The sequence below is a fragment of the Cohnella sp. GCM10020058 genome, assembly GCF_042683485.1.
Classification (GTDB): domain Bacteria; phylum Bacillota; class Bacilli; order Paenibacillales; family Paenibacillaceae; genus Cohnella.
In genome coordinates, this window is sequence record NZ_JBHUJV010000025.1 from 330,027 (window position 1) to 387,697 (window position 57,671).

The following is a 57,671-nucleotide window of genomic DNA, read 5'->3' on the forward strand; positions in this document are numbered from 1 at the left end:
ATGCGTTCATCATTCCGGACGATACGAAGGTGACGGGCAAAGCGGCCGCGATCGGGGTTTTCAACGCGTCCGACAGCGGCAAGTCTGTGGCCGTACCGGTCGCGAAGGCTTCTCTGAGGGATTATCCGGCGTACCTGGTGGGAGAGCTGACTTACATAGACGCCAATCCCTATACAAGCGCGTGGCCGGCGATCAGCTGGAAGGATCCGGCGGACGGCTCGAACTACGACGGCTACCAGATTCAGTATCCGGGCGGCGTAAAAAAAGTGGCGAAGTCGTCAACCGGACGCTATAAGCTGCCGCTGCCGAATCTGAACATTCTCGGCGAAGTACAGGTTGTGCCTTACCGAAACGGGGACGTTTTTGAATACAGCGCCAGCGCGACCGTGCAGTCCTACGACGATATCCGGAACGAAGCGGCGAGTTGGATCAATCCGGGCGATGTAAATTCTGCCATTTCGCCTGTGTCTGATATTCACTTCAAGCCGGTCCTCTCCGGCGGCAAGACGCGCGTATCCGGCGAGCTCAGCTGGTACGACGCGGACAGCGCGAATGCGGTGAACTACGTCGTGTACAGCGCGGACGCGAACGGCGTGCCGTTGCAGCCGCTCGTCGACGTGACCAACGACTATCCTTTCGACGGCAAGGCGTACCGCGTGACGCTGCCCGAGTTTCCGCTGAAGGACGTGAGCAGCATCGCAATCTATGCGGTTCGCGACGGCGGCAAGTCGGCGGCGGCTTGGGTGCCGGTCGGCGGCGACCCGGATCCGCTGTTCGTGGATACGGACGCGGAGGCAGGCAAGATCGGCGGCACGGTGCTCGTGAAGCCGCGGTTCCCGGACTACGGCGCAGCGCTCTTCTTCGTGGACGAATGGCGGCAGCCGATGGGCTCGGCAATCGACGTGGTCGAGGGAGAGAGCCGGTACTTCGAGATTCCGGCGGGCACGGTTGTGCCGGAAGGCGCCTGGAAGCTGGGGATTTACGACAACGGCGGGCTCGAGGGAAGCGAGTTCGAGAAGCTGCCGCAGTATATCGGGTTTGAGGATAAGGGAGGGGAATGAACGAATCTTCCCGTAAATGATCATTTATTGCTGAAATCCTTCGTTCCCTTCGTGGAAGTCCAAGTGTCTGCTTGCTTGTCCAACCAATATTCCAGTCTTATCTTTACCTCGTCGTGCGTTAAGAGGCTTCCTTCATCGATATCTTTCTGGCCTTCTTCTATCCTTGAGCGGACGAATTGCGTGTACGCAATAGCATTAATCATGCTGGTATCACCTCCGATTCATTTTATCACACAATGTTTTGGCTTTGTCTGTTGAACCGTTCTTCTGCCCAAGCCAGCTCGAACAGTCCCTCCGTTGACACCGCCTATCGGGTTGGATAGCATGGAAGGAACAGCGTCGAGAGCGGGAGGCACGGAACGGATGCAGGATCAGGTGGGTAACGGTATGCAGGATCGGGCAAGCGGCGTGGAAGAGCAGTCGGCGAACAGGATGCAGGATCGGGCAAGCGGCGTGGAAGAGCAGTCGGCGAACAGGATGCAGGATCGGATTATCGGAAAAGGAAGAGCGCCGTCGGAGGCGGGAAACAGAGCGGACAGCGAGGCGAGCGCGGAGATTCGGGCAGGTGTGCTGGTCATCAGCCACGGCTCGCGCGAGCCGGGTTGGGTGGCGCAGGTGGAAGAAGCCGTCGCCGAGGCGAGGTCTATGCTGCCCGCGGACCTGCCGGTCGCGGCTTCGTACCTGGAGCTAGTCGAAGGCCGGCTGATCCAAGACGGCGTGCGGGCGCTTGAGGCGCAGGGCGTGAACGACATCTACGCGCTGCCGCTGTTTGTCTCGTCGGGCAGCACGCATGTCGACGAGATCGGCTGGGCGCTCGGCGCTTATGCGGAGCCGCGGTGCGAAACGGATCTGGAGCCGGTCGAGGTGACGGCCCGGCTCACCTACGGCCAGCCAATCGGCAGCGATCCGGAGATCGCCCGCGTGCTGGCGGACAAGCTCGGCGCGCGGTCGCGCGAGCCCGCGGCGGAGTGCGTGCTGCTCATCGGGCACGGCAGCGACGAGCCTTGGTTTTACGAGGCTTGGCGCCGGGAGCTGGAGGGGCTGGCGGCAGAGCTCGCGCGCATCGGCGGCTTCGCAGGCGCGGACGCGGCGCTGCTGCGGCCGGACGAGACGGCGGCGCGGATCGCGGGGTTGCGGGAGCGGCATCCGGAGGCGCGGATGCTGGCGGTGCCCGTTTTCCTGAGCGAAGGGTACTTCACCTCTTCGGCTGTGCCTAACCGACTCGCGGGGCAGGACATCGACTATGCCGAGAGCGCCCTGCTGCCCCATCCGCAGATCAGCGAATGGATCGTACACCGGGCGCGTGCCTGGCTCGAAACGCGTGAAGCTGTCTCCCCTTTTTAAACATATATGAAAGTATAATTTGACGGCGAGTGATGGGCAGCTAAGCGCACTTGGAATGCCGGAGCTTCTCGGCGGCTTGCAGGCCCCAAAACCTGCAATTATACATGTATTTTCTGCCAACCGACGGTGCCGAATGAAATACCTGCAAATGTGCAGGTAAATGCAAAGCACGAGCCGGAAATTCGGATGATAGGGCAAAATAACTGCGTTTTTGCATCTATCCGGTTTAAAAGGGCCGACATCGGCTGAAAAAGATGTATATTTGCAGGTATTGCGGCAATAGAACAACACGGGAGACGGTCGGCTGCCCATTTGAAACGGCTGGCAGATGAGTCATGGACAAGGACTCCGCGCGACTCCAGTTTCGGATATCCGCCAAACTTAAAAAAACCGCCAGGGCGATCAGCGATCTTTCCGGAAGGTTTTTCTTACCGTCGGCAATTGTAAATAAATGTTATGCCGCTTGTGACGCAAGCGGCGTTTTTTTGCGGGATTATGTCAGGAACGTGTCAGATGCTGAAGCAGCTGCCGGAAGCCGCGGGGCCGCGTTGACATTGGCTTGACGATTCGCTAGCATGAATAGGTAATAGTGGGAATTGGAACGGATGCACGCGCTTATCCTATAGAGTGATAGAAGAGGGGATTCAAGTTGGATATTGTGAGAGCGCGGTTGATCTATAACCCGACTTCGGGACGCGAGGAGATGCGCAGGAGATTGCCGCAGATCCTGCAGCGGCTCGAGCGGGGCGGGATCGAGACGTCCTGCCATGCGACCGAGGCGGAGGGCGATGCGGTCAAGGCTGCGTCCGAGGCGGTGGAACGGGGCTTCGACATCGTCATCGCGGCTGGCGGCGACGGCACGCTGAACGAGGTCATCAGCGGCATCGCCCCTCACGATCGGCGTCCCGTCATCGGCATTCTGCCGGTGGGGACGACCAACGATTTTGCCAGAGCGCACGGCATCCCGAAGAAGTGGGACGAGGCGTGCGACCTGATCGTCAAGCGCTACGCGAAGCCGGTGGACATCGGTCAGGCCGACGGCAAATACTTCATTAATATCGCGGGCGGCGGCTCGCTGACCGAGCTCTCCTACGAAGTGCCAAGCAAGCTCAAGACGATGATCGGGAATCTGGCCTATTACATACGGGGATTCGAGAAGATCGCGCGGCTGCGTTCCTTTCATATGAAGATCTCGATGGACGGCGTCGGCGAGTTCGAGGACGAGTACATGCTCATGCTGATCGCCAACAGCAACTCCGTCGGCGGCTTCGAGAAGCTAGCGCCAAGCGCCTCGGCGAGCGACGGGATGTTCGACGTGCTGCTCATGCGCAAGTGCAACCTCGGCGAATTCATCCGGATCGCGACGCTGGCCATGCGGGGCGAGCATCTGCAGGATTCGCACATCACGATGTTTCAGACGAACCGGGTGACGGTCGAGTCGGACGCGGACCTGGACATGAACCTCGACGGCGAATACGGCGGGCAGATGGCCCGGACGTTCACGATGCTGCCGGGGCATGTGCGGATCATTATGGACGAGCTTGGGGAGACCAAGTATCACTGACGGTCAGGCGGGACGGAGCGTCTCTGAAGGGCCAAGGAAGATGAAGCATCACTGAAGGGACATTATCTTTATATAGAAGCGGAACCTATGAACGGGGCTGGACAGCATGAGTGACAAGGACAAGCGCGGCGGCTCGCGGGGCAGCGCGGCGAATCGGAGCGGCAGGCACGGGGGCGGCGTCGGACGAGACGTGGGGCAAGAGCCCGCCCGAGCGGCGGACCAAGGCGGCAGGTCTGTAGGCGGCGTCGGGAAAGAAGGGCGGCAGGCGCCTGTTGGTGCGGGCGATCGCGGTCGGGCGAGCGGCGGGCAGCAGGAGCGGGGGCAGTCGAGCGGGGCGACGGTGCGCGCGGAATCGCGCGGACGCGGCGCCGATGGCGGCCGCGGAGCTTCGGTTGCTGATGGAGGCGGTGCGCGGTCGCGGGATCGCCGACAGGGCGAGCGCGCAAGTGGCGTGCGGTCGCAAGTCCAGCCGCAGCATGCGCGTAGTGCCGGCGCGCGGGAGCGCCGCCAGGGCGAGGCGCCGCGCCAGATCGCGGGCGTGCCGGTCGCGGTCGGCGATTCCGTCGTCATCGACATCGTCGGGATGACGCATGAGGGACAGGGTGTGGGCCGGGTGGAGGGCTACACCCTGTTTGTGTCGGGCGCGGTGCCGGGCGACCGGGTGCAGGCCGAGGTGCAGAGCATCGGCAAGTCGTTTGGCCGCGCGCGCATGGCGGCGCTTGTGGCGGCGAGCCCGGACCGCATCGCGGCGCCGTGCGAGATCTATGAGGCCTGCGGTGGCTGCCAGCTGCAGCATTGGGGCTACGCGGCGCAGCTCCGCTGGAAGCGGGAGCACGTCGCGGGCGTGTTGGCGCGCATCGGCAAGCTGCCGGTGGCGCCGCTGGAGGAGGCCGCCGGTGAAGCGGGCGGCCCAGATATCGCGCCCGATGCGGGGCGCGCGCCGGTCGTCGTCCATCCCGTCATCGGGATGGACGAGCCTTGGCGCTACCGCAACAAGGCGCAGGTTCCCGTGGCCGCCGGCATCGGCGGCCATGGACTCATCGGCGGCTTCTTCGAGCAAGGCAGCCACCAGGTTGTGGACATGGAGGCCTGCCTCATTCAGCAGGAGCAAAACGAAGAGACCGTGCGCGCCGTCAAGCGCATCGCCCGGTCTCTCGGTTACTCCGCCTACGACCGCGCCACCGGGCGCGGTCTGCTTCGGCATGTCGTCGTCCGCCATGCCGAAGCGACCGGCCAGCGCATGGTCGTCCTCATCACCAACGGCCGCGACCTGCCGCACGCCGACGAGCTCTGCGGACTCATCCGCGAAGACATCCCCGGCGTCGCGAGCATCTGCCAAAACATCAACACCAGCTCGACCTCCCAGGTGTTCGGCGAAGAGACCCGCGTTCTTTGGGGCGAAGACGTCATCTACGACGAGATCGGCGGCATCACCTTCGCCATCTCCGCGCGCTCCTTCTTCCAGGTCAACCCAATCCAGACCGAACGCCTCTACCGGACCGCCGTCGACTACGCCGGCCTCACCGGCGAAGAAACCGTGATCGACGCCTACTGTGGCATTGGCACGATTACTCTCTTCCTTGCCCGCCACGCCCACCGCGTCTACGGCGTCGAGATCATCCCCGAAGCCATCGAGGACGCCCGCCGCAACGCGCTGCTCAACCACATCAACAACGCCGAATTTGCCGTCGGTCCGGCCGAAGTCATCATGCCGCAGTGGCAATCCGAAGGCGTCGCCCCCGACGTGATCGTCGTCGACCCGCCGCGCAAGGGATGCGATCCGGCGCTGCTGGCTACGATGCTCGAGCTTCGCCCGGCGCGCATCGTTTATGTCTCCTGCGACCCGGCTACGCTTGCGCGGGATCTTCGCGTGCTGGAGGACGGTGGCTATAGGACGGTGGAGGTGCAGCCGGTGGATATGTTCCCGCATACCACCCATGTAGAGTGCGTGTCGCGGTTAGTCAGAACAAGGTAATATGATGACTCCATAAGTTACTCATCAAACAAGAAGACCTTTTTACTAAATTAAAGTTTTAGCTGTGCTATAATCAGACTCAAATGAGACTGATGTAACGGGATGGTGAGTTACATGAATCAAATAAAAGAGCTGCAAAAACTAATTAGACTTACGGGCGATCGGGCAAAATTAGATGCCAAAGCCAACCGGACATATATTGTATATAAGGCAAAAGATGGTCAAATCGTAAAAGAATACTACAACGGAGATGTTGTTCCCGTTTCCGAAGAGGATGTCCCTCATGCATGAGTTGGCACCGATCATGTATGTGTTTGCAGGAAATAACGGAAGTGGAAAAAGCACGATTAGAACTTGATCGTAGATCGGCTTGGAATCAGCATTAACATAGATCCCGATGCTCTTGCACGGGGAATTGATCCTGTTCACCCTGAAAGCCGAAAAGTATCTGCAGGGAAAGACGCCATTAAACTGGCCAGAGATTGTATTCATAACAAACGTGATTTTCAGTCGAAACAACACTCGCTGGAAAAAATGCCATCCGCCTTATGCTCGATGCAAAGGCAAACGAATTTGAGGTTACAATGTTTTATGTCGGTCTGGGCGATTATCATTTGAATATCAAGAGGGTAGCCATTCGAGTGGAAAATGGCGGACATCACATTCCCTCTGAAGATATCATCAGACGGCATCAAACATCTCTTCAAAATCTACTGTCTCACATTCATTTGATCAACCATTTGATCGTTATCGATAATAGTCATACAGAAGGTGAAATTATTCTGAGTGCAACTAACGGTTTAATAACCTCGCAATCGGAATCCCTCCCTCCATGGACTGAAAGCATTATGGAAAAGATAATAAATTCGTAAAAGCAGCCAAGTAGTTTGGCTGTTTTTTGCTTCTGAGATCCTTCAGACTTTGGAACGATAATCACAGTGGGGGAGGGTGAGTTATACCAGAGTTACTAGTTCCTGTTGGAAAATGGATTGTTTTTTTATCTTTTTCTCTTTCTCCTTTTCTGGTTCTACTTGAACTTCCACGACGTCTTGGATTATTGAAACCTCATAGCCATGCTCGATACAAATATCTATAAATTGCTGCATTTTATCTTTTTCTTTCAGGTTGAAGTAGAACTGAGGATCATCGACATCTCCAGAGTGTAAACAATCTTCACAGTATAAATCCGAGTACCGGTGTCCATTCGAAATCCTCCTAATATTTAGTGGTTTTAGCATATCACATGACCGAGGTGAAAAGCTTGCGATTACTTTCAGAGGACTTTTAGATAATTTCGCGGGAGGGGGAGGCGCATCAAACTGATTGGATGGGAATCCTATCGATACGTTCTGGGATGTAAGCGTTCGGAGCTAAACTATCGAAAGGCCCTTTTTGCGCCTAATGATATTTACTTCATCAACCTTTCGAAAAATACGATATTTCATTTTATGATAGTAGGTTTGTGTAGGGCGCGGTGCCGGGCGACCGGGTGCAGGCCGAGGTGCAAAGCATCAACAAGTCGTTTGGCCGCGCGCGCATGGCGGCGCTTGTGGCGGCGAGCCCGGACCGCATCGCGGCGCCGTGTGAGATCTATGAGGCTTACGGCGGCTGCTAGTTGCAGCATTGGGGCTACGCGGCGCAGCTCCGCTGGAAGTGGGAGCACGTCGCGGGCGTGCTGGCGCGCATCGGCAAGCTGCCGGTGGCGCCACTGGAGGAGGCCGCCGGCGAAGGCCGCCGGCGAAGCGGGCGGCCGCGAGATCGCGCCCGATGCGCTACCGCAACAAGGCGCAGGTTCCTATGGCGGCCGGCATCGGCGGCCATGGACTTATCGGCGGCTTCTTCGAGCAAGGCAGCCACGAGGTCGTAGACATGGAGGCCTGCCTCATTCAGCAGGAGCAAAACGAAGAGACCGTGCGTGCCGCCAAGCGCATCGCCCGGTCTCTCGGCTACGCCGCCTACGACCGCGCCACCGGCCGCGGTCTGCTTCGCCATGTCGTCGACCGCCACGCCGAAGCGACCGGCCAGCGCATGGTCGTCCTCATCACCAACGGCCGCGACCTTCCGCACGCCGACGAGCTTTGCGGACTCATCCGCGAAGATATCCCCGGCGTAGCGAGCATTTGCCAGAACATCAACACCAGCGCGACCTCCCAGGTGTTCGGCGAAGAAACATGCGTCCTCTGGGGCAACGATTTCATCTATATCGAGATCGGCGGCATCACCTTCGCCATCTCCGCGCGGTCCTTTTTCCAGGTCAACCCGACCCAGACCGAGCGTCTCTACCGGACCGCCGTCGACTACGCCGGCCTCACCGGCGAAGAGACCGTCATCGACGCCTACTTCGGCATCGGCACGATCACCCTTTTCTTCGCCCGCCACGCCCGCAACGTCTACGGCGTCGAGATCATCCCCGAAGCCATCGAAGACGCCCGCCGCAACGCGCTGCTCAACCACATCAACAACGACGAATTCGCCGTCTGTCCGGCCGAAGTCGTCATGCCGAAGTGGCAAGCCGAAGGCATCGCCCCCGACGTCATCGTCGTCGATCCGCCGCGCAAGGGATGCGATCCGGCGCTACTCGCTACGATGCTGGAGCTTCGCCCGGCACGCATCGTCTATGTCTCCTGCGACCCGGCTACGGTCGCGCGCGATCTTCGCGTGCTGGAGGATGGCGGCTATCGGACTGTGGAGGTTCAACCGGTGGATATGTTACCTCATACCGTTCATGTGGAGTGTATATTGTCATTTATTTTGGAAAAGTAAGGGGTTATGGGTATGCAGATCAGCACGAGAGTGCTGGTCTTTTTCTATGGGAGGATTCGACGAGAAAGGCAAAAAATCTCCAAAATGTGGTACTATTGTGGTGGAGAATTTGATAAGGTCTCGGGCTCGTGAATTCACAGAACGGTAAGTGATCTCCATATAAAAACTCAAACCTGAAAGGATACTCATTCCTATAGAAGCTCAAACTCAATTGTGCTTTTGGGGGTACTTCGTTATTAGTCTTCAAAATGATTTGAAATTGTTTTAGTTTATTTCAATTAAACAAACTCATACTTTGGAGCGAATGCCTGAAAGAGCCTTTGCAGATGTTGAATTAGTATTTTAGGTATTACTTCAATAGGGATTGAAAGCAAATGCCTCGTGCATCTTAGAAAGGAGGTTGCAGAATGAGTTTTCTATTAAATACAGTAAGAGAGGCGTCATATCTTTCTGCTCCTAATAAAGCAGACCGATACCGTCCCATCTGCTATGTTTTCTATCAGAAATACCGTCAGGAATACAGCTCTTATATGTTTCTGGATGATGTGTATCGAGAATTAGTAACGTCAGAACAGTTTGGCCATCATTTTAAGGATTATTCTGAAAAAGAATTGGAAGAAGACCTCAAGGCGCTCGTCAGATGGAATAACCTGATCGTCCATCAAGACGAATCCCACGCGCAGCGAATCGAGGATTTTTACAAACGTAAGAATTATTATGAGGTCACACAATATACGATTTCGCTCGAGCGTACGCTGGAGGAGATGCAGCATAACCTGCAGGCGATTCGTGGTGGATCGTTCGAGCGTGTACTGGCGGACCATATTTTAGAGGACCTGACCAAGCTTCGCAAATGGAGGCCTTCGATTAACGGGACGATGGGTGATATCCGCAATATTTGGCGCGACCTCATGTCCCGGTTTGAAGCACTTCGCAATGGTACTGCAGACTTTTTGTCCCACGTAAACAGTGAACCATATGAACGTCTTATGCGTACAGAGTCTTTTTTGCCGTACAAAGAAAAATTTGTACGTCTATTAAGTGATTTTGTTGTTGGTATTATGGAGAAGAAAGATTTGATCGAGGAGCGCCTCGGATTCATCGACGAGAGTGAAATTGAGCAAATTATCTCCGTGATTGTCTCTTATGAAGCAGAGCAACAATTGGAGGATACATTTGAGGCTGAGCTTGCATCCAAGCGAAGAAGGGCAGAATGGCTTGGTTTTAAAGGGTGGTTCGTGAAGATCAACGGTCGCAAAGCTAGTTCCCGCTTTCTTATCGAACAAACTCGTGGCACTATCCAAAAAATTGTGCGAATTGCTGACCAGATCAGCGATAAATTCAATTACTTTAAAAGCCGAAAGAATGACTATTTGGAACTTGCCCGTATTTTTGCGAACACTTCGGATTTGCGGGACTGCCATATAATTGCTGGCGCAATGTTTGGCGCTTCCACCACAAAACATTTTTTAGTTCCTCGTAAATCTGAGGATGATATTACAAAGCATGTGTGGGAATACGACCCTTTTGAATTGCCGCTTAATAAAAAGACACCTGGAAATCGTAACGGACGCACTAAACTGCCTGTATATGAAGATCCCTTAGCGCAAATGTCTCTGATTCAGGAGCATCTGGAGAAAACACGCTTGGTGCAGGAGCAGTTCAATAGCTTAATTACGGACGGCAAAATTAAATTGGATGAGATCGGTGTTGTGTATCCGGAAGTGCGGGATCTGCTGCTCGAGTTGTTGGGACAAGCCATGACTACAAAAGGCTTAAAAGGCCAAACGGAAGAAGGACTCCAATTTTATTTGAGGCTCCGCTCCAACAACCGCATACGTTTGCGTTCCACTGATGGTACGCTAACGATGGATGACTACGAGTTCGTATTTACGGAGGAATAGCATGGATAAAGATCGGTTAGTGCTGCAAGAGTGTATTGAAGCCTTATTTCATTACCACTGGATTCATCGGGACACGCAGTCGGACCTATACTTTCAGATTCTCGCCCGAAAAGCAGATATTGCCGACATCGTTCGAGAATACTTTGGCTATCGTTTACTTTTACGTAATGAGTTTGTAAAACTAGAGAAAATTCCTGTCTCACCAAAGACGTTTATGGGCATTGTTGACTTCACATCGTCGCTCCACTATATATTTTTCTGCTGTTTTCTTGCTTATTTAGAAGACCGTGGAGAAGATAAGCAGTTTACACTGCATAACGCTTGTGATGCCATCCGAATGTATTATCCTGAAGAAGCGGCCCCTTTCGCTTGGGAGGAGCGGTCGCACCGTAAGGCCTTTATAGAAGTTCTACGGCATTGCGTGAAATTGAGGCTCGTCTATGTCGTGGATCGTAACATTGACGAGTTTCGAGACGATGAGAGGCATGATGTCTTGTTTCAAACCACACCTTATTTTCGTCACTTCACACCGCTTTACTTCTTTGATCTCAGCAAAATCCAAAATCGTAGTCAATTAGAAGAGCACATTGAGAAAGAGATTGTCCATGGCACAACCCCCAGACAACGGCTCTTACGCAGATTCTTTTTAGAATCAGCCGTAGACGATGATGAATTATCACCAGAAGAGGTCAAGTTTTTGGTAGAAGAACTAGAGAGAATGAACGATATGATTTCAGGATCATTTGAATATTGGCACCTCGAGCGGTACCATCGAACGACGATGCTCACCCATGCAGAAAACCGCTACGGAGACTATTATCCAAAAGATGAGCAGATTTCAAATGCAGCTGTGCAATATGCAACCCTCATTTGGGATAAGGTGAACAGCCAAGAAATAACACTCGATTATAACGGCCGTGTTCTGTGCCTGCAATTTGAGGCAATTAATTGGTTTCAAGAAATCAAGAATCTGCACAGCCATGGATGGACCAAATCGTTTACAGAACGGCCCCTTACTGTCATATGGAGAGAGGTTATGGAGTATATGTCTGATTTTCATATGGCAGATGCGTATTCGGACGGACAGGTAGTATTTTATTCCGCCACAGGCCGTGTTACAGGGGATTACGTATCTTAAATTTTATATGCGGAGGTGATAGGCGATGAGCAAGTTTCATTTGAATCGCTTTGGTCTAGTAAATTTTTGGTATCACGGTGACACGATTTTTGAGTTTAGCAACGGACGCCTTTTTGTCCGCGGTGCTAACGGTTCTGGGAAATCAGTATCCACTACCATGGCAGTGCCGTTTTTGCTCGATGGCGATAAGCGCCCCTCGCGTCTTGACCCATTCGGGTCGCAGGATCGGCGGATGATTGATCTTTTGCTCGGCAATAAGCATGTTTCCAAGCGAGAGGAAGGCACGGGATATTTATACATGGAGTATCGTAAAGGCAATACGTTTATTACCGTTGGCATTGGCCTGAATGGGAAACGGCGGGAGAGCGATAACACCATGCGAACTTGGTATTTCATTCTCCGTAACAAGCGCATTGGGCGCGGCATTCAGTTATATGACGAAAAAATTGTAAGCGGGGAGCCCAAAAAATTTCCTCTTACCAGGGGGGACTTAGCAGACCGCATTGGAAGTGATGGAGAAGTCACTGACAGCCAACAGCGTTATGTAGAACTCGTAAATCAAGAACTCTATCGGTTTAAAACCACGCAGGAGTTTAAAGAGCTGATTGGTGTGTTGCTTCAGCTTCGTAGTCCCAAGCTCTCTAATGCTGTGAAAGCGAGCGAAGTGTCCAACGTTCTCTCCGATGCTCTTCCAGAATTGTCGCAATATGAATTGGCACCGCTTTCTTCGTCGCTGCAGAGCATGGATAACCTGCAAGAAAAGAAGGCCCGTCTTGGCAAGGAGCTTGGCTTCCTTACGATTTTGGTGGAAGCGTACGACGCATACAACCAACTCTCTCTATATGAGAAGGCGAAACATCTTGTATCCAGTGAGAAACGATTTTATGAATCTATGAAGCGTATTAAGGATTATGAAGCCGCTGAAGCCATAGCGTCCGCAGCCAAAACAGAACTGGAGCGGCAACAGGCGGAACAAATCAATATAAAAGAAACCATGCAAAAAAAGATTGCTTCCCGACAAGGCCATCCTATTTTTACACTCGAGCAAGAACTAAGCCAGGTAAGAAACTCCCTACGGGATTCAGAGGAGAAGCGGCAAGGGAAGGTCGAAGTTATTGAGAAGAATGAAAAACAGCAACGACAAGTGGAGGAACGTATCAAGCAGAGTGAGGAAAAGGGATATAAAGCAATTCAAAGCCGGGAGGATGCGCTTTCGGAGTTGGATTCGCTGGCAGACGAGACTTATTTCTCGGCCCATGGCGTCTTGCGTAAGCACTTTGAAACCTGCCTAGACAGTTTTTCGGACGCAGGATTTAAAAACTGGCAAGAAACCCTCTATGAGTACCACGGCAAGGTACAGAGGATCGCTGATCAACTCAGTTCGTTGCAATCTCGCATCGAACATGAGGATCGAATGCAGCGAAGTGTGTCAGCTGAAGAAGATCTCGTAAACCAGATAGAAGTTAAGCTTCGCAATTTAGAGAAAGTGATTTCCATCTGCTCAGCATCTGTTGAGCAGGCCATTGTTGAATGGGCGGAAAGTGCTCAACAATTTCAAATTCACCCTACAGAGCTTCTCGAAGCGAGGGAAATCTTGCAAGGAATCGGTGACCTTCTAGATGATGTATCCCCAGCTGCGGTTACGGACTGGCTGAGTTTTTTGTACGAAAATCGCTCTCATGCACTTCAAAAGCAGCATGCAGATCTTGCGGCTTCGATTCGTCTTCTCGAAAAGCAAATAGAGGAGTCCGAAAGAAAGGCCGAGGCTTTATCTGGGCAAACGGAAATAGAGCCAGCTCTTACCGCTTCGGAAGCAGCAGAAATGGAGCGTTTGCGTTCACATAACGTACGTGTTGCTTATTTTTATGAAACGGTTGAATTTTTGGAACACATAGAGCCGACGGTGAAAGAAGCGATCGAGGGAGCGATTACCCGCGCGGGACTTCTGACGGCACTTGTGGTACATGAGAATGATCGTTCCATGGTTGCCGCCTCGATGACCGTTGTGCAGAAAGGGTCGTACAAAGGAGAGAACTTACTGACTTATGTGCGTCCGACGCCAACGAACGGTCTCACTGTGGAGGATATTAACGCTTTACTTCAAACCATATCCATTGTTCCCCATGAGCAAGGGTACGTGTTGGAAACAGGGGAATTCTGCAGCGGCATGGTGGGGGGGCGGGCACCTCGATATGAAGATGCATACATAGGCAAATCGACGCGGGAAGAACTCCGTGCGCGTAAGCTGAAAGAGCTGCAAAGACTGCATGACGAACTTACGAACGAGAAAGATAATCTGGAATCCGAACAGTCTATCGTAGAAAAACAGCAGCGGCACCTTGTCATGGAACGGGAAGTATTCCCGTCCCTTGAAGAACTTAAGGAGTCTCTTGAACGCTATGAAACCAAGAAGCGGGAACGCGTCACGCAGATCTCTTTAGTAGAGCGGCTCCAAACTGATTTACGTGCCTACCGCAATGACACACAAATTGAGCGCAATGCTCTCCATTATGCTGCACAGCAGATGGAATTGCCGCTTACGCACGCCAGCTACCAACAGGCACTCAGCGACCTTACATTCTACAAAGATACACTCAATGAGCTTCGTGTGGTGCACAGCGCATGGCTTGATGCGAATCAATCGCTGTCAAACCTTGCGTCCGAGAAAGAGCGTTTGGTAGACGGTTATGAATACCTTACAGATGAGAAAACGGATTTGGAGAGGAATATTGCGAAGAACAAGTCTTATGAAGCAATGTATGTTAAGAGTATTCAGAATCTCGGCGATACTGACGTAAAACAGGAGATCGAGACAGCGAGAAATGCGATGCAGGCGGCAGAGAAGCTGTCAGACTCTTATCGTAAACAAATAAGCGAAGTCGAGATTAATATTCGTGAACTCGTACAAAATCAAGAGAAAGAGCAACCGCTAATGGAAGAACGTCTACGATTGCTCAATGCGTGGACGAAATTGTACCAAGAAGAGTTGTCTCTCGGTTTTGTGTGTGCTCCACAGAGCGCTGCTCAGGTCGTAAAGGTGCTGGAGGAATCATGCAGGCAACTTTCATCTGATGTAGTGTTTTCTGCTTTAAAAGATGCAGAAGGCCACGCGCAGCGAGAGCTTGTGGATTACAGTCTTAAGCAGTCGCGGCGCACAATAGCGTTTGAAATTGAGGCTAAAGACAAGGAGGATCCGTCCTGGCAGCTCCTTGCACAGCACTGCTCCCGGCAATTCCTAGTCTTTTTACAACAGCATGTGGAGAACACACCGCATGAAGTACGTTGCGATGTAGATGATCAACTAAAGCTTATTTCGCGGCATATTCAGGAAGAGGAGCAGAAGTTGTTTGAAAAGGTGCTCATTGACGTCGTCGGTACAGCGATTCATGAGAAAGTGCGGGCTGCGAAGCGTTGGGAACAAGATGCGAACGAGATGCTGCGGCGTGTAACGGGCACCATACAGATGCGACTCGAATGGATCCCTTTCACGAGCAGAGTGGAAGACCAAATTTCGACGACTGAGCTGTTATCGTACCTGTCCAAGGAATCCATATTTTTGACGCCATCTCAAAAGGAAAAAGTGCGTCTTCACTTTATGTCCAAAATCAATGAAGCCCGCAAAAAGTGCAAGGACGATGCGAGTTTCTCCATGTTCGAAGAAATGAAATCAGCGCTGGATTACCGCAAATGGTTTCGCTTCGATATGTTCATAACGCGAAGGGGCATTCCAGAAGAGCGCTTCACGAACAAGGTGTTCGGGGAGCTCAGCGGCGGGGAAAAGGCGATGAGTATCTATTCGCCGCTGTTTGCGGCGATAGCAGCCAAATATTCGTACGCCGCACCTGATGCGCCGCGTATCATTTCATTAGATGAGGCGTTTGCGGGTATTGACAGCGAAAACATTGCGCAGATGTTCCAGCTCGTGCATGACTTTGAGTTCGATTATATTATGAACTCTCAAGTGCTGTGGGGCTGTTATGGAACGGTAGATGAACTTTCCATTGCTCAAATTCTTCGCCCTGTAGACTCCCCTGTGCTCGCTGTTGCTCGTTACTATTGGGACGGTAAAGAAAAACATCTTTTATCACTAGAGCAAAGTATCGAGGAGCGTTCAGGCAATGCAGGATAATAGGCAACTTGTGAAGATTTTTCAGGGCAGCGGCGGCTTCGGCCGCCTTTTCGACTTATATCGTAAAAAGTTTGAAAGCTATGGTGCGTTCGGTAATGTTCAAATGAGGCCCACGCCAGAAGAGGAAAAAGCATTGCGCGGTTTTCTGGGAGTTCGCTATAAGGAATCTCGTTTCCCATCTGCCGATTTTGAAAAAGCGGTCATAGAAGCAGGATACTCGGCTACACTGCTTGAACTATTGGAGTTATATTATGCCTGTCAGCTCTCTACCAAACGCGAACAAAAAGAGTTTAGACTATCGGCTTGGGCGAATCTTTTTGTTCGAGTGGAACGAGATTTTATTACCCGATTCAATATAGCCGATACGGATCTTGAAAATTTTATTCAAAAGACATTTAACTGGTTGCAAAGATTGAAGGAAGGAGAAGCTAAAGGTTATAGAATTTTTAGAACGATTTTTGATAAAGACAAAAATGCCTATTCAGAATTGATAACCTGTCTGAGTGCTTTATGGTATTTACTTATGAGAAAAGACGAGATGTTTAAAGCGCGTGCAATTTCTACTGGAAAAATTAGATTGCCTATGTTTGCTGCTTATGTTACTGAGGATCCACATGCCTTTGATAAAACAAATGCATTAGGAAGATTATTATGGAGTGCCCTTAATGATATTAATAGCCAAAGTTCAAAACTAAACGAAAACGATAATAACGAGACGACAAACATGCCAGAGTATTTGTTTGAACGTCAAATTTACAGGAATTTCGATGTTCTGGACGATGATCTTAGCTCGATTTCACATATTTTTGTACCTCATTTAGTTAAGGGCACATCTCCTCGTACATTAAATTTGCGGGAAATTGAAGAGATGAAGCAGGTCCCAAAGTACTCGTCATTATATATTATCGAAAATCCATCTGTCATTTCTTATTTAGTTGATGAAACCGTTCATTTTCTTAATCTAAATAAGTTTTCATTAGAGCAGCTTCCATCAGATTTTCCAGTTTTACTTTGCACAATTGGACAGGCAAGAACTGCTTCTAAAGTATTCATAGAAAAATGTCTTGAAGCAAACCCAAGCTGCGTTATTTACTACTCTGGGGATATTGATGTTCCAGGTGTTCAAATGTTAAACAATATGAAAGAGCAGTTCTCAGCAGAGTTTTACGCTTGGCGTATGGAGACTTCTATTTATCGTAATTATGTTGCGCCCAAAAGTAAGCCTTTATCAGATACAGACTTAATAACCCTTCAAGGGTTAGAAGGTGGCTTAGTAAAAAAAATGATACAGATTAAAGCAAAAGTTTATCAGGAATCATTTGGAAAAGAATTGAGGAGTGATTGGATTAAAGAAGTATCTTCTGTGATTCCTAAAAATTAAGTTGATAAAGCATTAATTTAGATTAAAGGGATGGTACCAGATGTAAGCGTTCGGAGCTAAACTATCGAAAGGTCCTTTTTGCGCCTAATGATATTTACTTCATCAACCTTTCGAAAAATACGATATTTCATTTTTACGATAGTAGAGGACTTGACGTGGCAGCCAGCTCCAAGGAAGCGCTAAGAGACCTTTATCTAAAACGAAATGATTGGATATTGAAATACGATTGTAAGAGAATCGAATCTACTTTCATGGAAAATTAATTCAGTCTTGTCTGTACGATGAGGACGAAATGGGGGATATGATGGAAAGAAGACACTGCAAAGCCATTATTGAATGGGACAAGGATAAAGACACAAGCAAATTTCCATTAAACGAATGGCTTCGCGATATCGTCGTCATATTCGGGGAAGTCGTCGGCAAGGTCATTCATGGCGATGTGTGGACGGTCTTGGTTCGCGTTACAGAAGTGGTAGATGATTCGCATACCTATGCAGATGTGGCTTTTATCGTAGACGGGGCCCCGTGGCACTTGCTTGAACCAGGATTCAGCTTTAAATTATGGGCTGGGAGGGAGATTGCTGCCGTCACCATTTTATGATGCGATCTTGATCTGTTTTCCAATTCAACGGTCCCTTCGAAAAAGCCAATTAAATAACGCTATCAATCGTTCGGCCCTTCACGCTGTATCCCTCATAAGAACTTCCTAGGAACCATACGGCACAAACGGAAACCATTTGTTGACCGTTAATACCCCCGAAACGAATAGTTTCGGGGGTGAAGCCAATTATGGCTTCGTCTTTCGTAGGTTTGCATACCTTTTTAATCCTAGATAAGGTCCTTTTTACAGATGAACTATTGCACCGAAAATACAGTCTCCAGCTCAGGGATATATTCCTTGACCCTATTGTTGTCTTCCCACCGTCCTGTAACCCCAGCTGGGGCTTGACCTTCGGATACGACTAAGTACGGTTTGATGGTTACGGTACTCGGTACAGTCTTGAAGGGTTCAAAGCGAATATTATAAGATTTGCTAATGGGGTGAGCACCGATGGGCTTTAGTGGAACGCCATGTTCATCCACAATATCATACTGAAGAGCGATGATGCCCCCGTTAGCGCCCTTGTATTTCGAAGGGATAGAAGCTAGCATTTCTTCTATGCTCTGGCCTGGTTTGGTTTTGTACTCAATGGATACCTGCGTTGTGATTGGGGTAATTTCCAGCTTGCTGATCTGCAAGTTAATGTTATCGTGATGCTTGGTCTCCTCTGAAGTTAGAACGGTAGCAGGCGTTGATTTTGTAATAGGCAGAACGAATTGGAAAGGGGCATCGTAACCCTTTAACGTTACATTTACAGTCAAGTCAAACTGATCAGGGAACTGGACAGTCTGGTTCACACTAGTAGTGTTGGTAACCTGAACGATTAGGCTGGAAGCAGTCTCATCGTCCATGAATTCGGAATCCCAGCTCAGAGGTTGGCCTTTATAGAGGATCTCTAACGTATCCACCGCCCCTTTATTGGCATGGGAAAGCATCGAATTGGGCTCCGAAGCCAGACGATTTCCAGGAGTGGTTACGTTCATGAGAATTCGGGTTCCGTCAAATAACAACGTTGGAATATTCATAGTCACCTCGCCATGGGTCACGCTTTGGTTTACATTTGTGATGAAATCGTCGGCTTGTTGAAGACCGGGATCTAAGTTATTTTCGCCCCATAATGAATAGATTTGTCCTAGAACCGGAATTTGCTTGAGTGCATCAGCCATTGCAGGTGATACAAATCCGGAAGCAAAGAGGGTAACTCCAAGAAGTGCAGCGGCTGCAGTGGAAATCCACCATTTATTAATATTTATTGATAAATTTGTCTTTTTCTGAATGGGGGAAATGGAATTATCGGTTTCTCTGATGATTTGGTAAGTCTCATTCAGCTTGGAGCGGACAATATCAGATAACTGATCGGGAAGTAGGCTTTGGCAGTTCTTTAATTGTTCTTCTAACTGAGTGTTCACCATGTGGCAACTCCCTTTTCTTGATTGATTTGAGATAAATGTTTTAGCTTTTTGCGTGCGCGATGCAGCCGGGTCTTCACGGCTACCGTAGAAATATCGAGAATATCGGAAATTTGACTGATTGGCATGTCCTGTAGGTAATGAAGGATAATGACAATCCGTAGGTTCTCCTCAAGCTGTTGAACGGCATCCCATAATTCGATTTTCTCATAATCCTTGGAAGAGGATGGGACGTCGGGAAGCTCTCCGTAAGGGAGGGCTCTTGAATTGTTTTTGACCATTTTGTTGCATTCATTAATCAGAATCCGGAAGATCCACGTTTTGAAAAAAGCGGGCTCTCTGAGTGTATGGATGGACTTAAAGGCTTTAAGTATCGTCTCCTGCAGGGCATCTGCACAATCTTCGTCTTTGTTGACGATGGACCTTGCAGTTCTATATAAAGGTAACTCTACCTCTTGCATCAACTGCATGAACGCTTCAGGTTCTCCGGCTTTGGCTTTGACGACAATAGAATCTGTATGCAAGGGTTCACCTGCTTTCTTGACTAGAAGTAATAGAATGTTCGTAACGTTACGTATTTATTAGATCAGGTAGGTAGCTAGAAGGTTACATGAAAAAACAAGGGCCAGGCAAGCGAGCTTGCGTCCGAGCTAAAAGATCCACACAAGCATGTTGTGATGCGGAACGCTGATGGTGCAGGCGATCACTGCCATATGGGCGCAATGCGTCTACTTCATCAGACCATCTTCGACGGGCACTCAGAACGTTACAAGCCGCTTTGACCAAAAGGTACAGATCCTCTTGATTGTCGGAGGCTGTACCTTTTTCTTGCATACTGGATTGATTATGTGACGAAAGTGATGACCGCTGTCACTACTCGACTTGAGTCAAACAACGTAATATCAAAAGATAGGAATCTCTGTCCAACTCTGTAAAAGCCTTAGGAGGAGTAAAAGGATGTTATCACATAATAACCAAAGGCAGGTGGATTGCCGGATCTGGCAACTATGATATTGAGAACAGCTACGCTACAGGAAACGTGACCTTTAGGTTAAAGTTTCGACAAACATTCTTTATCACACAATTTGGAGGGAACTGTATGAATCGTCTACATGGCAAAGTTGCATTCGTATCGGGAGGGGGCCGCGGAATCGGCGCGGCGGCAGCGCTGGAGCTGGCCAGGCTTGGGGCTAAGGTTGCCGTAAATTATGTGCGCCAGGCGGAGTCGGCGCAAGCTGTCGTGGATCAGATCCGGCAAGCCGGGGGAGAGGCGGCGCTCGCCAAAGCGGACGTGCGCGATCCCGAACAAGTAAGGGAAGCACTGGATTCCATTCGGGCAGCATGGGGCGGCATCGACATTCTGGTGAACAATGCGCATATGTCTTTTGTTATGAAGCCGGTATTGGGGATGCAATGGGAAGAGTTAGCCCAGAAGTTGAACGACGAGATGAAGGCCGCTTTTACATTGACGCAAGCCGTGTTGCCTGCCATGATCGAACGGAAATACGGAAGAATGATTTACGTTTCCAGCAATGCGGCCGACACCCCGGTGCCTTATATGGCCGCACACGGCTCGGCCAAGGCGGCGCTTGAAGCGTTCGTCAAATATGTGGCGCTGGAGAGCGCGCCTTATGGGGTGACCGCCAACATCGTTTCACCCGGACTGGTCGAAACGGAAGCGTCAAGCGTAACCCCGGAAGCGGTCAAGCAGCAGATCGCGGCGATGACTCCGATGCAGCGGGTAGCTTTGCCGGATGACCTGTCGGGGGCGATCGCCTTTTTCGCCGGCGAGGAGAGCCGGTTCGTCACCGGCAGCTGCATGAAAGTGAATGGCGGCATCCAAATGGATTAATGCCTCCAGCGGACACGTGACCGACAAGGTGCGTTCCCGGGCTCGCAATCGCCTTTGTCTGGCTCAGTCAGCCGGACAAGGGCGATTTTTACATTTATTTTGCTTTCTCCGTATCGGCGACAAAAGTGCGGCGAATCGTTATTTTGGGAAAACGGACTTCGCATATTGCCGAAGAAACATCGGAAACGGATTTGGGTCGAGGCGCCGTCTGGCGCAAGACGGGCGGCCATCCGCTCGCGCTGTCGCGGAAGAGGTAGCTTGGACTTATACGCGCCCATTCCCCGAAACATAACCATTAACGGTGTAGCCGCCTTGAAGGAGCAGTAAAGGAATACCGGAATATGTCGTTTTACGATATGGTACTTTGTATGGACCAGCAACTTGGTATGACAAAGATGGGGCTACGGTTGAAAAAGTAAGGAATCGGGAGGTAAAGGCAACAGACGGCGTCTCTTCTTTTTGTCCATGTTCAAGATGCCGTGAATGCAGCTTTCCTGGCATTGGAGTGGTCAACAGGAACTTATAACATCGTTGATGATGAACCTGTTAAAGGTACAGAGTGGCTGCCCGTGTATGCAGACGCCTTACATGCACCTAGTCCGGAAATTCAATCCGGTTCGAGTCCGTGGGAGAGAGGCACTTCGAACAGCAAAACGGGAAAGAAGCAACAACTTCATAGGAACCTTACGGCACAAACGGAAACCCTTTGTCCACCGTAAATACCCCCGAAATGAATACGGTTTCGGGGGTTCTTATTCCACATTAATTTTTCGCCATACAGAATTTCCTAGGCCAAAGCTTGTTCAACTTCCTTGATTAATCCGTTTGCATCAATTTCATCAGGGTATTGGATTTCTTTACCGTTAATGAATACGGTCGGCACCATCTTCACACGACGTTTAATGGCTTCTGCAATAATGCTTAAACTTAAGTCGATGTTATCGGGTTGCTCCTGTAACCCATACGCTTCGGTTAACATTGTTTTAATCGAATGGCTGTCGGATTCGCTCCACTGGTTTTGTTTGGCGAATAAATCCTTCATCAGCTCGTATACCCGCTCCGGATCCCTATAGTCTAAAAAGGCGTTCGCCAGTGTGCCGTACAAAAGCATTTCGCGCGGTTTGTCATAGTGTTTAACCACATATTGAACTTGTCCGTTCTCGATATAAGAAGGCAATGTTTCATCGGCAGCTTGAAAGAATGTTGCGCAATACGGGCACGCCAAATTCAAGAACACTTCCACTTTTACAGGCGCATCTTCCTTGCCATAGCTTAAAAATGCATTTTCGATCACTCGTGTCATGTTCAATCCCCTTTGCTTGATGTTACCTGGAATGATGGACTCGTAGTCATGGCTAATTTTTGCTGGCTTGCCATGATTATATCATCATTCTGTTGTGTACCCGTCTTCCGGTTTATAATGTTTAAGGAGCCGATGCGTCGGCTGCGAGACGATTTCGACCGAGTCCAATTATTTATAGAGAGGTTTTCGATATGACGAATCATTTCTGGCGCGATTTGCCACGCCCTTTTTTTATACTGGCGCCCATGGAAGATGTGACGGATGTTGTGTTTCGTCATGTCGTGAGCGAAGCAGCCAGACCGGATGTGTTTTTTACGGAGTTTGCGAATACGGAGAGCTATTGTCACCCGGAGGGGAACCATGCCGTCCGTGGGCGTTTGACTTTTACGGAGGATGAACAGCCCATTGTGGCTCATATCTGGGGAGACAAGCCCGAATACTTCCGTCAAATGAGCATCGGTATGGCGAAAGAGGGATTCAAAGGCATTGATATCAATATGGGTTGTCCTGTCGCGAATGTGGCGGAGAACGGTAAGGGAAGCGGCCTGATCTGCCGTCCTGAGATCGCGTCGGATATCATCCAAGCGGCTAAAGCCGGGGGACTGCCCGTCAGCGTAAAAACGAGGCTCGGTTTCAGCGAAGTCGACGAGTGGCGCGGCTGGTTAACCCATATTTTGAAGCAAGACATCGTCAATCTGTCCATCCATCTGCGCACGAGAGAGGAAATGAGCAAAGTAGATGCGCACTGGGAACTGATTCCGGAGATTAAGAAGCTTCGCGATGAAGTGGCACCGGATACGCTACTGACCATTAACGGGGATATCCCTGACCGCCAGACCGGCCTTAAGCTCGCTGAACAATACGGCGTGGACGGCATTATGATTGGGCGCGGTATTTTTCATAATCCGTTTGCTTTTGAGAAGGAACCGAAAACGCACAGCAGTGAGGAATTGCTGGATTTGCTGCGGCTGCATCTGGATCTCCATGATCAATATTCAGGACTGGCACCCCGTTCGTTCAGTTCACTTGTCCGTTTTTTCAAAATATATGTCCGCGGATTTCGGGGAGCAAGCGAATTAAGAAATAACTTAATGAACGCAAAGTCAACAAGTGAAGTGCGCGCACTGCTTGGCGAGTTTGAAAGCAAGGTGCATGATGAGAACAAGGAACGTGGGGACTAGGATCGAAGATTGGAGAGGGGGGAGGCCACATATCCTGGAGCAAATTAAAGCAGCAACTGGAGGGCTTTCTCAGTCCCGCGTTAAATCATAGAGTAGAATACCGCGCACAGGGTTACCGTTATTTACCCGATAAACCGGGCGTTTGTTATATTATGGTAGATAAAAAGAATATACTCAATATGAATGATAAAACGAACGCGATCAGATGGTATCAATCGGAGCTGGAGATTAAGAATGACCCGGATATTCAAATTCCGATCAGCAATGAAGACATAGAAGCGATTAGAAAACATATTAAGGGGACAGTGCCCGAAGATCGTTTAATCGTCATGGCCAGAAGCAGAAAAAGGACAGCGCATGCCAAAGCGCTTTTGTCAGCACAGGATTCTTTAAGTAAATCGAATTTTATCGTCGTGGCTAATAAGTATTTATCGACTTCCATAGAGGAAAGCATAGAGAGCGATGATATGGTATTGAATATTCTAGCGCTGGTGGACAGGCGAGTCGGGAAAAAGCGGGTTCTGAAAATGGCTGGGCAGATGAAATTCAAGCATCCGATCGTGCAGTATTTTTATGAGCTGAGGCGTCGTGCATGATGAAGGATGATACAAGCGATTGATCATGGATGGGCAAGAAGTCACCTTTGATTGGATTTTTTAATCATGAGCCGAAAAGAACGCTCTGGAATTTCACGAGGTTATTAATGACAGCCTCCCCTGTGTTATTATGTGTTATCGAGTGACAATGGAGGGATCATGATGATCCTCAAAAAAATGGATCCACAAGCCACGAGTACGATAAAATCCATCCTTCAAAAACTCAACATAAATAACCCTCGTGTATGGATTGACCTTGAAAAGCAAACTGTGGAAGCTCAAGAAGACGACTATTCCGTTGATGATCTTTTGGAAGCGGCAGGCACTTTAACTCCTGAACGAGGGAAAGAGCTTCTTAAAGAAGTGAGCCAATCGCGTGAGGAATGGAATGCATGAGTAGAGGGTATCTCCTGGACACGAATATTGCGATTGCGTTAGATGATGGGATATAAAGGTATGACGATTATGTGGAGTAACGCGTTACGGGGGGCGTCCTCGATGGCTACTTCCAAATTATTTGTATGAAGGGAGCCGCACTTCGCTCTACACGAAGCACGGCTCCTATTCGCATTGTAGGTAGAGTTAAGGCAATATGGGATTTTCAATAGCTTTGTGATATTCCGTATTTCCAAATGCCCTTGTAAGACGCGGCAAAGGGATGCCTGCCTTTTTGGCTTCTCTCACAACCTCAAGTACAGCAAAACCTGCTTTACTATTGTTGTATTCCACGAAGAGTCGTGCCAAGCTGCCTTTTGCAAAAATAACCTTGTTAAAAAGGATGCCGAGAATGGCCGGTGGAATTTTAGTCAACAAGAGGGAAATGGCATCAGGCTTTGCACCTCTTGCTTTAAGTACGGGGATCATTTCCCTCATATGCTTACCAACATTTGCGAATGAGTCCTTATGGTTCATGAGCGCCGGGAAACTTCCCCGTTTTAACACCTCGGCTTCCATCGCCGCATTCATGGCAAAGTGATTCCATAGCCAGTTTTGCATATCCTTTACCCAGCTAATTTTAAAATGGGCACTTTCAAATAGTTCTTTGACCTTGTTATTAATAAGCTCAGTGCCTGGCCGTGGTTTTTCTAGAAATACCATTTTCAAAAAGCCGCCCCTGAGCTTATTGTCCGCTATGCCGCCTCCTGCTCCGGGGAAGCCAAAGACAACATTGTTCATAGATAATGGTGCGATCGACGACTTCAGATCTTGCCAAATATTATTGAATAGGAGGATCGGGGTATTTCCTGCAGCAGTTGACAGAAATTGTGCGGCTTCCGGAAGTTGTTCCGTATTGACGCTCACAATAATGAGATCATAATGGGGAAGGATCTCCTCATGCAGTTTGACGTTCCAGCTTTCTTTGATGAGCTTTTTCCCTTTTCGTGCGTCCCACATTTCAAGCGCTATACGGCTTCCGAAGGTTTCTTTCCTCCCCTTTCTAACGTAAAACTCAACTGTATGACCTGCCTGTTCGAAAGCCCATGCATATTGGGTCGATATGACACCTCTACCGAAGAATAAAATTTTCATGTTAGACGCCCCCAAATCGTTGATCATCCATATTGATAATCCAACAACGTGTTGTATGATCATATTGTATGGATTCGCCATACCGTCATCAACCATCAGTTTTTCAATATCTGTCGGATCGTCTATTGAACCCATATGGAGGGCAATCATGAACAAGCAACCTGAAATTACAGACAAAACCAGGCAGACCTTTATAAATGTGTTCTGTGACTTATATAGCCAAAAGCCCATCGAGAAAATATCGATTCAAGAGATTGCCAACAAGTCTGGATATAACCGCAGTACATTTTATCAATACTTTACGGATATTTATGCGTTGCTGGACTGCGTTGAAGCGTGTGTCTTGAAATCCATTAACGAGGAAATGGCAAGCAGAGAATTCTCTACGCATACTTTCCAAAATGCACTTCAGTGCTTGGAAAATGCAGAGGAAATTTCAGTTCTTAAAGCGCTCTTGGGCGACTATGGTTCTGTTCATTTTGTTGAACGTCTGAAAAGAGAAATTCCCTTTGAGCGATTGATTGTGGACTTTCCAACAAATGATGTCTTAGCACCATACATGATTGAATTTTACATATCAACATTAATAGCTATGTTTCGCCTTTGGATACGCAACGAAAAAGATCTATCGTCGGAAGAATTGGTCAAGTTGATCGATAGCCTATTTGCAAATGGCATAACACCGTATCATATCTTTGGGAAGGTCAATCCGCGTCGCCCTGGGGACGAAGAGAAAGAGCTGCGATTCGGCTGAATAAAAACTTGTCGACCGTCCGGCTATCGCCGGGCGGTTTTTGTTTTACGTTTAGAACGTTTTGCCTCCCATATGGAATCCGCCTCCTATTGAATAAAATCCAGCGTTCCGGGTATTATAAGAACATACGTTCTATACGGAGGCGGTCAGAATGGACGTCACGAAATATATAAGCCGAGAAATTATGATGATTTATGAAGATCGGCAAGGCAATTTTACGCAACGCCCGGTTAAGGTGATGGTAGTGACCGACAACAAGGTATCTGCCTACGACCTGTCTAAGCACGCGCCGCGCAGTCTGCATGCCGATCGCATCCTAGCATGCCGGCCGCTGCCGATGCAGGGGCGTGACATCTCATGAGCGCACAAGCAGAGGATATGCAGCTTATTCAACATCATGTCGAGATCATGACGCTTATGGAGCTGGCGCGCAAGCAGCATGAAGAGGCAACCGGCACGCGAGCGGCTATCACTAAGCTTGTAGGCAGTTTCCTGCAAGGAGAATTGGAACGATCCATGGGCAGACTTAAGGAGCGCCGCATCTGGATCAAGGATACGCCGGAGCGCTCCGGGCTAAAATTAATCTTTACATATGCTGTAGCTGGGCGACGCGGGTTATACGAGATTGAGCGGGCCACGTTACGCGCATACATGACAGAGAGAGTAGAGGACTATTCGGACCTCATCATTAAGGTACAGATTCCGCGGTTGCCGATCGAGGTCAAGTATCCGGATCTTTCGAAGGGTTATAAGAAGAGAAGCCCTGGTGAATAAACGCCAGGGCTTTTTGCTCGTTTGTATCTATGCCAGAACTCGGTTCTGCTTTAGGCGTTACTGGACACTGTTCTCAACGTATAAGGCTAAGAAAAAGAATTTAAAAATAATCTTAATCTTTCCCATCCCTCTGATTCTGCATTGGAGGCTATTCGAAATTGTTGAAAGTCTGCATAACGACATAGAGTGTCTTTTTTATTGTCGTTTTCAATGGTCTTCGAATCTCGTCTATGATAATCTCCATCATATTCGATGGAACACAGTGGCTGAAGAGATTCTTTTTCGTAGATGACAAAGTCCATATGGCTAGTAAAATAATATGATTTTAGAGCACTGTCTAACTTAAAATTGACGGATAGTACATCTTTAATTGGGACTTTCGGAAAGACAATAAACGGCATTCCGCCTAAGTATATTTGCAATTTGTTAAAAATCATGCGTTCTCCCTGGTGCATGAGTGCTTTGCGACTTTCTTGTCTAATAATACGGTTAAATTCAATTGACAATTCAATAGCTGGACGATGAAAACTGCGTGCTTCTAAAGAATAAATATATTGACTTAACTTAGTCAAAAAACCTTGGGCGTTATCTATTTCTGCCAAATTTCCAACAAGAATGAAGTAGTCTAAAGCTCGAGTCAAAGCAACATTTATCAAGCGGTAGCTATTTTGAACAAAATTGATTTGAAATGCAGTGGAACCATTTGAAACGACTGTACTAAATATAATAGCTCGACATTCTCCACCCTGAAATGCGTGAACAGTTCCTACTTTAATGTTTGAATTATGACGGAATGCTTTGATCAATTCGTTTTTTTGAGCAGCAAACGGTGTTACAATACCAATTTGAGTTACACCATTTTGTTCCAACTTGGCTACAATAGCTTTAACCTCATCCACTTCTTGACGGTTATACGTTCCGGACACGAATCCGTATACATTTGTTGAAAAAATACCCGTTTTAAAAGGTCTTCTTTCTGGCTCTTGACGCATCATACGCAGTTGTCCGCGATAAAAATGTTGATTGCTGAACGAAGCTATGGAAGGAATACATCGATAGTGATAACTAAGTAAATGCATTCCTTTTCCACTGTGCAGGCAAGATTGTTCAGCCCTCTCAAATGCTGAGATATTACGAAAACAGTAAGGTAAATGCTCAATACCAGGAGCACATTTGTCGAATAAAATTTTACTATAAGAGTCTTCCAACGAAGTTATATGACTGAGCTGATGAATATCCCCGAAAAAGCAGACCCTTCTTGAAGATTGTAATAGTGAAAAAACGCTGGGGATAGAACATTGTGATGATTCGTCTATAATGGTCAAATCAATCGATGCTCCATGCGGAATACAACTACGAGCTGATAAACTACTTATTAATAGAACAGGGAATAACTTTACAAAGGAAACGAAGGCTGAAGCTGATGTGCGAATTCTTCCATCTTGACTGAGTTCATCGAGCAAATTTTCAATGTTTTTCATTTCTTTTGCATTTAAAAAAATGGGTTTCGCATTCCGAAGCCATCGTGCACGAATAATAATAAGATCAATTTCGTTTTTCTCTTTGTACAAATCGTCTAAGGTGTCAGGTTGTTCACTTTGATGTTTTTGAAGTTGCAAAAGTTGATCCGTGTATTGTTGAAGACGATGCTCTAAGTTAATCACTTTTACAATTTCTTCACAAAGAGCAAGCGAATGAGTAGGTTTTGAAATGTCAATGTATTCCCATAATTTAGGTGCATCAATTGAGCGTAAATATTTCTTTATACGCTGTTTCATGTATACATCGATTTTCCCCGCAATGAAAGAGCGAAACTTGCGAAAGATGTCATTACCAAATAGCTGGAGAGGTTCATCAACAAGTTCTCGCAAGCGTGTTTCAATACGAATGCCAGATATAGAGAGCGCTTCAAAATCGCTCTTCATAGTCATCAAGTAATTAAGGTGCAAACGGTCGTTTAAAGTTTGAATTAATTTATGAAGTTGGTCAATTGTACTCGTCAAATCCATTATTTGTTGTTCAATTTGTTCTAATTGATTAATTTTCTTCATTAAAATCTTGGATCTTGTTGCAAACGAGATATAGGTTTCATCGGAAATTGTTGTACCTATTTCTTTCTTTATACGTTCAATCGTAGCTTGAATTTTAATGACTTCATTTTTATTGTGAGAAAGGCTCCCCAAACGAACAAAACCGAAGAATTGTTGGTTGATTCCTTTTCGTTCTAGTTTTTCAGTTATATTGTTTACTGCTTGGTTGTTTGTGCTTGCAATGATACATGTTTCTTGACGATCGATCTGGTTGGCTATTAAATTTAAAATGGTTTGGGTTTTCCCCGTGCCTGGTGGCCCTTTGATCATGCTCACTGTATATTGAATATCTGAAAGTGAGACATTTTGAGGGTAATTACTAGGAACAATGTGTAGTGGTTCCTTTTGAGTGTCATGCATTGGCAATGCATAACTATGACCAAGGAAGCTATTAAGCACTGCGCTTGGTTTGCGTTTATCTGAGAGAATTGCTTGTATTTCATCCACGATCAAATAATTGCTTGAACTTTTATTCTTTACTTGGACCATTACATAACTTGGTATTATAGATTTTATATCATATTCAGAGTAATCCAATAATTTTTGAAGATTATGCTTACTTTGTAAAAATGCCAGAGGATCAGCAGCGAACTGTTCCTTTAGTAAATTTATAGCATCGATTGAGCGTTTATCAGAAATAGACTTGAACAATTCTTGATGAAAACCCAGTTGATCCGCTTTGAAAATATTACGATCGAATTGGAAGGTCGAACTATTCCAAAGAAACAACGGTAAAAAGGAAACCTTGTCCCCCTGTCCTTTTCGAAGTATGGGGTAACCAAACATAATGGAGTGCTCATTTTCTAATTTCTTTCTCATCTTCTCATATTGATCGTAAACCTGTGATATTTCATGCGGATCTATTTGTGAAACTTCGAATTCTCGCTGCTTAAGCTGTATTGAATAATAACTCTCGTACTTTAGGCATTCCAAATAATATTGGAGTAAATTTTTAAGTAACAAAAGACCCTCCGAATTATAAAAAAATGTGATTATGGTACTATTTGTATTATCGGAATTTCTCATCGAGAGATTAGAGAGACCTGATATTGATGATTTGTTAACGCTTATAGCTTCCGAGGAGGAGCAGCAGCTTGTACAACCGCTTATTCGTATTTAGGAGGGGAATGGCGTGAATATAAAATCCGGGCAGCCAATCAGTGAATATTTCAAAATGCTGCAGCCATACAAGGACGCACGCGAGACGAAGGTTGAGTCGCGTGTGGCATCTATTCGAAACACACTCATGCTGGGCAAGAAGCTGCGCACTGACGATATGGACTACTTGCAGCGACATGATCCCAATCTACATCAACAAGCGATGAGCCTCTCGATGGAACGCCAATCGTATGAGGACGCCCTGCAGCATAGCCGCAGCAAAGCGGATGTGAACTATTACAACACGTTCAAGCTGATGCAGATTGCCGGGCAACTGAAGCAAGGCGGTTCCGAGGAGCTGCTGATGCGCACGAATGCGATCCAGGAAGCCCATCGGGCGTTCATACAATCGAGCAAGTATGCCTCACTGGGGTGAGAGGGATATTGAAAAAATAGCGGCGCAAGGATTACCTCCCTTGCGCCGCTATTTTTCCAGGATAAGCTATAAGGTTAAGAAAAGGTCGACAACGTCCTGAATATCTTGTTTCGTAGACATAGGCGTTCCAAACGGATTGTTCCTGGACTCCTGATAGGCCAATCTAAGTTCATCTAAGATCGCGTCTAAATTGGCGGCACCCACACCGGTGATGCCGGCGCGAGCAAATATTTCTACATTGACCTATTAAAAAAATTAAATAGTGGTAAAATTCAAATAAAATTACTTCAATAAGGAGTGAAAATATTGTCAACATTTGAGGAGATTCAGTCCCTAATCAGGGAAATAAATAGACCGAACGTATTACCTCCTAATGGCTTGCGGAGAAACTCTTCCTGGTTTACATTAATAACTTATATTAATCATTCTATTGCTCTTTATCTAAGTGATTCTTTTAATGAGGTAGCGCTTTTTATTAATAGGGCGGAAAGGGAAATTGAACGATTAGAATTGCTGAGTTTGGAATTTCCCTATTATATTAATGTCTGCAAACACTATTTAGAATTGATGTCTAAGTTCCTGATTGAGACAGAGGCCTTAGATGAAGGGGGGAATCTTTTATTACCAAAAAATATAAGGAAGATTAGGGTTTTGTATTCGGCAAGGGTTCCGAAGTGTGGAGGCCTGAACCTGCCATATAGCTTCTATTTTTAGATATTTCTTTAAGTTCTCTTGCCGATTTAGTCTTAAGGTTCTTCTCTCTAACGTTCCCCTAAGCGCCGTTTAAAGGTGCTGTAACCACGACTTCTTGTCCCCCTTTATCTCCTTACTATCCCCGATAGAAATGTTTTTGAGCTGTTTATTCTAGTTCAAGGGGACGTCTTCCAGTATGAACTTTGCTGTTATTTCCTTTATTTGCTGCTAAAAACGCGAGCCGGGGAGAAAAAGTCATTTGAAGCATTGTATAGCGGCATGGATACGAAACAATTCACCAGTTACTTGTCTTGGAAAGATAAGCATCTATTGAGACGGGCGCTCGAACATGAACGCTTCTATATGAAAGGCGTACAGGACGGGGCTCAAGTGGTTTCGGCGTTACTGGCCGATAAATTTATTGAAACTGATTCCAAGTGACGGAGGAACAGCTATAAACACACTTTCAATTCTTAACAGCTTCCTGGAAGAGAAGTTTTCGTCAGAGCTAAAACTGGAATCACCACTGTTTTATAATGCGGAGTTTGGCATCAGATTTGAGATCGGAAATCCAGACCCTTCGGTATCCGATGAAGCGTACCGAGCGCAAGTCCATCATCGAGCCCAAACCCTATTCACAAATGCACATCATGCTGATGACGACATACTTATGGTTGTAAATTATGATTCACATCGGGATACAAAACCAAGAAAGATAAAAGCATTCGATCATTCTTTTTATAATCCCAAAGTGATCCGTACGCTAGCCTGCGTAAACTTACATAAATATGATGACGATGATGATGGATGGGAATCCTATCGGTTCGTTCTGAAATGTAAGCGTTCGGAGCTAAAGTGTCGAAAAGCTCTTTTTGCGCCTAATGATATTTACTTCATCAACCTTTCGAAAAGCACAGTATTTCATTTTTACGATAGTCGGGGACTTGATGTAGCAGCCAGCTCCAAGGAAGCACTAAAAGAGCTTTATGTAAGACGAAATGATTGGATATTGAATTACGATCGTGAGAGAATCGACTGCATGTTCATGGAAGACTAATTCAGTCTACTGTCTGGGATAAGCATGGCACGAATTTGCTACTTACATTTGTATGGAGGACAACGTATGAAGATACTATTTTGTTCTGATCCCTTGGCTAGCAATGTTGCTGATGAAGAATATAGACAGGAATACGAATGTGCACGAAAGTTAGGAATCGATGTCCATTTGGTTTCACTGGAGTCCGTTTTGGATGGAGAGCTAAACAAGGCAATTAAGCGGATTCCAACATTTGAAGCCCCGGAAATGTTCATCTATAGGGGATGGATGCTAAAGCCAAATGATTACGAAAAGATGTATTACGCACTGCAGCGGAAAAATGCCGTTCTGATCAATTCTCCTCAGGAATATAGCAATGGGCACTATTTTCCTTATTCTTACGAAGTCATTAAAAAAGTTACTCCACTGAGTACTTGGCTCGGAATTGAAGAACTTACAAACGGTTATGACGTTCTATTTGAGAGGATGCACCTATTCAAAAACAAGCCGGTTATGATTAAGGATTACGTAAAGTCTAGAAAGCATGAGTGGGAAGAAGCCTGTTATATTCCCGATGCTTCCGACCGGCAAAGAGCTCAAGCGGTTCTTCAAAACTTCATTGAGCGCCAAGGCACGGAGCTTAATGGCGGTATTGTCATTCGCGAGTTTATTCAACTGGAGCAGCTCGCCAAGCATCCTAAAAGCGGTATGCCCTTATCGAATGAGTACCGGTTGTTTTTCCTCTATCACAAGCTGGTTCAGTGTATGGGGTATTGGGACGAAGCGGACTATCAACAAGAGATCCCCAATCTCGACTTGTTTGTAGATTTAGCAAAGGGTGTATCCAGTCCATTTTTTACAATGGATATTGCCAAAACCATAAGCGGAGAATGGAAAGTTATTGAGGTAGGGGATGGGCAAGTCTCAGGACTTCCGAGTCATGCGGATATGGAACAGTTTTATAATTCGATATTAGGTTTAGGGAACAACTAGGATTCAGCCTGGTTTCGATTGGCGAGGCAGACGATCGAAGCTTTCTGTGCTTTAGGTAATCACCTCCAATCATACGCCACCTCGAATTGATTTTTTAATGACTTTATGTGTATACTTTGTTTATACATTTTAGGGGGCGGTAAAATGTTTCAGGTCCAAAAGTGGGGTAATTCCCTCGGCATTCGCATCCCGAAATCCCTTGCCATGAAAGTGGGAATCGAGGAAGGAACCGAAATTGACTTGGATATTGAAGAAGGTCACCTAGTAATCAAGCCGAAGTCGGAAAAGCTCGATGAGCTGCTGTCCCAGATTACACCGGATAATGTCCACAGTGAGATTCCAACCGGTAAGCCACAAGGACGGGAAGCATGGTAAGCAAAGAATACGTACCGGATCGCGGCGACTTGGTATGGTTGCAGTTCAACCCGCAAGCAGGGCATGAGCAGGCAGGTAAACGCCCGGCTTTGGTCGTTTCACCTGCATCTTATAATGGAAAGGTCGGACTTTCCTTGCTCTGTCCGGTAACTTCCAAGCAAAAGGGCTACCCGTTCGAAGTAATTATCCCGCAGGATTTGCCAATCGAAGGAGTCATCCTGGCAGATCAGGTAAAAAGTCTCGACTGGCAATCAAGACAGGCAGCGTTCATTTGTAAAGTGCCACCGGAGATTCTGTCAGAGGTAATTACAAAACTGGACTTACTGATCCGCTAACCGATAATTAGCTTTTCGAGGGGCTAATTCGGAAGGAAGGATAGGATGGAAAGAAGACACCGCAAAGCCATCATTCAATGGGAAAGGGATAAAGACAAGTTCCCATTAAATGAATGGCTTCGAGATATTGTCGTTATATTTGGAGAGGTCGTTGGCAAGATCATTCGTGGCGATACGTGGAACCTTAAACACTTTCTTCTTCCGGGCTCTTATCCAATTACTTGTGCGACTGCGAGCCCAGCGTCAAACCGATCTCTCGCGTAGCGGCGTCCCATGAGACGTCAAAGCCGAGCGTTTCTCCGAGGAAGCGGAATGGCAGCATGGTGCGCCCGTTCGAGATGTACGGGGCGCCGAGCAGCTGTTGCTCCTTTCCATTTACGACAGCTGTCTTTTCGCCGATGGTCAGCTTCATCGATACATGGGCGGTATCTATCCGCACGGTATGCGTAGCCGCTTCCCAGCGAATGTCTCCGCCGACAGCCTCCGTCATAAAACGAACCGGCAGGTAGGCGCTGCCATCGATCAAGGCGGGCGCCGTGCCGTAGCCAGGATCGATCTCGAACGTCTCGCCGTTCAGCTTAAAGTCGCGATCCCCGATTCGAAGCGTAAGGCGGCTTTCTTCGGCAAACGGGTTAATCACCTTTTTGTCGCTGTACGATACCATATAATCGATAATGATTCTGGCGGCTTCAGGCTTCATATCCATCTTCAAGTCCGGATCGAAGGCTACGTCTGCGACGGTTTTCCACACTTGCGGCCAGCCGGCGTCCTTCATCTCCTCCTGCGCTTGGACAATGGCATGAATCAAAGCAGCGGTGAAGCTATCCGGCAGCTGCCGGCGTGCGTCCTCCAGCCATTGCTCCGCCTCGCGCGTATCCAGATAATCGTCCATCGCCAGCAAGTAGCCGATGACAAAGCGTTCGTCGCCGCGCAGCTCGGACGGCTTGATCGCTGCAAGCGACTTGCCGTACGCCTGCTGCGCATAGGCTTCCGCGCGTTGGGTCGGCTCGGTGTCCCAGCCTATGGCATTAATAACGGCGGCGCGCAGCGCAAGCGGCGAAGATTCGTCGGCCAGGTAGGTCGCCAGTTCGGCCGTCATGCCGCCCGCTTGAAGGGCCTTCTGGACGATCGATTCGTCTTTATACGCGACGTAAAAATTGGTGGAGGTAACAGGCGAATCGGCATGTGCCGACGGAAGAGGTATTAACGCGAACAGCATCGCCGTCAAAGCGAATAAAAGGATGAACGGATGTTTCTTCATATAAAGATCCCTTCCCTCATCTTTTTAATGAATTAGCCGATAGCGCGCATTTCGAAACGGACGGCATTCGTAGGTAGCGGCAGCCCGCCGGTGCATGCACGGACCGCGTTAATCTCTCCATCCTAGCGGACATAGACGTAGACCGGCGTCCGGTACAGATCGGCGCAGACGACCGTCCGCACCGGCGTCCAGCCCGGCAGCGCGAAGCAGACGCTGACGACGCAGGCGCCTGGCGCCAGATGCCGCCGGAGCAGCGGCGCAAGGCGATTCATCGCGCCGGGATAGAGATAGCAAATCACCGCGTCGGCGTCCTCGTAGGGGTACGCGAACAAGTCGCCGCTCATGAAGCGCACGCCCGGCCGCCCCCTCGCCAGCAGCCGCGATACCGCAAGAGGCAGCGGCGAGTTCTCGATGCCAATCAGCCGCCAGCCGGGACAGCGCTGCGCCGTATGCAGCGCCAGGCTGCCCCAGCCGGAGCCGGCCTCCACCGCCGTGCCGCGTTGTCCGATCCGCAGCAGCTCCGCCGCTACCGCACGGCGGGCGGGGCCGGACGCCGGCATCGGCGAGATGCCGTTGCGCCAGCTGTGCCAGACGATGGACAACACGGCGAGCAACGCCGCTCCAGCCGCGATTATGCCGACCCACAAGCCGGCCGTATACGCCGCGGCCACGTCAGCGTGCCTCTGCCGCGAGCCGGCTGGAGGGCGTGGCCGGTTCAGGTGCCTGCTCGTCCTGGTCGAATCTCCTGAGCGTATCGCTCATTTCCGCTAACAGTCCCTTCGAAGTAAATAGGTCCCCTAACCCCGCTCTAACACAACCTTAAACACACTTCCCTCTTCCGAACTCTTCTCCAACTCAACGCTCCCCTCAAAAAAGCCAAGCAAATGGCGGACGATCGACAGGCCCAGGCCGGCCCCGCCATGCCTGCGCGCCCGTGAGGCATCGACGCGATAGAACCGCTCGAAAATCAGTTCCCTTGCCGAAAGGGATATTCCTTTTCCCGTATCCGCAACGCGAACCGCAACGCGCCCATCCTCATGCGCAACCCGCAGCGTCACGCTCCCATTGGGCCGGTTGTACCGGATGGCGTTGTCCAGCAGGTTGCGAAACACCAGGAACAGGAAGCTCTCGTCCCCCTTAACCGTAGCGGCGAACGGCTCCGCCAGATGGAGCTTCACGCCATATTCGACGGCCATCGGTTCCATGAAGGAGACGGCATCCGTGAGGACTTCCGCAAGATCCGCCACTTTGTGCTCACGTCGCTCGCGATCATGCGCCCCGTCTGCCAGCAGCAGCAAATTCTCCGTCAGCGACTCCAGCCGCGACAGCGTCCGCTCCGTTGTCGCCCTGTAATCCTGCCAATCGCTAGGGTCAATGCCATCGCCGTCACCGGACACTTCCAGATTGGTGCGCAGGATGGACAGCGGCGTTCTTAATTCGTGCGCGGCCGCGGAGACGAAGCGGGCCTGCTGGTCGAAGGCGCGTTCCAGCCCGTCCAGCATCGTATTAAACGCGATGCCGAGCTTCTTCAACTCGTCGTGAAGCTGGTCGATCTCCAGCCGCTTGTCGAGCGTGGTTGCGGTGATGCCGGCTGCGGTCTCGCTCATTCGCTTCACAGGCTTGAGAATAATCGATGCAAGCCATTGCGCGCTGAGAATCATGCCCGCGAGCGCGACGAGCAAGCTGATGATCCGCCCTTGCAGCTCCGACACGATCCGGGTAGCCGAGAAAAAGGACTCTAAGGCCGTATAGGCGATAAGCATGGCCGCCAAATAAAGAATGGCGAACAGCGTCAATCTCGAACGCAGCGATAGACGGTTCCATCGTCTCATGTCGCTTCCTCTTTCTCTCCGGCCGCCCTCTGCGCCCATCGATACCCATGACCTTGAACGGTCTGAATATACGTTTCTCCAGCCGACGGATCTTGCTGCGAGAATTTTTTGCGCAAGGAATTAATATGAACCCGGACCGTAGAGGAAAACGGATCTGCGTGAATATCCCACACGTGCTCGAGCAGCCGCTCGGACGAGATGACCTCGCCGGGATGGAGCATCAAATATTCGAGCAAGCCGAATTCTTTTTTCGTCAACGGAAGCAGCGCATTTTCAAGCCAGACTTCTTTGGTTTTCGAATCCAGCGTGAGCCGGTCGAACCGTAGAACCGTGCTTTTCACGGACGAACGCCGCCGCAGGAGCGCCCGGATGCGGGCAAGCAATTCATTGAAAACAAAGGGTTTGCGGAGGTAATCGTCCGCCCCTGAATCGAGTCCTTCTTCCACTTCGTCCGGATGGCTGCGCGCGGTCAGCATGAGGATGCATACGTCGTGATGGTGCGAGGACCGGCGAATGCGTTGGCAAAGCGAGATGCCGTCCAGCTCCGGCAGATTGATATCGAGAAGAATCGCGTCGTATTCGTTGGTGTCCGCCAGCTCCCACCCGGTCAGTCCGTCAAGCGCGCAGTCCACGGCATAACCTTCCCGTTTCAAACCTTTGGCTAAAGCACGCGAGAGGTCCTCCTCATCTTCCACGATGAGAATTCGCATAGGAACACTCCTTCCTGCTACAGAGAATAGCACAGCATTCGCGTTTTCGCGAGACGAGGATATTCCTCATGCGCTCGGCGCCGAACTTAACAAGGATTTAACAGCGCGGCCTCTATAATCAGAGCTAATCTTCCTTTTGCACGGAGGATCGTGAACAGAATGAAATGAAGGAGGAGGAGGTCTTTTGTTAATCGAGGTGGTATCGGCCGGACCGGGCTGTTCTATTTGTCAAAAGGCGCTCAGTCTCGTGAAGCAGGTGGCGGCGGAATTTTCGCAGATTGAGATTCGGGAGCTGCATGTGGTTGAGGCATTCGAACGTCTACAGGAACTGAACGTTTTCAGCGCAGGCGCGATTCTCATGAATGGGAAAGTGGAATTCCGTGCTTTGCCCAAGCTGACCGAGCTTCGCGAACGCGTGTATGCATGGCTTGATTACGAAGAAAGTCGCTAGATAAAAGGAGATAACGAATGGAAAACTTGTATCCTTTTTCGATTACCGGCGGCGTTGCCGTCTCGACTTACCTTCTTGTGTTCGCCGTCGGCATCGTGAGCGCGGTGCTGGCCTGCTATTTGCCCGTGCTGGCGATGTTCGCGAGTTATGTTCAGCGAGGCGCGGCCGACAATAAGAGAAGGGCCATGATGATCGCGATCTACTTTATCCTGGGGATGGCGGTCACATCGCTTGCGACCGGCTTGGTCATCGCGCTGCTCGGCCAACAATTTATACCCTTTGTAGAGAAATATCGTTTGCTGACCTGGGTGCCGCCTATCTTCGATATATTGGCAGGATTACAGCTGCTGGGCGTCATTTCGTTCGCCATGCCGACGTTCGGACAACCGCTCGGCCGGCCGAAGCGTCAGCAAGGCGCATGGGCCGCTTTTAAACTGGGAATTCCGTACGGACTCGTCATTTCGCCCTGCGCCATCCCGATCTTTTTTGCGCTGATCAGCTATATCGCCCTGCAAGGAAGTCCGCTTCACGGCGCGCTGCTCATGACGGCCTACTCGCTCGGAAAAGGCGTGATTCTCGCGGCCGTTGCAGTCTTTTCTATCTCGATTCTGCGCAAATTGGCAAGATGGGGCGGTCCCGTCAAAAAAGTGGCCGGCTATCTCTCCATCGTGATCGGCATCCTTTTCCTCGCAATTGGATTTATGAAATAATAGGTTGATCACATAGGAGGAGAGTCATCCATGTCCTTTAATCAAACGCTGGAAGAAATGAAGCAGCAATTTGTCGCGCATTCGCCGATCGAGATCCAGGCTGCGATGTTCCGATCGATTCGGGAGCAGCAGGAGTCGGGCGTTCAGTATGGCCTTCAGGAAGGGCAGAAGGCGAAGGATTTTACGCTGAAAAACGCGATGGGCACGCCGGTTCACTTATACGAGGAGCTGGCCCAGGGACCTGTCGTGCTCACCTTCTACCGCGGCGGCTGGTGTCCTTACTGCAACGCGCAGCTTCGTGCATATCAGAAGGTGCTGCCGGAGATTTATGCGCTTGGCGCCAAGCTGATCGCCGTCAGCCCGCAAAGCCCGGACAACACGCTGTCCCATCAGGAGAAGGAAGAGCTGCAGTTCGAGGTGCTGAGCGATACGAACGGTCTGGCAGCCGCTTTTTACAATATTTTATACGACGTGCCGCCGTACCTGCAGGAGCTGATGACCAACCAGTTCAAAATGGATCTGGCCGAATACAACGCAACCGAGCGGTGGATCCTGCCCATTCCGTCCACCTTCATGATCGACGAGTCCGGCATCATCCGTTCCGCGTACGTCAATCCGGACTTTATGAAGCGACTGGCGCCGGAGGATATTCTGGACGAGCTGAGGAAGCTGTGAGCGGCTATTCAATGAATAAGAAAAAAGAAGAAAGCCTATGCGACGCGACGCATGGGCTTTCTCTTTTTGCGTAAAATGAAGGGAATTGTCGAATCGAGGAGAATTTTAACGATGTGGCATTAAAATAAACGGATATGCTTGGTGCGAATATGAAAATCGGACAGGAAACGGGTACGATGCGAAAACAATTGACGGTGCTGATCACCATGATCGGCGTTTTTATCGTCGTTTCATCGCTGTTCATTTATAGCTGGCTCAATCCTACGTTTCAGTACCCGGAAGCGCAAGCAGGGGTGCTGGACGCCAGGCAATGGAATTTTGCAAAGCAAGGGATCATTCCGCTTAGGGGAGAGTGGGAGTTTTACGAAAACAAGCTGCTGACGCCGCAAGACTTTCTTGCGAACGGAAATGCGCTGGAGGCGGAGCGTCGAATCGTTCGCGTACCAGGCGGCTGGAAGGGGGCCGATTCCGCCGGCAGCGGGTATGGCGCGGGTACCTACCGTCTGCGCATCGCGGTCAGCGAACCGTATTTTTATAGCCTTAGAGGCAAAAAGATTCGCTTGTCGAGCCACGTCTACATGAACGGGGCGGATCTGGGCGGCGCAGGTCAACCGGCTTTGTCGGCGGATCGGTTCGTGCCCAGCAATCTTCCGTTCTTCGGTACGGTCAAGGCGGATACCGGCACCATCGACATCCTGATACAGATCGCCAGCTACCGCTATATGAAAGGCGGATTGGTGCAAGCGCCGGAATTCGGCATAACCGACGATGTATTGGCGAGGCGAGACAATGCCAGACTGGCGGATATGATCGTCATCACCACAATGCTGGTGTTCGGCATTTATTTCGCAGGCACGTTCAGGCAATGGAAAAAGGAACCGCATCTCGTATTTTTCAGTTTGTTCTGCTTGTCCTTGGGACTATTTTTCTGCTTCGACAACGAGATCGTCATTGCAGCCCTGTTGCCGGCGATGTCCTTCCTGTTCCTGCAGAAAATGCTCTTTGTCCTGCCTTATATTTCAATCCTGTCATTTGCGCTCTATGTCTATCTATACCTGGATTACGAGGGAGGCGCTAAATATAAGTGGCTGAGCCGGATTGCGTTCGGCTATCTGGCCGTATTGATCGCCGTTCCGAACGATTTTTTGGTCCATATGCTTTGGCTCGGGATCGTCCTGCAAATCGCCGTTTTCGCTCTCGTTATTCGCTGGATTTTCCGTCATCGGAATAGCGGCGTCCAGGTTTACTATATTCTGTCGGGTTTGTTTTTCCTGATCATCAGTTGGGTGTATGCGCAGACCCGTTATCAGTTGGCGCTCGACAACCCGTTTTATATGATCGTGACGCCGCTGCTCCTCGTTTTGTCCCAATCGTTCCTCATGTCGGACCGGGCGCGCGAGGCGCTCATGCGCAACGAACGGTTGACCGAGCAGCTGATTGCGCACGACCGCCAGAAAGACGAGTTTCTTGTCCGCACGTCTCACGAGTTTAAGACGCCGCTGCACGGCATTATGAATCTGGCGCAAGTGGTCATCGATCAGAGCGGCGAAGGGCTAACGGGACGGCATCGCGAAAATTTGGACTTCATCATTGCCCAGACGACCCGCCTGTCTGCGCTGGTCAACGATATTATCGATTTTCAGAGCCTGCAGCGCGGCAGTCTGGCGTTCCACAACCGATTGTTCGATGTCAGCGGCACGGTGGAGGCTACGCTCGAAGCGCTCAGGTATATGCGCAAGCACGATCAGGTGCGGCTGTTCAACGAGGTGCGGCCGGGAACCTACTATTTGTTCACCGATGAGAATCGCCTGAAGCAAATTCTCGTGAACCTGGTCGGCAACGCGTTGAAATTTACGGATCGGGGAAACGTGACGGTCGCCGCACAATCTCAAGAGGGCTGGCTGCGTTTGACGTTTACGGACACCGGCGCCGGGATGAGCGAAGAGCGGCAGCGGAGGCTTTTTACGGACGATCCGTACGAAGGCGCAAGAGGACCGGCGGGGCCGGGCTTCCAATCTTCCGGGCTGGGACTCAAGATCTCGAAGGCGCTTGCTCTGCAGATGGGCGGCGATCTGGCGTTGAAGCGGTCGGAGCCGGGAAGGGGCTCCGTATTCGAGCTCCGGCTGCCGGAAGCGGAGGCGATGCAGATGGATTCGGGCGCCGCTGCGGCAGAAGCCGCTGCCGGTCAGGATCCGCAGACGTTGCAGGAGCTAAGCGCGCCGATAACGGAAGAAACACCGCCGGCGGAAGAGACGCCACCGTATGGGGCGATGCCATCCCGCAAGGTTAAGATCTTGCTCGTAGATGACGACGCCTCCAACATCAAGGTGCTGCAGGAGTGGTTTGCGCCCAGTCGCTATCACATTTTAACTTCGTACAACGGTGCGGACGCGCTCAAGGTAATTCAGCAGCATCGCGGCGAACTGTCGCTTGTTCTGCTCGACGTGATGATGCCCGGAATCTCCGGGTATGAAGTGTGCAGGCGCATTCGGGCGGAGCACCCGCTCTATGAGCTGCCCGTATTGCTGCTGACGGTGCGCAACTCGCCGGCCGATGTCGCGACGGGCCTCGAGGCGGGGGCCAATGACTTCCTGGTGAAGCCGTTCAGCGGCAAGGAGCTGCTGGCCCGCGTGCAGACGCTGCTGCAGCTGAAGGAAGCGGTCGGACAGGCCATTCGCATGGAGACGCTGTTCTTGCAATCGCAGATCAAGCCCCATTTTGTCTACAATGCGTTGAGCGGGATTATCTCGTTATGCTACAGCGACGGCGCGCGGGCGGGCAAGCTGCTGGGCGAATTCAGCAACTATCTGCGGCTCAGCTTCGATCTGGACCCCCGGCACGCCAAGGTCAGTCTGAAGCGCGAGCTGTCCCTGACGAAGTCTTACATCGAGCTGGAAAAAGCGCGGTTCGGCGAGCGACTGAACGTGGATTGGGATGTGGATGTCGGAGCGGAGACGATGATTCCGGCATTGATCCTGCAGCCGCTGGTTGAAAATGCGATTCGCCACGGCGTTATGAAACGGCTGTCGGGAGGCACGGTGGTCATTCGGGCGAAACGGGAGCCGGACGGGCTGCGGATTGCCGTACAGGACGATGGGGTCGGCATGACCGACGAGCAGTTGAATCGTATGCTGAAGCCGGAGCGAATGGAGGGAAGCATCGGCCTGATCAACGTGCATAAGCGGCTGATGAATGAATACGGGCAAGGCCTGCGGATCGAGAGCTTACAGGGCAAGGGGACAACAGTCGCTTTCCTGATTCCTTCACGCAAATGGGAGGGAGAGGCGGACGCTGACGGAGAGGCGGGCGAATCGGAATGAGAGCTGTGATCGTAGACGACGAGCCGTTGGTTGCGGAGCAAATCGGCCGGATGCTGGCGGGCGCCGGCGTGACGGTGCTGGGCCGCTGCGCGAACCCGCACGAGGCGCTCGGAATGGCAAGATCGCTGCAGCCGGACGTGCTGTTTTTGGATATCGAAATGCCGGAGCTGAATGGGCTCGAGATCGCAGAGCGGGTATACGCGGACAAACTCGACATGGAGGTCGTGTTTATTACCGCTCACAATCAATACGCAATCGATGCGTTTCGGGTGAACGCGCTCGACTATTTGCTGAAGCCGGTGATGGAGGAGGACTTGCAGCGTTCGCTGGAGCGGGTCGAAAAGAGGCGGCAGCATCGTACGAGAGACGTGGGCAGCGGCGGACAACGGGCGGTTGCGGTCGAACTGTTCGGCAAGTTCGCGCTTTATTTGGATGGAAGTCCGGATCCGGTGCGCTGGGTCACTTCCAAGTGCGCGGAGCTGCTGGCCTATATGCTGCTCCAGCCGTGGGAGAAGGAGGTCAGCAAGTGGGCGCTGTTCGAGGCGCTCTGGCCGACCCAGAATGAAGAGAAGGCGGGCATTAATCTTAGAAGCACGGTTAGCCGGATCAACAAGACGTTAAGGGATTCGGGCTCGGGGATCGCGCTGACTTCGATCAGGAACGGCTACAGACTCGTCCTGTCCGATGAATTGCCGGGCGTGGACGCCGCTGAATTGGAGCTGTTCGCGCTGGATGCCTTCGAGCCGGGCCCGAATAACCTGGCGCATATCGAGCAGCTCGTTCACCGCTGCAGCCGACCGTTCCTGCAAGAATTCGACGGCGCCTGGTGCGAGCCTTACCGCAAGCAGTATCGCCAGTATTTTTTGCAAATGGGGAAAAAGCTGCTCCTGTATGATGAGCGAACCGGGACGGAGCCGCTCAAGGCGCTGCGGCTGGCCGAGCTGCTGGTCGAGCACGACCCTTACGACGAATCGCTGCGGGAAGCGGCCTTGAAGCTGCAATATCGGCTCGGCGGTTCTAGGCGGGCGCACGACTACTATGAAGCGTATGCCGAGTTGATCCGGGCCGAGCTTGGCGCCTTGCCGGGCGATACGATTGCAGGGTTGCTTCGCGCCTTGACGGATTGACGCTATCGCATGAAGGAACCCCATAGCGGGTTTCTTTTTTGTTTGCAACAATTTTGCAACATCGTTCTCGTTATAATGGCACCAACGTAAATCAGCATGAAGGCGAGTGAAGAAAATAATGATCAAACGTTGGATATCGATCGTTACCGTATTGTTTTTAATCGTGGCCATTATTCCTCAGTATGCTGTTGCTGGGTCTCTGGATACGTGGACGCTGCGGAGTCCGTTGCCCACGGGGAATACGCTAAGCGACGTTGCTTTTGGAAACGGCACCTTTGTGGCGGTAGGAAACAACGGAACGATAATAACCTCAAGCGACGGAGCGAATTGGACGAGCCGAACGAGCGGCACGACAAGTTTTCTGCAAGACGTCATTTGGGGAAACAACATGTTTGTCGCAATCGGAGCAGGAGGAACGATCCTCACCTCCGGCGATGGTGCGAGTTGGACGAGTCGAACGAGCGGACTTACGACGAACATTGTCGGGATCACTTATGGAGATAACTTGTATGTGGCGGTCGGGAACAGCGGAAAAATCGTGACCTCCAGCAACGGCGTAACCTGGACGAGCCGAACGAGCGGCATTTCCACTTCCTATATTTTATATGGCGTCGCCTACGGAAACGGTATGTATGCGGCGGTGGGAACCAGCGGAGTCATTATTACCTCCAACAACGGCGTGAACTGGACGAGTCAAACGAGCGGCTATACGGGTACGCTGAAGGACGTCGCATACGGGGACGGTCGGTTCGTGGCGCTGGGCGATTTGGGAAGGACTGTATTCTCCAACGATGGCGTGCTTTGGAGAAACAGTTCGACCAATACCTATACCGCTGTCGGCATCAGTTTCGATAACGGCAATTTTGCGGCGGTCGGGCACAATGGAGCGATTTTAACCTCCAGCGACGGAGTCAGCTGGACAACCCGAAGCAGCGGCACGACCCTTACGCTAACTAACGTTACGAATGGAAACGGGATGTATGTCGTGGTAGGGGAAACGACGATATTGACGTCCACGGACGGAGCAAGCTGGACGAGCCGGATGAACGGCACTACAAGTAATATATATGGAGTCATTTATGCAAACGGCACTTACGTGGCCGTGTCTTCGGGTGGAACGATCTTGACCTCCGGCGACGGCGCAAGCTGGATGAGTCGGATGAGCGGCACGCCGAATGTTCTTTACGGCATCATCTACGGTGACGGCCAGTATGTGGCGGTAGGTCAAAGCGGAACGATCATGACCTCGAATGACGGCGCGACCTGGACGAGCCGGACGAGCGGCACTACGATTCTTTTGGCTAGCGTCGCCTACGGAAACGGTATCAATGTGGCGGTAGGCCAAAGCGGATTGATTTTAACTTCCATCGACGGCGTGAACTGGGTCAGCCGAACGAGCGGCACTACGAATGCACTGACCGGCGTCGCCTTTGGAAACGGTAAGTTCGTAGCGGTAGGCGCAAGCGGAACGATTGTGACCTCTGACGACGGAATGAGCTGGGCTAGCCGAACGAGCGGCACCGCGAGTCTGCTGAAGGGCGTTGCCTTCGGAAAGGGCACCTATGTAACGGTAGGCGTAAGCGGACTGATTATTACCTCTGGCAATGGAACCGACTGGGTGAAACAAACGAGTGGCGTTACCGCTCAACTTAATAGCGTCAACTTCGGCAACGGCATGTTTGAAGCAGTGGGGAATAGCGGAACGGTGATGACCTCCGGCAACGGAGTGAGCTGGACGAGCCGGGCAAGCGGCACTGCAAGCGATCTATTAGGCTTCACCTTTGGAACCGCTACGTATGTCGCGGTAGGGCTAGGCGGAACGATCATACAATCCGGTCCGGTAGCGCCGGCAATAAGCAGCGTAAGCGTCAGTCCGAACAAAGCAAGTGTGGTGCAAGGCGGAAGCAAGCAGCTCGCAGCTGCGGTAGAGGCGGTTGACGGTGCGGCGGAGACGGTAACGTGGACGAGCAGCGACGCCGGCGGCAAGGTGGCGGTGAGCGGCACGGGGAACGTGACCGTTGCAGCGGATGCCAGGCCGGACGACTATACGATTACGGCAACGTCAACGTTTGATAGCAGCAAAAAAGGCACCGCAACGATTACGGTCACTGCGGCGATGTTGCTCGAGACGAAGCCGGAGGCTGAGATCGGCTACACGGCGGAGGAACTGACGGGACTTGTGGCGAACGGTGCCTATACAGTCAACGGTACGGCGGTGACGGCGGACGGCAGCGGTAAGGTAAAGATCGCCGGGAGTTGGATAGGCTTAACGGTGAATATCGTGAAGAAAGGCAACGGCACGACGACGACCGACAGCTTGGCGCAGACGCTGAGCGTACCGGCTCGCCCGGCGGCGCCGACGGCAGGCAAGACGGACGAGAGTACCATAAACGGCAGCAACGGTGCGCTGACGAACGTGCTGCCGACGATGGAGTATAAGACGGCATCGGCTAGTAGCTGGACGAATGTCGCCGGTACGAGCGTAACGGGACTTGCACCGGGGACGTACAATGTGCGCGTCAAAGCAACGTCTTCGTCTTTCGTATCGGCAGCGCAAACGGTCACCATCTCTGCGTTCACGGCGACGCAGGAATCGAAGCCGGAGGCGGAGATCGACTACGCAGCGGAGCAGCTGTCGGGACTGGCGGCCAGCGGCGCCTATACCGTCAACGGCACGGCAGTGACGGCGGACGGCAGCGGCAAGGTGCAGATCGACGCCGGCTGGCTGGGCACGGACGTGAACGTGGTGAAGAAGGGCGACGGCACGACGACGACCGACAGCCTAGCGCAGACGCTGAGCGTACCGGCTCGCCCGGCGGCACCGACGGCAGGCAAGACGGACGAGAGTATCATAAACGGCAGCAACGGTGCGCTGACGAACGTGACGTCGGCGATGGAGTATAAGATAGCAACGGCTAGCAGCTGGACAAGCATCATCGGCACGAGCGTAACGGGGTTGGCGCCTGGTACGTACAATGTGCGCGTCAAAGCAACGTCTTCGTCTTTCGCATCGGCAGCGCAAACGGTCACCATCTCTGCGTTCACGGCGACGCAGGAAGCGCAGCCGGAGGCGGAGATCGACTACGCGGCGGAGCAGCTGACGGGACTGGCGGCCAGCGGCGCCTATACCGTCAACGGCACGGCAGTGACGGCGGACGGCAGCGGCAAGGTACAGATCGACGCCGGCTGGCTGGGCATGGACGTGAACGTGGTGAAGAAAGGCAACGGCACGACGACGACCGACAGCTTGGCGCAGACGCTGAGCGTACCGGCTCGCCCAGCGGCGCCGACGGCAGGCAAGACGGACGAGAGTACCATCAACAGCAGCAACGGTACGCTGACAAATGTGACGTCGGCGATGGCGTACAAACAGGCAGCGGCCAGCAGCTGGACGGATATCACCGGCACGAGCGTAACGGGGTTGGCGCCGGGTACGTACAATGTGCGCGTCAAAGCAACGTCTTCGTCTTTCGTATCGGCAGCGCAAACGGTCACAATCGCGGCGTTCGTCGCGACGCAGGAAGCGCAGCCGGAGGCGGAGATCGACTACGCAGCGGAGCAGCTGTCGGGACTGGCGGTGAACGGCGCCTATACCGTTAATGGCACGGCAGTGACGGCAGACGGCAGCGGCAAGGTACAGATCGACGCTGGCTGGCTGGGCACGGACGTGAACCTGGTGAAGAAGGGCAATGGCGCGACGACGACAGACAGCTTTGCGCAGACGCTTGCCCTGCCGGCTCGCCCGGCAGCTCCAGTCAATCTATCCGTTACGGATGTCACATATAACGGCGCTAACAATGGTTCGATCCTTCATGTCAATCTCGGCATGCAGTTTAAAGAGGGAACTACCGGAACATGGACAAGCGTGACCGGGACGTCGGTTGTCGGGCTGGCGCCTGGCGTCTATTACGTACGGTTGGCAGCAACGTCATCGGATTTTGCCTCCATCCCCGCTCAAGTGACCATCCATGACTCGGATGCGACGCTTCCGGAGGCATCGAATGTGAGCGCGGACGATACGGGCAACGTAATTGTCGGTTTGGACACGACGATGGAATTTTCGGTCGACGGCGGCGCTTATGTCCGATATGACGGCACCAACATGCCGCAGCTAAGCGGCGAGCATACAGTCCTGGTGAGGGTGGCAGCCAGCGGCTCCGTGCCGGCAGGTCCGGCGACTACGCTGATTTTCACGACAAATATGGCCGTTCCGGCTGGCGGGTTGACGATAACCGCAGCGGATCCGAGTGGCGCAACCAATGACGGCAGGACCCAGATTACGGTAACCCCTCTCGCCGATGACAATCACCGGATGGTGTACTTTAATTTTGGCAACGGCACGGTCGTTGTACCGAATGTCGGCGACACGCTTAGCGGCTACTCGAACGTTCCTGGCGACGGGATGATCCCGGCGGCGAACGGCGACAAGATTGGCGTAGCCGAGGTGGATGCACAAGGCCAAGTCGTGAGGTTTGGCCAAACGGCGGCGATTGTAATCGCCGAGCCGGCGGCTCCTCAGCCTTCGAATGAGGTACCGACAGGAACTGCCGGTCCGAAGGAAGAGTCGGTCGACGTACTGGTGAACGGCAAGGCTGAAAGTGCGGGCAAAGCCATGACGACGGAATCGGGCGGCGTCAAGACAACGACGGTCGCCGTCGATCCGGTCAAGCTGCAGGCGAAGCTGGCTTCGGAGGGCGCGAATGCCGTCGTCATCATTCCGGTCAAGTCGGCATCGAACGTTATCGTCGGCGAGTTGACCGGCCGGATGGTCAAAAATATGGAAAGCCTCTCGGCTACGCTCGTTCTGCAGACAGAAAAGGGAACCTACACGTTGCCGGCGAAGCAGATCAACATCGACGAATTGGCCGGCAAGTTCGGCAGCGGCGTGAAGCTGGAGGACATTCAATTAAAAGTCGCCATTGCGCAAACGTCCGAGACGATGGCGAAGGTGGTCGAGAACGCGGCATCGAAGGGCGAATTCTCCGTTATCTTGCCTGCGGTTGACTTCACGGTGTCAGCCACCTACGGCGGTAAAACGGTCGAAGTCACGGCCTTTAACGTTTACGTCGAACGCATGGTAGCTCTGCCGGACGGCATCGACCCGAATCGCATAACGACGGGCGTCGTCGTTGACGCAGACGGAACCGCGCGGCATGTGCCAACCAAGATCGTTCTCGTCGAAGGCAAGTATTTTGCGAAAATAAACAGCTTGACCAACAGCACGTACGCGGTCGTATGGCATCCGCTCGAATTCTCGGACGTCGCGAACCACTGGGCGAAAACGGCCGTTAACGATATGGGCTCGCGCATGGTTATCCAAGGCACCGGGGACGGCCTGTTCAGTCCGGACCGGGATATCACGCGCGCCGAGTTCGCGGCCATTATCGTTCGGGCTTTGGGGCTCAAACCGGACCATGAAGCGACGCCATTCTCGGATGTGAAGACATCGGACTGGTACGGCGACGCGGTCAATACTGCTTATGCGTACAAGCTGATCGCGGGCTTCGAGGACGGGACGTTCCGGCCGAATGACAAAATAACGCGCGAACAGGCGATGGCGGTGCTTGCCAATGCGATGAAGCTTACAGGACTGAAGGATAAGCTCTCGGTTCAAGCGGCAGATGCAGTCCTTCATCCGTTCGCGGATGCGGCCAGCGTATCCGTATGGGCGCAAAGCGGTGTCGCGGACAGCGTGCAAGCAGGAATCGTAGCAGGAAGAAGCGCCGCTTCGCTTGCGCCGAAAGCCAATATGACGAGAGCGGAAGTAGCCACGATTATGCAGAATTTGCTGCAAAAATCGGGCTTGATTTAAACGGAACGGAAGCCCGTATAACGGATTACGATACGAAGCTCCGCTTGTTCCGGGGCTCGATCTGGGACAACCTGCCCGCCGTGAAGAATGGTCATGTGTATTTGAGGGCGCCCTTGATCGGGCGTTCTTTTTGCTATATCGGGTAATTCAAAAGGCCAGTCCGGTATTGTCGGTCCCCTGGGATATAGTGTAAAGTAAATGGCTAACCGGGATGTCGAAGGGAGGCACGGCTTATTCGCTTTAATTTCGGGGATATGCCCTTAAAGCAAAAGCTTTTTCTGTGCATCGCCTTGCTGATCGTCGTGCCGTTGCTGCTCGCCGGTTTTTATTTGAACCACCAGTTCACGCGGCTTACGCTCAGCAAATCGAGCGATATCGCGTTGCAGACGCTTAAGCAGACGAGACAGAATTTTGACTCCCTGATCTCGGATACGAATGATCTCACCTTGCGGATGATGGGGAACGCGCAAATCCAGAAGTTTTTGAAGGAAGAATACAACAAAGAGCTGGATTACGACCAGATCTACCGGGAAATGATTGCATGGCTGGACGATTTGAAAGGCTCTAAAGCCTATTACGATACGATTAGTATGATCGCAGGCGACCGGGTCGTGTTTCAGATGGGCACGCTGGACGCCGCCGTCGACGCCGGGCAAGCGCAGAGAGCCTCGGCGTTGATGGGCAAGCTGTATTGGACCTCCGACGATACGCGGCTGTACGCCTATCGAAGGATTATGGATTTTAATAAATACGGCAGAGATCTTGGCATCGTCAAGCTGAACGTCTCCGAGGAAGCCGTGCGCCGTTTCTACCAAGGTATCAATTCGTACGACGGCTCGCAGATTGACCTGCTCGACGCCTCCGGCAAGGTGTTGTCTTCGTCCGATAGAAGCGCGATCGGCCATACGTATGCGCATTACGAACAGATCATGCCGGGGATAACCGGCGGTAACGAGGGCTTCTTCGGGAAAAAGCTCGGCGGCGGGAAAAACATCGTCCTGTTTTATCGCATCGAAGGCCCGGGCTGGGTGCTCGTCCAGACCATTCCGGAAAGCTCGTTCACTTTGTTGAAGACGACGCTTAACACCGTTCTTCTGATTGCGATCGGTTTATGCGTCCTGTTCGGGTTCTTGTTCTCGCTCGTGCAGCATCGCTATTGGATTAAACCGCTAGGCAGACTGCGGGCGGAGATGGCCAAGCTGCGCACGGGCAATTTCAACATTGTCCTGGACGGCGCGTCCAAGGACGAGATCGGGGAGATCCACCTGGGCTTCATCCGAATGGCCGAGCAGCTCAAGCAGACGATCGACGACGTCTACGTCAGCCGTATCAGGCGCAGAGAGGCGGAGCTGACTGCCTTGCAGGCACAGATCAATCCGCACTTTCTGTACAACACGCTCGATTCGATTCATTGGCTGGCCATGAAGCACAGAAATTACGACGTAAGCGAGCAGATCGAAGCGCTGTCCGAAATTTTCAAGCACGTGCTGAGCAAAGGGCGGCCGATCGTGACGATCGGCCACGAATTGGCGTTTCTGGAAAGCTACATGTTCATCCAGCAAGCGAAATACGGACAGCGAATCAAACTGCGGACCGAGGTCGATCCGGAGCTGCTCGCGCATCAAGTGCCGAAGCTTATTCTGCAGCCGCTCGTGGAGAACGCCATTCTTCACGGGCTGGAAGAGAAGCTGGAAGGCGGAACGATCGAGGTTCGCATCGAAAAGGCAGGCGGAAAGATCCGGCTGGCCGTATCGGACGACGGCCTCGGCGCGGATCAGGAACGCATCACCCGAATGTTATCCGAAGACGGCGATCGTCAGGACGGCTTCGCGCTCAGGAACATCGACGAGCGGATCAAGCTGCAGTACGGGCGGGAGTTCGGTTTGACCTTCAGGAGCAAGAAAAACAAGGGGACGGTCGTCGAATTGCTCGTCCCCGCTACCGAGAACGCGAACGAGGAGTTGGCGCGATGAAGCTGTTGATCGCCGACGATGACAGGCAAATCCGGGAGGGCATCAAGGAGGGGATAGATTGGGCTTCCTTGGGAATCGAGGAGGTTCTGACGGCGTCGAGCGGAACCGAGGCGTTCGAGCTGTTCTCCGCGGCGTTGCCCGAGCTGGTCGTGACAGACGTCAGGATGCCGGGAATGGACGGCTTGGAGCTGCTTAGGCGGATTAAGGAAACAAGGCCCGCGACAAAGGTGATTATCCTTAGCGGCTACAACGATTTCAAATATCTCAAGAAGGCGATTCAATGGGATGCGGCCGACTACGAGATGAAGCCTATTCGCGCCCGGAGCTTGATCCGGCTTATCAAGAAGGTTAGCGAGGAGATCGTCCGGGAACGGGTATCGGAAGAGACGTTTCGAAAGTATTTGGCTTCCCACAAGGAACTCTTCGTCGAGGATCTCGCGTGCGGGCGAATTCGCGATCGGCTCATTCTGCTGGATGGATTAGCGCAATATTATCGGTTCGACGCGAAAGGGACGCTGCTCCTCGTCCGAGTAGAGCCGGATCGGCGGGGGGCGGAGACGGCGCAAGCCCGTTCTTCCGTCGACGCGATGCTGCTTCGGGCGAGAGAAGGACGGGAATCGGAAGCCGGCGAATTATGGCTGGGGACGAAGGGCGGATCCTTGATCGGGCTGCTTAAGCTGGAGACGACTTCGTACTTGTACGCCCGGCACGCCGCGGCCTCGTTAAAAAACCGGTTAACGGAGATCGTTCGCGCGACGTCGGCGGTTGGGGAAAACGCGTGGTCGGCGGGAATCAGCGCACCGGGCAACGCCGCTGCATTTAACGATCTGCTCTCGCAGGCAAAGGAAGCGCTCGATCGGAGACTGTACGCCGGCAAGGGCGCGGTCCATGCGTTCGACGACGCGGATCGGCTTCGGGACGACACGATCCGCGGTCTTGACGATGACGTAGATTTCAAAGCCCTTATCCGCGAAGCAGAAGGAGAGCGCTTGTCCAAGCGGATCGACGCCGAGTTCGTCAGGCTGCGCGAAGAAAGGGCATATAGCGAGAAAAGCGTTGCGGCTTATTGTAAAACCTTGATTCGATTGCTCGCCCTCTTCCGGGAACCGTCCGCCGAGCTAGCCGAATTCGTACAGGTTCGGTCTGAGGAACTGGATAGCCGCTCCTTCTTCGAGATCGGTGAATATGCGGATTTCGTCCGGAGCGCCTACGATGAAGCATTCAAGGCTTACGGGAGCGCCGGAGCCTCTCGGCTGAGCGCGCTCATGCAGCTTGCGGACGCGTACATCCGGAAGCATTATTTGCAAGAGCTGACGGTCGAGCGGGTCGCGGAACACGTGGGCAAGACGCCCAACTACTTTAGCCACCTGTTCAAGAAAGAGATGGGCGTTCCGTTCCGTGAGTACGTCAACCGGCTGAGAATCGCCAAGGCGAAGGAATTGATCGAAGGGACGACGGACCGCATTTACGAGATCGGCGAGCGGGTCGGTTTTGCGGATTACGCCTATTTCACGCAAGTGTTCCGCAAGCTGGAGGGCCGGCCGCCGACGGCATTCAGGAAAAACCGGCCTTAAGCGGCCGCGACGCGTAAATCGAAGATTAGCAAACATTTTCGTAGATTTTTTAAATAGTGGCGGCAACCAGCGAACCGTATAATGGGATCTAACGACGCGCGCTCGTTAAGTTACCCGGGATACGGTTTTTTCTTTTTCCCGTTCGGAAAATAGAGGAGGTCTGGGCATGTTGAAAAGAGGGAAAGCGGGGAGGCTTCTATCGGCACTGCTTGGCATGTCGCTCGTGCTGGCGGCTTGCGGCAAGTCCGAAGAGGGGGCTTCTGCGCCCGCCTCGGAATCCGCCGGCGCTTCGGCGACGGCTTCGGCGTCCGGCGGCAAAGCGGGGGAGAAGCTTAAGCTGACGTTGATGATCGCTCCCGTGGACGATCCGAGCAGCAAGATCGAAGAGGAAATGGTCGCCGCGCATTTCAAGGATAAATACGACATTACGTTTAAGGCGTGGGATTCGAACGTCGAGAAGACGCTGAAAACGACGATCGCGGCCAGCGAGCCGATCGACGTTGCGATGTACTGGCCGGGTGCGATGGAGACATTCGTCGATTCCGATATGGCGCTGGACTTGACCCCTTATCTGGAGGCGGACGACGGGGCATGGAAAAAAACGTTCGTCGGAGACGCGCTCTCGGCGGGAACGTACGACGGCAAAGTGTATGCGGTTCCATACGCGGCCGTGTATCCGCTGCTCGAAGTTAATAAGGATATCGCAGACCGAGCGGGCGTCTCTTTTCCGGACGGTCCGTTAAGCTGGGACGATTTTATCAAGGCGCTGGAGACGATCAAGGAAAAGACGGGTATCGTGCCATTTGGCCTGTACAAGGATTGGGGGGCCTGGGTGCCCCGCAACAATCTGATCACCGTATGGCCGGACGAACAAACCCGGAGCGACTTCGCCGCCGGAAAAATCCCGTTCACCGATCCGCTCGCGGTCAAAGCGTTCGACGCTTCCAAAGCACTGTACGACAAGTACGTATATCCAGGCAAGGGCGCGCTGTCCACGACGCTGGAGCAGGTGAACGTCGCGTTCAAGGCGGGCAAGATCGCGGTCAAGGCGGACGTCAACATTCTCGCGGCGCAGTCGGTCAAGGAATCGGGATTGCCCAACGTCCAGATCGTGAGCTGGCCGAACATGGGACTGAATCATGTATTGGGAGGCTCGAACGGGTACATGGTTCCGGCCAACGTGACCCATCCGGAAGCCTCCGTGGAGATTATCAAGTATTTGACCAGCGCCGAGGTGCTGCAGAAGCGCGTCGATACGGGCGCCCCCGTTACCGTAAGCGGCGTCCGGTCCGAAGATCCCAACTTCGCGCTGTACGCGAAGGATATCGCAAATATTCAATCCGAGGAAGTCATGCATCTGTCGACGAAGATCACCGACATTCTCAACGCGAAGATGCCGGCGAGCTATATCTTCAACGGGAAGTCCTCGCTGGAGGAATTGGAGAAGCTGAGGCTGGAAGCGATCAAATAAGAGCGGTATGCGGCGAAGCGGGCCATTCGGGCGCAGTTCGGCTCGGGCTGCCCGCTTCGCTCGACGGGAGGTCCGACGCATTGAAATTCGGCAAACACGATTCGGCTTTGACGCTCAGAACAAGACTGCTCGGAACGGCGTTCCTGATCCCCGCTTTACTGTTCATCGGGGCGACGATGGTCGTCCCGATCGGATGGAACGCGGTTCTCTCCTTCGCGTCCTGGAACGGCATGGGAGCGATGAAGGCGGCAGGATGGAGCAACTATGCAAACTTTTTTCAAGATACGGTGACGCTCAAGGGATTCTACTACTCGATCTTCATCGCCGTCGTGTCCTCCGCGATCGCGATTGTATCCGGGCTGCTGCTCGCGCTTCTGATTCATCGGGCCGGGCGCAGGGAGGGGGCGTTCTACCGGTTCGTATTTTTTGCGCCGGCCATGATGCCGCTCGTCGTCATCGGCTTGTTGTTCACGTTTGTGCTCAGTCCCGATACGGGACTGCTCAACCACGTGCTGCGGGCGATAGGACTTCAAAGCCTGGAGCATGCATGGCTGGCGGAGCCTGGAATCGTCCTGTGGACGATCGCCGTCATCGGCGGCTGGCGGTTTTCCGGATTCGTCATGATGCTCGCCTACACCGCGATCATCTCTTTGCCCGGCTCGCTGTTCGAAGCGGCAAAGCTGGAGGGGCTCGGAGCCGTCCGGCAAGCCCGCGTCATTATTCTCCCCCTCATCATGCCGACGATTCGATTGGTCACGATGCTGATGCTGATTCTTTCCTTCAAGACGTACGACATCGTATGGGCGATGACCAGGGGCGGACCGGGCGATTTTTCGCGGACGGTGCCCGTCAGAATGCTCGATGTCGCGTTTCGATACAACGAATTCGGTTATTCCGCCGCCATCTCCGTCATGCTGACGATCGTCGTGGCATTGATCATCGCGTTGTCGAGGAAGCTGACGAAAGGGAATGTCTATGAATACTAGAATGCCGCTGGGCGGATATGCGATGAGGGCGGTTCTCGTCTGTCTGACGGTCGTCAATCTGTATCCACTATTGTTTACGCTCCTAACGTCGCTCAAGACATCGGATGAATTTTTCTCGGACATTTGGGCCTTTCCGCGCTCCTTTTTAGTCGACAATTACGTTCAAGCATTCGAGGTCGGACGGCTGGGCGAATATTTCTACAACAGCGTCGTTATCGCCCTGGTTACGCTGGCAATGGTGACGGTCGTAGCCGCCTTTGCCGCCTATGCGCTCGCACGGCTTCAGGTCCCGTTCGCCGGGGCAATCGTCGGCTTGCTCCTGGTCATTCAGATTTTGCCGACGGAATCGATGGTGCTCCCGCTCTATATGATGATGTCCAAGCTAAAATTGCTCGGCGTCACTTACGTTCCCGTCACTATCGCTTACGTGGGCTGGCTGCTTCCCGGTACGATCGTCATTCTGCGCAACTTTTTCCTCTCGATCCCTTCGGAGCTGCTGGAGTCCGCGAGAATGGACGGAAGCGGGGAGATGAGCACGATGTTCCGCATCGTCTTCCCGCTGACGGGAGGCGCGATCGCGACCTGCACCGTGCTGAACTTCTGCTTCGTCTGGGGGGAGCTGCTATGGGCGCAGATCTCGACATTGACGACGGAGAAGGGGCTTCCGCTTACTGTCGGATTGATTAATTTTCAAGGCCAATACGCAACGGATTGGGGCTTGATGACGGCGGCGATCTGTATGATTCTCGTTCCTCTATTCTTGCTGTTTGTCTTTCTGCAAAAATACTTCGTGCAAGGTTTGACTTCCGGAGCGGTTAAAGGATGACGATGAAGGAAAGGAGGCGGCGCAAGGATGATCGCGGAGACGATGCCGCTGCAGATCGGGAGCGGGAATGCCCAGCTTCAGAAATACGTATTGCACGACTCCAGGGAATTTCAGACGGGGCGGCTGCGGCCGGGCGTCGTCGTCTGTCCCGGCGGCGGGTACCTGAGCACCTCGGACCGGGAAGCGGAGCCGGTCGCCTTGCGGTTCGCGGCGCATGGGTATCATGCTTTCGTATTGAGATACACCACATGGTTCGGCGAACACGTACCCGACTTGAACGCGAGCCCGCCGGGCAACGATAACGCCGCTTATCCGCAGCCGCTGCTGGAATTGGCCGAAGCGTTGGCAACGGTGCGAAGGAACGCCGCGGAATGGCGCGTGGATCCGGGGCGAATCACCGTCGTCGGCTTCTCCGCGGGCGGGCATCTCGCCGCGAGTCTGGGCGCGCATTGGTCGGGAGACATGCTGCGGGAGAGGTTCGGGGCGGAGGCGAGCCTTCTTCGTCCGGATGCCCTCGTTCTAGGGTATCCGCTCGTCCACCACGCGCTTGCGCTCGAACGGGAGGAACAGGAGGCGTACAAGCTGCTCGTCTATCGGGCGCACTTCGGACGTCCGGATCCTTCCATCG

44 protein-coding genes and 3 pseudogenes (2 of these 47 cut by a window edge) are annotated in these 57,671 nt (G+C 51.7%); 38 read left to right on the forward strand and 9 right to left on the reverse strand.

The window, feature by feature from the left end; genetic code table 11:
• From ACFSR7_RS35200 to ACFSR7_RS35265, 14 genes and pseudogenes are all read left to right on the forward strand, one after another.
• Positions 1-1,061, forward strand: partial view of a hypothetical protein gene (locus tag ACFSR7_RS35200; RefSeq protein ID WP_378169305.1) — the 3' portion only. Its footprint begins 316 nt before the window's first position; the window shows 1,061 of its 1,377 coding nt (coding positions 317-1,377); the start codon falls outside the window, past its left edge; its stop codon occupies positions 1,059-1,061.
• A gap of 363 nt (positions 1,062-1,424) precedes the next feature.
• Entirely contained in the window at positions 1,425-2,405 is a 981-nt protein-coding gene (locus ACFSR7_RS35205; protein WP_378169307.1) for a sirohydrochlorin chelatase, read from the forward strand.
• 649 nt (positions 2,406-3,054) lie between these two features.
• Complete coding sequence (locus ACFSR7_RS35210; protein WP_378169308.1) at positions 3,055-3,969, forward strand: diacylglycerol kinase; 915 nt, start codon at positions 3,055-3,057, stop codon at positions 3,967-3,969.
• Positions 3,970-4,079: 110 nt separating this feature from the next.
• Positions 4,080-4,208: a hypothetical protein gene (locus ACFSR7_RS35215; protein WP_378169310.1), complete on the forward strand. Its 129-nt coding sequence runs from the start codon at positions 4,080-4,082 to the stop codon at positions 4,206-4,208.
• 212 nt (positions 4,209-4,420) lie between these two features.
• Positions 4,421-5,944, forward strand: a complete 1,524-nt coding sequence (gene rlmD, locus ACFSR7_RS35220; RefSeq protein ID WP_378169311.1) for a 23S rRNA (uracil(1939)-C(5))-methyltransferase RlmD — start codon at positions 4,421-4,423, stop codon at positions 5,942-5,944.
• Positions 5,945-6,058: 114 nt separating this feature from the next.
• Positions 6,059-6,235 carry a hypothetical protein gene (locus ACFSR7_RS35225; protein ID WP_378169312.1) on the forward strand — a complete coding sequence of 59 codons (177 nt, stop codon included), beginning with the start codon at positions 6,059-6,061 and terminating at the stop codon, positions 6,233-6,235.
• A pseudogene (locus ACFSR7_RS35230) lies at positions 6,228-6,816 on the forward strand (ATPase). The gene ACFSR7_RS35225 and the pseudogene ACFSR7_RS35230 overlap by 8 nt, the downstream one beginning before the upstream one ends.
• A gap of 602 nt (positions 6,817-7,418) precedes the next feature.
• Positions 7,419-8,707 (forward strand): annotated as a pseudogene (rlmD, locus tag ACFSR7_RS35235) (23S rRNA (uracil(1939)-C(5))-methyltransferase RlmD).
• A gap of 407 nt (positions 8,708-9,114) precedes the next feature.
• Positions 9,115-10,611 carry a TIGR02677 family protein gene (locus ACFSR7_RS35240; protein ID WP_378169313.1) on the forward strand — a complete coding sequence of 499 codons (1,497 nt, stop codon included), beginning with the start codon at positions 9,115-9,117 and terminating at the stop codon, positions 10,609-10,611.
• 1 nt (position 10,612) lies between these two features.
• Entirely contained in the window at positions 10,613-11,749 is a 1,137-nt protein-coding gene (locus tag ACFSR7_RS35245) for a TIGR02678 family protein (protein WP_378169314.1), read from the forward strand.
• 25 nt (positions 11,750-11,774) lie between these two features.
• Positions 11,775-15,878, forward strand: coding sequence for a TIGR02680 family protein (locus tag ACFSR7_RS35250; RefSeq protein WP_378169316.1), 4,104 nt, complete (start codon positions 11,775-11,777; stop codon positions 15,876-15,878).
• Positions 15,868-17,259: a TIGR02679 domain-containing protein gene (locus ACFSR7_RS35255; RefSeq protein WP_378169317.1), complete on the forward strand. Its 1,392-nt coding sequence runs from the start codon at positions 15,868-15,870 to the stop codon at positions 17,257-17,259. Before ACFSR7_RS35250 ends, ACFSR7_RS35255 begins: the two co-directional genes overlap by 11 nt.
• 68 nt (positions 17,260-17,327) lie before the next feature.
• Positions 17,328-17,522 (forward strand): annotated as a pseudogene (locus tag ACFSR7_RS35260) (DUF3885 domain-containing protein); the annotation flags it as partial.
• 38 nt (positions 17,523-17,560) lie between these two features.
• Entirely contained in the window at positions 17,561-17,860 is a 300-nt protein-coding gene (locus tag ACFSR7_RS35265; protein ID WP_378123921.1) for a hypothetical protein, read from the forward strand.
• 254 nt (positions 17,861-18,114) lie between these two features.
• On the opposite strand, the gene ACFSR7_RS35270 is transcribed toward ACFSR7_RS35265, so the two are convergent.
• Positions 18,115-19,272 (reverse strand): DUF4179 domain-containing protein, encoded by a 1,158-nt coding sequence (locus ACFSR7_RS35270; RefSeq protein WP_378169318.1) that lies wholly within the window; start codon positions 19,270-19,272, stop codon positions 18,115-18,117.
• Positions 19,266-19,793 (reverse strand): RNA polymerase sigma factor, encoded by a 528-nt coding sequence (locus tag ACFSR7_RS35275; protein WP_378169319.1) that lies wholly within the window; start codon positions 19,791-19,793, stop codon positions 19,266-19,268. Before ACFSR7_RS35275 ends, ACFSR7_RS35270 begins: the two co-directional genes overlap by 7 nt.
• A 575-nt stretch (positions 19,794-20,368) precedes the next feature.
• On the opposite strand from ACFSR7_RS35275, the gene ACFSR7_RS35280 reads away from it, so the two are divergent.
• On the forward strand, positions 20,369-21,121 hold the full coding sequence (locus ACFSR7_RS35280) for an SDR family oxidoreductase (RefSeq protein WP_378169320.1): 753 nt from the start codon (positions 20,369-20,371) through the stop codon (positions 21,119-21,121).
• A gap of 787 nt (positions 21,122-21,908) precedes the next feature.
• Here ACFSR7_RS35280 and ACFSR7_RS35285 read toward each other — a convergent pair.
• Positions 21,909-22,424, reverse strand: coding sequence for a thioredoxin domain-containing protein (locus ACFSR7_RS35285; RefSeq protein WP_378169321.1), 516 nt, complete (start codon positions 22,422-22,424; stop codon positions 21,909-21,911).
• Positions 22,425-22,615: 191 nt separating this feature from the next.
• On the opposite strand from ACFSR7_RS35285, the gene ACFSR7_RS35290 reads away from it, so the two are divergent.
• The 3 genes from ACFSR7_RS35290 (at position 22,616) to ACFSR7_RS35300 (ending at position 24,597) form a co-directional block, all read left to right on the forward strand.
• Entirely contained in the window at positions 22,616-23,605 is a 990-nt protein-coding gene (locus tag ACFSR7_RS35290) for a tRNA dihydrouridine synthase (RefSeq protein WP_378169323.1), read from the forward strand.
• 29 nt (positions 23,606-23,634) lie between these two features.
• Positions 23,635-24,201: an SF0329 family protein gene (locus ACFSR7_RS35295; RefSeq protein WP_378169442.1), complete on the forward strand. Its 567-nt coding sequence runs from the start codon at positions 23,635-23,637 to the stop codon at positions 24,199-24,201.
• A gap of 162 nt (positions 24,202-24,363) precedes the next feature.
• Positions 24,364-24,597, forward strand: coding sequence for a hypothetical protein (locus ACFSR7_RS35300; RefSeq protein ID WP_378169324.1), 234 nt, complete (start codon positions 24,364-24,366; stop codon positions 24,595-24,597).
• A 186-nt stretch (positions 24,598-24,783) separates the two neighbouring features.
• Here ACFSR7_RS35300 and ACFSR7_RS35305 read toward each other — a convergent pair whose 3' ends face one another.
• Positions 24,784-25,881 carry a ketopantoate reductase family protein gene (locus ACFSR7_RS35305; RefSeq protein ID WP_378169326.1) on the reverse strand — a complete coding sequence of 366 codons (1,098 nt, stop codon included), beginning with the start codon at positions 25,879-25,881 and terminating at the stop codon, positions 24,784-24,786.
• On the opposite strand from ACFSR7_RS35305, the gene ACFSR7_RS35310 reads away from it, so the two are divergent.
• The 3 genes from ACFSR7_RS35310 (at position 25,880) to ACFSR7_RS35320 (ending at position 27,259) form a co-directional block, all read left to right on the forward strand.
• On the forward strand, positions 25,880-26,485 hold the full coding sequence (locus ACFSR7_RS35310; RefSeq protein WP_378169327.1) for a TetR/AcrR family transcriptional regulator: 606 nt from the start codon (positions 25,880-25,882) through the stop codon (positions 26,483-26,485). The two genes, ACFSR7_RS35305 and ACFSR7_RS35310, sit on opposite strands and share 2 nt — an antisense overlap.
• Before the next feature lie 151 nt (positions 26,486-26,636).
• The gene (locus ACFSR7_RS35315) at positions 26,637-26,846 is read left to right on the forward strand and encodes a hypothetical protein (RefSeq protein ID WP_378169328.1); all 210 of its coding nucleotides are present in this window, start codon (positions 26,637-26,639) and stop codon (positions 26,844-26,846) included.
• Positions 26,843-27,259, forward strand: coding sequence for a hypothetical protein (locus ACFSR7_RS35320; protein ID WP_217593514.1), 417 nt, complete (start codon positions 26,843-26,845; stop codon positions 27,257-27,259). The genes ACFSR7_RS35315 and ACFSR7_RS35320 overlap by 4 nt, the downstream gene beginning before the upstream one ends.
• An 86-nt stretch (positions 27,260-27,345) precedes the next feature.
• On the opposite strand, the gene ACFSR7_RS35325 is transcribed toward ACFSR7_RS35320, so the two are convergent.
• On the reverse strand, positions 27,346-30,312 hold the full coding sequence (locus ACFSR7_RS35325; RefSeq protein ID WP_378169330.1) for an AAA domain-containing protein: 2,967 nt from the start codon (positions 30,310-30,312) through the stop codon (positions 27,346-27,348).
• 169 nt (positions 30,313-30,481) lie between these two features.
• Here ACFSR7_RS35325 and ACFSR7_RS35330 point away from each other — a divergent pair, with 169 nt between their 5' ends.
• The 5 genes from ACFSR7_RS35330 (at position 30,482) to mazF (ending at position 34,315) form a co-directional block, all read left to right on the forward strand.
• Complete coding sequence (locus ACFSR7_RS35330; RefSeq protein WP_378169331.1) at positions 30,482-30,883, forward strand: hypothetical protein; 402 nt, start codon at positions 30,482-30,484, stop codon at positions 30,881-30,883.
• A 1,114-nt stretch (positions 30,884-31,997) separates the two neighbouring features.
• Positions 31,998-32,633, forward strand: a complete 636-nt coding sequence (locus tag ACFSR7_RS35335; protein ID WP_378169332.1) for a DUF3885 domain-containing protein — start codon at positions 31,998-32,000, stop codon at positions 32,631-32,633.
• Positions 32,634-32,699: 66 nt separating this feature from the next.
• On the forward strand, positions 32,700-33,605 hold the full coding sequence (locus ACFSR7_RS35340) for an ATP-grasp domain-containing protein (RefSeq protein WP_378169333.1): 906 nt from the start codon (positions 32,700-32,702) through the stop codon (positions 33,603-33,605).
• A gap of 144 nt (positions 33,606-33,749) precedes the next feature.
• Complete coding sequence (locus ACFSR7_RS35345) at positions 33,750-33,980, forward strand: AbrB/MazE/SpoVT family DNA-binding domain-containing protein (protein WP_378169334.1); 231 nt, start codon at positions 33,750-33,752, stop codon at positions 33,978-33,980.
• Positions 33,974-34,315, forward strand: a complete 342-nt coding sequence (gene mazF, locus ACFSR7_RS35350) for an endoribonuclease MazF (protein WP_378169335.1) — start codon at positions 33,974-33,976, stop codon at positions 34,313-34,315. The genes ACFSR7_RS35345 and mazF overlap by 7 nt, the downstream gene beginning before the upstream one ends.
• Before the next feature lie 217 nt (positions 34,316-34,532).
• Here the strand turns inward: mazF and ACFSR7_RS35355 are convergent, their stop codons facing one another.
• The 4 genes from ACFSR7_RS35355 to ACFSR7_RS35370 form a co-directional block, all read right to left on the reverse strand.
• On the reverse strand, positions 34,533-35,576 hold the full coding sequence (locus ACFSR7_RS35355; protein WP_378169336.1) for a copper amine oxidase N-terminal domain-containing protein: 1,044 nt from the start codon (positions 35,574-35,576) through the stop codon (positions 34,533-34,535).
• A gap of 122 nt (positions 35,577-35,698) precedes the next feature.
• Positions 35,699-36,247, reverse strand: coding sequence for a class I SAM-dependent methyltransferase (locus ACFSR7_RS35360; protein WP_378169338.1), 549 nt, complete (start codon positions 36,245-36,247; stop codon positions 35,699-35,701).
• Positions 36,248-36,373: 126 nt separating this feature from the next.
• Positions 36,374-37,408, reverse strand: coding sequence for a sensor histidine kinase (locus ACFSR7_RS35365; RefSeq protein WP_378169339.1), 1,035 nt, complete (start codon positions 37,406-37,408; stop codon positions 36,374-36,376).
• Positions 37,405-38,118 (reverse strand): response regulator transcription factor, encoded by a 714-nt coding sequence (locus ACFSR7_RS35370; protein ID WP_378169340.1) that lies wholly within the window; start codon positions 38,116-38,118, stop codon positions 37,405-37,407. The genes ACFSR7_RS35365 and ACFSR7_RS35370 overlap by 4 nt, the downstream gene beginning before the upstream one ends.
• Positions 38,119-38,302: 184 nt before the next feature.
• Between ACFSR7_RS35370 and ACFSR7_RS35375 the strand changes: the two genes are divergently transcribed.
• The 12 genes from ACFSR7_RS35375 to ACFSR7_RS35430 form a co-directional block, all read left to right on the forward strand.
• Positions 38,303-38,569, forward strand: coding sequence for a thioredoxin family protein (locus ACFSR7_RS35375; protein ID WP_378169341.1), 267 nt, complete (start codon positions 38,303-38,305; stop codon positions 38,567-38,569).
• A gap of 17 nt (positions 38,570-38,586) precedes the next feature.
• A complete protein-coding gene (locus ACFSR7_RS35380; RefSeq protein ID WP_378169342.1) occupies positions 38,587-39,279 on the forward strand; it encodes a cytochrome c biogenesis CcdA family protein in 693 nt (230 codons plus the stop codon).
• A 30-nt stretch (positions 39,280-39,309) separates the two neighbouring features.
• Positions 39,310-39,954 carry a peroxiredoxin-like family protein gene (locus ACFSR7_RS35385; RefSeq protein ID WP_378169344.1) on the forward strand — a complete coding sequence of 215 codons (645 nt, stop codon included), beginning with the start codon at positions 39,310-39,312 and terminating at the stop codon, positions 39,952-39,954.
• A 176-nt stretch (positions 39,955-40,130) separates the two neighbouring features.
• The gene (locus tag ACFSR7_RS35390) at positions 40,131-43,274 is read left to right on the forward strand and encodes a hybrid sensor histidine kinase/response regulator (RefSeq protein ID WP_378169345.1); all 3,144 of its coding nucleotides are present in this window, start codon (positions 40,131-40,133) and stop codon (positions 43,272-43,274) included.
• Positions 43,271-44,401: a response regulator gene (locus tag ACFSR7_RS35395; protein ID WP_378169347.1), complete on the forward strand. Its 1,131-nt coding sequence runs from the start codon at positions 43,271-43,273 to the stop codon at positions 44,399-44,401. Before ACFSR7_RS35390 ends, ACFSR7_RS35395 begins: the two co-directional genes overlap by 4 nt.
• Positions 44,402-44,789: 388 nt before the next feature.
• Positions 44,790-50,213, forward strand: a complete 5,424-nt coding sequence (locus ACFSR7_RS35400) for an S-layer homology domain-containing protein (protein ID WP_378169348.1) — start codon at positions 44,790-44,792, stop codon at positions 50,211-50,213.
• Between the two features lie 254 nt (positions 50,214-50,467).
• Positions 50,468-52,186 carry a sensor histidine kinase gene (locus tag ACFSR7_RS35405; protein WP_378169349.1) on the forward strand — a complete coding sequence of 573 codons (1,719 nt, stop codon included), beginning with the start codon at positions 50,468-50,470 and terminating at the stop codon, positions 52,184-52,186.
• Positions 52,183-53,760: a response regulator transcription factor gene (locus ACFSR7_RS35410; protein ID WP_378169350.1), complete on the forward strand. Its 1,578-nt coding sequence runs from the start codon at positions 52,183-52,185 to the stop codon at positions 53,758-53,760. The genes ACFSR7_RS35405 and ACFSR7_RS35410 overlap by 4 nt, the downstream gene beginning before the upstream one ends.
• Before the next feature lie 166 nt (positions 53,761-53,926).
• On the forward strand, positions 53,927-55,231 hold the full coding sequence (locus ACFSR7_RS35415) for an ABC transporter substrate-binding protein (protein ID WP_378169351.1): 1,305 nt from the start codon (positions 53,927-53,929) through the stop codon (positions 55,229-55,231).
• 80 nt (positions 55,232-55,311) lie between these two features.
• The gene (locus tag ACFSR7_RS35420; protein WP_378169352.1) at positions 55,312-56,217 is read left to right on the forward strand and encodes a carbohydrate ABC transporter permease; all 906 of its coding nucleotides are present in this window, start codon (positions 55,312-55,314) and stop codon (positions 56,215-56,217) included.
• Positions 56,207-57,043 carry a carbohydrate ABC transporter permease gene (locus tag ACFSR7_RS35425; protein WP_378169353.1) on the forward strand — a complete coding sequence of 279 codons (837 nt, stop codon included), beginning with the start codon at positions 56,207-56,209 and terminating at the stop codon, positions 57,041-57,043. Before ACFSR7_RS35420 ends, ACFSR7_RS35425 begins: the two co-directional genes overlap by 11 nt.
• A 27-nt stretch (positions 57,044-57,070) precedes the next feature.
• Positions 57,071-57,671, forward strand: partial view of an alpha/beta hydrolase gene (locus tag ACFSR7_RS35430; RefSeq protein WP_378169354.1) — the 5' portion only. 281 nt of this gene lie beyond the right edge of the window; the window shows 601 of its 882 coding nt (coding positions 1-601); its start codon is at positions 57,071-57,073; its stop codon lies beyond the right edge, outside the window.

Bases quoted from the DNA above. Each gene is read 5' to 3' on its own strand.
- ACFSR7_RS35205 (WP_378169307.1), top strand. From the start codon at position 1,425: ATGCAGGATCAGGTGGGTAACGGTATGCAGGATCGGGCAAGCGGCGTG.
- ACFSR7_RS35225 (WP_378169312.1), top strand. From the start codon at position 6,059: ATGAATCAAATAAAAGAGCTGCAAAAACTAATTAGACTTACGGGCGAT.
- ACFSR7_RS35240 (WP_378169313.1), top strand. From the start codon at position 9,115: ATGAGTTTTCTATTAAATACAGTAAGAGAGGCGTCATATCTTTCTGCT.
- ACFSR7_RS35245 (WP_378169314.1), top strand. From the start codon at position 10,613: ATGGATAAAGATCGGTTAGTGCTGCAAGAGTGTATTGAAGCCTTATTT.
- ACFSR7_RS35250 (WP_378169316.1), top strand. From the start codon at position 11,775: ATGAGCAAGTTTCATTTGAATCGCTTTGGTCTAGTAAATTTTTGGTAT.
- ACFSR7_RS35255 (WP_378169317.1), top strand. From the start codon at position 15,868: ATGCAGGATAATAGGCAACTTGTGAAGATTTTTCAGGGCAGCGGCGGC.
- ACFSR7_RS35265 (WP_378123921.1), top strand. From the start codon at position 17,561: ATGATGGAAAGAAGACACTGCAAAGCCATTATTGAATGGGACAAGGAT.
- ACFSR7_RS35270 (WP_378169318.1), bottom strand. From the start codon at position 19,272: ATGGTGAACACTCAGTTAGAAGAACAATTAAAGAACTGCCAAAGCCTA.
- ACFSR7_RS35280 (WP_378169320.1), top strand. From the start codon at position 20,369: ATGAATCGTCTACATGGCAAAGTTGCATTCGTATCGGGAGGGGGCCGC.
- ACFSR7_RS35285 (WP_378169321.1), bottom strand. From the start codon at position 22,424: ATGACACGAGTGATCGAAAATGCATTTTTAAGCTATGGCAAGGAAGAT.
- ACFSR7_RS35290 (WP_378169323.1), top strand. From the start codon at position 22,616: ATGACGAATCATTTCTGGCGCGATTTGCCACGCCCTTTTTTTATACTG.
- ACFSR7_RS35300 (WP_378169324.1), top strand. From the start codon at position 24,364: ATGATCCTCAAAAAAATGGATCCACAAGCCACGAGTACGATAAAATCC.
- ACFSR7_RS35310 (WP_378169327.1), top strand. From the start codon at position 25,880: ATGAACAAGCAACCTGAAATTACAGACAAAACCAGGCAGACCTTTATA.
- ACFSR7_RS35305 (WP_378169326.1), bottom strand. From the start codon at position 25,881: ATGATTGCCCTCCATATGGGTTCAATAGACGATCCGACAGATATTGAA.
- ACFSR7_RS35315 (WP_378169328.1), top strand. From the start codon at position 26,637: ATGGACGTCACGAAATATATAAGCCGAGAAATTATGATGATTTATGAA.
- ACFSR7_RS35320 (WP_217593514.1), top strand. From the start codon at position 26,843: ATGAGCGCACAAGCAGAGGATATGCAGCTTATTCAACATCATGTCGAG.
- ACFSR7_RS35340 (WP_378169333.1), top strand. From the start codon at position 32,700: ATGAAGATACTATTTTGTTCTGATCCCTTGGCTAGCAATGTTGCTGAT.
- ACFSR7_RS35345 (WP_378169334.1), top strand. From the start codon at position 33,750: ATGTTTCAGGTCCAAAAGTGGGGTAATTCCCTCGGCATTCGCATCCCG.
- mazF (WP_378169335.1), top strand. From the start codon at position 33,974: ATGGTAAGCAAAGAATACGTACCGGATCGCGGCGACTTGGTATGGTTG.
- ACFSR7_RS35355 (WP_378169336.1), bottom strand. From the start codon at position 35,576: ATGAAGAAACATCCGTTCATCCTTTTATTCGCTTTGACGGCGATGCTG.
- ACFSR7_RS35365 (WP_378169339.1), bottom strand. From the start codon at position 37,408: ATGAGACGATGGAACCGTCTATCGCTGCGTTCGAGATTGACGCTGTTC.
- ACFSR7_RS35370 (WP_378169340.1), bottom strand. From the start codon at position 38,118: ATGCGAATTCTCATCGTGGAAGATGAGGAGGACCTCTCGCGTGCTTTA.
- ACFSR7_RS35380 (WP_378169342.1), top strand. From the start codon at position 38,587: ATGGAAAACTTGTATCCTTTTTCGATTACCGGCGGCGTTGCCGTCTCG.
- ACFSR7_RS35385 (WP_378169344.1), top strand. From the start codon at position 39,310: ATGTCCTTTAATCAAACGCTGGAAGAAATGAAGCAGCAATTTGTCGCG.
- ACFSR7_RS35390 (WP_378169345.1), top strand. From the start codon at position 40,131: ATGCGAAAACAATTGACGGTGCTGATCACCATGATCGGCGTTTTTATC.
- ACFSR7_RS35395 (WP_378169347.1), top strand. From the start codon at position 43,271: ATGAGAGCTGTGATCGTAGACGACGAGCCGTTGGTTGCGGAGCAAATC.
- ACFSR7_RS35400 (WP_378169348.1), top strand. From the start codon at position 44,790: ATGTTTGTCGCAATCGGAGCAGGAGGAACGATCCTCACCTCCGGCGAT.
- ACFSR7_RS35405 (WP_378169349.1), top strand. From the start codon at position 50,468: ATGCCCTTAAAGCAAAAGCTTTTTCTGTGCATCGCCTTGCTGATCGTC.
- ACFSR7_RS35410 (WP_378169350.1), top strand. From the start codon at position 52,183: ATGAAGCTGTTGATCGCCGACGATGACAGGCAAATCCGGGAGGGCATC.
- ACFSR7_RS35415 (WP_378169351.1), top strand. From the start codon at position 53,927: ATGTTGAAAAGAGGGAAAGCGGGGAGGCTTCTATCGGCACTGCTTGGC.
- ACFSR7_RS35425 (WP_378169353.1), top strand. From the start codon at position 56,207: ATGAATACTAGAATGCCGCTGGGCGGATATGCGATGAGGGCGGTTCTC.